Consider the following 55,313-nt stretch of genomic DNA (forward strand, 5'->3'; position numbering starts at 1 on the left):
ACACGTCTCTCGGGCCCTGCAGGAAATGCGGGCTGACATCGCGGACGAACTTACCAGCGCTCGCGAGGAGTACGACGGACACCCTGACGAACTGACGCCCATCGTCGAAGGCGTCTGGATTCATCTGGACGGGGCCGATGCGTGGAAGGGCGCGTGGTTCACTGCGAACAAACTCAGCAACGATGAGGATTTCGCAGAGGACACGACGATGGACTTCGATTATGAGGCCAACGACGGAGCCGACTCGAAATCGGAGTTCGAAGTCGATTTCAATGGACGCCCGGAGGTCTTCGCAAGCCACCTCCGATTCAACATGGAGCCGGAAGATCTCGCGAATCCGGATGGCGGTCGTACCGCTGAAGCCGAGTTCGCGATTGAGTTCGACGAGGGCGATGACCGTCTCTATGGCGACACCTTCGACCTCCTGGACGAGCTCCTCGCGGTCGACAACGCATTCACCGTCACGATGCACACGCAGATCCGTGTGATCGAATCCAGCGAGGTGACCCAAGTATGAGCCAGGGCATCGCCGAGGGGAATTCGTTCGCCTTCACCACCGGCGCGTACGGGAATCGACCGACGTTCGTGTTGACGCGTGATCGGGTCGACGACCAGCACGAAATCACGCTCTACGAGCTGGCGCCCCGTGATATCGCGACGGCTCGACGAGAACGGTTCGAGAGAGTGCAAAAAGCGGTAAGCGTCTCAGTACGTGAACTGGAGGAGGCCATTATCGGCGACCGTTCTCCGTCCGAACTCCCCGGGGCAGATGACGCAGCGTACGATTGGGATGACTGGTGTGCGATTCGTATCGCGACGTTACGCGGCGGGGCGTTCAACGAGGTTAGTTTCCTCATCGAATCCACCTTCCGTGAGCTGAGTCTTGATCCCGAGACCGTCTGTACAGGCGACCCCGCAAGCGTCAGTCTCCCCGAAGCGGCCGGTGTTCGGCTTTCGATCGCGTTCCGTGCGATGAAGCCGATGCGACGCCGGGACCGTCTCCGTGAAGTCGCAAAGGGAATCGACCAGATGAGTCTGGGTGAGTGCTACTACTGGCACGCCAAGGCTCGCTCGCCGTCCTCGCCCAGCGGTACGAAAGCACTTCGCGTTTTGCTCGCCGACCACATCTAACAAGATTTCGATATTATGAGCGACTCCCACACGACATCCGAGACCGAACCTGAATCTGACGACGAGTACACCTCGCTGGCAATCGAGGGCGAACTTCCCCTGAAGGCAGTAGGGATTGAGAATCTCAAGGAAGCGAATCCGAAGCACATGCCGCCGCACCGGTACATCCACCCGTGGTTCGCTCGCCGCCCCACCCCTGCGGCTCGTCTGGCGATTCTTGGATCGGTAATGGAGGAGGGAACGAGTGCGGATGAACTGCTGTCGCTGATGCAGATCGGGCCAGACGGTCTAGAAGAGAACATCAGCGAGTACGTTCAAGAGCGCAAGACGACTGAAGGACAGCGTGACGGGACACTCGGCGAGTGGTACGGCTATCCGAGACCGTTCACACAGTCTCCGACCGAAGACGAGCTGGCAGATCTACATACCTCGTTGCGAGAGACCTGGGATGGCGAATTACCGACCGTTCTAGATGCGACTGCTGGTGGCGGAGTGATTCCCTTCGAGTCCATCCGCTACGACTTGCCCACCATCGCGAATGAGCTGAATCCCGTCCCGTCGGTGATCCTGAAGGTGATGTTGGAGTACGCGCCGGAGGTCGGATCGCTCGAAGATGACCTCTACAAATGGCGCGACCGAATCCAAAAGAAGGCGAGCGAGGAGCTCGACGATCTGTACCCTACGAAGCGGGATGGCCGTGAAGTGCTGGCATCGGCCTGTACGTACCACATTCAGTGTGAGTCCTGTGCTGGGACGGTCCCGTTGATGCCGAAGTGGTGGCTCCACAAGCGTAGCGCCGGCGAAGGCGTCGCGATCAAACCACACTACGAGAACGGGGACGTGTCGTATGAATGCGTTGAGCTCACAGAGAACTCGAACACTGACTTCGATCCGTCGGAGGGTACAGTATCGCGCTCGGACGTAGAATGCCCCCACTGTGGTGTGATTACCGAGTACGAAGAGACTCGGGAGCTGCTTAAGAACGGCGAGTTCGAATACCAGATTTACGGTGTCAAGTACGACGATCCCCGTGGTGGTTCAGGGTATCGGGCGGGTGACGACCTCGACCAGCAAGCCCTCAAGCGCGCCGAAGAGCGTATCGAATCCGACTTCGAGCTGCTCACTTTTCTGTCCGAAAAGGTCGAAGTGAGTAGTCGTATCACTGATCCGGCGACCTACGGGATGGAGGAATGGCGAGATATCTTCAATCCGCGTCAGCTGGTCTCCCATTACGAGTACTGTAACGCATTTCGAGAATGCGCTGAGGAGATTCGTGAGGAATACGATACACGCGAGGCAGAGGCCATCCTGACGATCCTTACGATCTCTGCCAGTAAGATGATTGATCGGAACTCTCGAATGTCTCCGTGGGACACAGGAAGAGGATATCCTGCGAATATGTTCATGTCTCACAACTACTCGTTCCGTCGAGTGTTCTGCGACAACAATTTAGTCTCTGAAACGATGGGGTACGAAGATACCTCGCGGAAGGTGATCGACTGTTACGAGGAGCTCGTTGAGATGGCTGCGGGCCGAGACGCAGCAGAGGTGTACTGTGGGGATGCAGCTGATCTCACGTCGAAAGTCGGAGAGGGTTCTGTCCAAGCTGCAGTCGTTGACCCCCCATACTATGATAGCGTCATGTACGCCCAACTCGCAGATGGCTTCTACGTCTTGCAGAAGGCGTACTTGAGCGACGTCCACCCCGAGTTCTTCACCTCAGAACTAACCAACAAGTCTGACGAAGCTGTTGCGAATACCTCCAGATTCGAAGGACTGGAAGGTGAGAAGTCAAAGAAGCAACTCGCAAAAGAGGACTACGAAGAGAAGATGGCAGAAATCTTCTCTGAACTCTACCAGACTCTTGAGCCCGGCGGCGTCCTGACAATTATGTTCACACATAAGGAGACCGACGCCTGGGATACGCTGTCGATGTCGCTCATCGAAGCCGGGTTCACAATTACCGCGACACACCCGATCACAAGTGAAATGCCAAACCGCGTCGTGATGCGCGGGAGCCAGAGTGCTGACAGCACAATCCTCCTTACGGGGCGGAAACCGTTGCACGAGAAGGAAGATACAGGCGGGGCGACGCTCTGGGATGATGTGAAATCGGAGACGCGGTCCGAAGCAAAGAAAGCTGCACGAGAGCTTCTGGACTCCGGTCTAAGCCTCACCAAGACGGACACGATTATCGCAGCGTTCGGTCCAACTCTACGCGTCTTCGCCGATAACTACCCCGTCGTGGATAAGAAGGGGGAGGAAGTCCCGCCCCGCGACGCACTTTCAGCCGCCCGCGACGCCGTCGCGGAAGTTCTCGCCGAGCGGTATCTGGACACGAAAGGATTCGACGATCTTGACGGGCTGACGCGCTGGTACGTCCTCTCCTGGCTAATTTACGAAACAGACACAATGCCCTATGACGAGGCTCGACAGCTCGGAATCGGCGTCGGTGTCAACATCGACGACGTGAAACGGGACACCAAAATCTGGGGGAAAAGCAGTGGTGATGTCCAGCTCAAAACCCACAGCAATCGAGTACAGGACATCGTTCGTGTCGAAAACGGAGAAGACGTCTCCAGCCGCAAATATCCCGTAAACCCGACTGATGAACGCTTCAGTCACGGCATCGATGCAGTCCATTCTGCCATCCACGTCTACGAAACCAAAGGTCCAGAAGCTGCCTGGGAGTGGCTATCCGATCGTGGTCTGAAGAATGACGAGCGGTTCCGGACCACCGTCACCGCTCTCCTTGAGGTGCTTCCCCAAGAACACGAAACTGCGGAAACCCTTCGAGATATACTCTCGGGGCGCACGGGCGAATACCTCGATATCGATATCAGTAACATCAATCTCAACGTTCGAGGGGAGGACGACGAAGATAACCAGGCAGCACTCAACGAGTTCGAATAAATGACCCTCAGGGACGTCTCGTGGGAGCCGGTGTACGAGAGCGAGTTCCGGACCAACCGGACGCTCATGGAGACGTTCTACCGGCCATTCCTCAACGAGGTCATCCGCTACGACCGGCTCGCCGGCTATCTGAGTTTACGTAGTCTGGCGCACGCTCTCGAAGGGGTTGACTCCCTCCTCGAGACTGATGGAACAGTACGTGTTATCGCTGGAGCCGACCTCCAGAAGCGCGAGAAGGGAGCGATGTTCCCTGACGCAGATGAACCCCTCGAACCGTGGGTTGAGTCCCAACTCACCATCATCGCTACCCTCCTTGACCGCGGCGACCTCCAAATCAAGGTCGGCGACCCCAAAGGCGGTGACGGGCTCTTCCACCCGAAGCTCGGCATCGGTGTCGATCGCGAGGGCAACAAGATCAGCTTCGAGGGGAGTATCAACGAGACGCTCAGTGCGTGGCAGTACAACTACGAACGCTTCAAAGTTCATCGCTCCTGGAGCCGTGGCGAGGCGAAGTATGTCGAGGAAGACGTCTCGACGTTCAACGCACTCTGGAACGGCTTCCACCCCTCCGTCGATGTCTTCGAGCTCGACGAAGCTGCACGCCAGAACCTCATCGACTGGAAGGACACCGATGGAACGCTCGAGGAACACGTCGAGCGAGTCCAGAATCACGACCCCCAGACGACGGTGCCCGAAGACGATACCGCTGGCGTCGTCTCGGTCGCCGGACGGACACCGGGAGGAATCCATCTCGCAGAGGAGATCAGTACTGTCACGCCCTGGCCGCATCAGCGAACGATCTCCGATACTGCGGTCAGTATCTACCCGAACAACCTCCTGTTCTGTGACGAGGTGGGGCTCGGCAAAACCATAGAGGCTGGCCTGACCCTCTCACGGCTGATGCAGGTCGGAGAGGCTGAGCAGGCGCTGTTTCTGGTTCCTGCAGGGTTGGTCCAGCAGTGGCAGAACGAACTCCTCGACCGCTTCAATATCCACGCCTACTATCACGAACGGTCCTACGACGGTGATTACATGATCGGTCCTCTCGGAGACGCAGAGGATCACCGTATCCCCACATCCGGAGCGGTCGATGCCGATGCCTGGGAGAACACGCCGATTGGTTCGTTCGTTACGGATAGAGATGAGCCAACCGTCGTGATCGAGTCGTGGCATACCGCCCGCCGCGAAGGTAATCAGGGACACGTCGCCCCACGCATCGACGAGAATGTGTGGGACCTCACAGTCGTCGACGAGGCACACAGTGCTCGCGAGGAGACGAAACTCTACGACCTGCTCGGACAGGCCGAAGAGGCCTCCCGGTGTCTCTACGCTCTCACGGCGACTCCCATGCAGCTGAATGTTGGCGAGCTCTACGATCTCCTTCGGCTATGCGATCTCCCAGAGGGTTGGGACGATAAGGACCGATTCGTCGAGTTCTTCGAAACACGGCAAGCACTCGAAGATAGCCTCAGTACCGTCGGCTCTCGCTATCAGAATATAGCCGATGGACAGCAACAGGTTCTCCAACAGTTCCAGAAAGAGCTCGATCTGGAGGAGGACGAAGGCCGACCAAGAATTGAACGGTTCGGGAAACTCATTCACGAACATCTCACATCGAATCCCGGCTACGACGAGCAGGCGAAGGCGCTAGTCCAGGCGACGGACACGGAGTCGATTCAGCAGCGGAAAGCCCTCGAGAAACTCGTCGGGGTGCGAGAAACCTCACCCCGCTTTGACGATCCGCGCTCGCTCATTTTCGACTGTGGACCAACGGAGTGGAGCGCACTAGTGGAGGCTTCTCAGTGGGCGACACCGGTTCAGTCCCGCATCTTCCGGAATACTCGAGCGGTCTTGGAGCAGTGTCAGGATCTCGGGCTGCTCGACGACACGGTTCCGACTCGGGAAGTCGAGACAAAACGTATCGAGCTGGGTGACGCAGCCCCGCTGTACGATCAGGTAGAGCAGTATATTGATGAGACGTATAAGCAGTCGCAGAAAATCCTGACAGGGAAGGAGAAGCTCGCGTTGGGCTTCGTGATGACCACGTATCGTCAACGCCTGACGAGCAGTCTACACGCCATCAAGCAGAGCCTCCAGCGACGGATGGAGAAACTCGACGAGAAGGTTGAGGACATGACAGAGGAGGTCTCCGAGCTTAGTAGGGACGCCGGAGTTACGGAGGCGACCATCGACGAGGCGATCGGCCAAGCATCCCTCGACGCCTATCAGCCGAGTAGTCGGGGCGCGGCTGACGTGATTCAGGCGGAGCGGAAGGCCCTCCAAGAGTTCGTGGACGATCTCAGGCAGGCCCACACCGACCCGAAGGTAGCGCAGCTGCGCCGCGACATTCGCTCACTCCGTCAGAGCGCCCGTGATAACATCATCATCTTCACGCAGTATCAGGATACCCTCGAGCATATCCGGGAGACGCTGACAGACACACATCCGAACGTCGGTACGTACAGTGGTGGTGGCGGGATGCAGTACGACGAAACATCCGGAGAGTGGGAGAACGTCGGTAAAGAGGCGATCAAGCGGGATTTCACTGACGGGGACACCAATATCCTGATCTGTACAGACAGCGCGAGTGAGGGGCTGAACCTCCAAACCGCGGATGCGCTGATCAATTTCGATTTGCCGTGGAATCCAATGCGGGTTGAACAACGCATCGGTCGAATCGACCGTATTGGCCAGAAAAACGAGGTGGTGAAGATCATCAACTACGCCTACAAGGACAGCATCGACGGCGACATCTACGAGGAACTGGAGGGGCGGTTGAAGCTGTTCGAGAACGTGGTTGGGCCGATGCGTCCGGTACTGAACAGCATCGAGCAGGACATCAAAGACGCCGTTATGGGTAGTTCCGGGTCGGAGGACACCAGAGGGCCCAGTGAACAAGTCGTCGAAGAAGCGGACTCACGGGCAAAACGTGCCCAGGAGAAAGCCGAGGAGACCGGGCTAGCAGATGAGCCAGAAGAGGTATCGACGAAAGAGGCGATAATCGAGAGTTCCGGGCTTGACGGGTGGGAACCCTATTGCTATCCCGCATTGGATGAGATCGGGACCGGTGATCGGTCGTATGAACCGTTGGTGAGCTTAGAGACGATCGAGACACAACTTACGCAAAGCGACCGCCTCGAAGAGACAGAATGGTCGTTTACTGCCCTCCGGAACCATGACCGCGCCGACGACTTCGAAGATATCGTCGACGATGCATACGTTCTGGAACTGCCAGAGGAGGATGCAGTAGCAATGCCGGAGTCGCTCGGAGAGACAGCTCAGGCAGAGCTTGGAGGGGGTAGCGGTGTTGTTGTGACGTTCAACCCAGAGATTGCTGAGCAGTTCCCGTCGATTCGGCTGCTCCTACCTGGAGATCCACTATTCGAAGCGCTCGTCCGCGAAGCTGCCCCAACAGAAGTCGATAATGTGGAGTTCGTCTGTGGTCAGCGTGGAGAGAGTGGATCGTCTGTTACCCGAAGTAGTCGGGTCGCCGAAGCCAAACAAGCGACTGTTGTAGAACCAGCTGTAACGAGTGAGAGTGTGAAAAATCTCCTCGGGGGGACGAACTCAGTCTCAGACATTGACGATGCAGAGCAAACTGTCCTGAACTGGTTATCCCAACTTCCAGCTACAGAGTAGAGGCACTTTCGGGGGGCAGAGGGCTTTCCGGAAGTTCCCGGAAGGACGAATCTTCCACAAACAAAACCGCCGGACGTCACCGTGATTGAGGTAGCTATGAAGCCGTCAAATGGAGTGATTCCGGAAGCAACCCGGTCACGTTTTTAACACTAGCCAGAAAACCAGTCTATCACGCAAAGATGATCCGCGATGCTCGCGTTCTCCGCGCCGGGTTCGTCCCTCGGGAAGTTGAGCATCGCGACGCCGAAGTCAACCACCTCTCTAGCGTTCTCGAGCCCATCACGAACGGTGAACCCGCCGACACAGCCATCGTCACTGGCCCCAGCGGCGCCGGCAAGACGTGCATCTCGCAATTCGTTACCGAACGACTCCGGGAAGAGGTCCTCGACGTCGAGACCACCTACGTCAACTGCTGGCGCAACTACACGCGGTTCCGCACGCTCTACCAGATCCTCGACGACCTCGGCGCGACCATCGACATCCACCGGCAGTCGACGCCGCATGACGAACTCGTCGACCGCCTCCAGCAGCATGACGGCCCGCGGACCGTCGTCATTCTCGACGAGGTCGACCAACTGGAGGACCCCAGCGTCATTTACGACCTCCACAGCCTCCCGCAGTTCGCGATCATCTGTATCGCGAACAAGGAAGAGGAGCTGTTCAGCCGCGTCGACGACCGCCTCGTGAGCCGGCTGCGCTCCAGCGAACACGTCCGGATGGACAAGTACCACGACGAGCAGCTGTACGACATCCTGAGTGCGCGGGCGAAGTGGGGACTCGATGAGGATGTCATCACCGACGACCAGCTCTACCGGATCGCCGACGCGGCCGCCGGCGACGCCCGCCTCGCAATCGGCATCCTCCGAACGGCCGCCGGCAAGGCCGATCGCGAGAACCACGAGCGCATCACCGACGATATTCTCCTGGACGCCGCCGAGGATGCACGGGCCCAGATCAAGCAGAAGAGCCTCGACTCGCTCACGCCGCACCAGCGCGTCGTCTACGACATCGTTCGCGAGCACGGCCCAGTCGGGCCGAGCGAGATTCACGAGCGCTATACCGAGGACGTCGATGATCCGCGGACGAAGCGGACTATCCGCACGTACCTCTCGAAAATGGAGCAGTACAACCTCCTCGAGGCGGAAGGGACGAGTCGGGACCGAGAGTACTCGCTCGTCGATTCAGCGGCGGCGTCGCCGATGCAGTAACGGTGACCCCGTCAGCTATCAGGAACTGAACTCGCCGAGGCCCGATTGCTCGTGGTCCAGTGGCTCGATGACCGGGGGATCGTCGTTGCCGGGGTTGTTGACCCGCGTCGAAATCTCGTAGGCGTCCAGATTGTCCTTCGGGTACGGCTGGCACAGTTCCTTGCGGGTGTCCGGGTCTGCGGCGAGCCAGTCGGACTCAGCGTCCTTCGGGAGGACGACCGGCATCCGGTCGTGGATTGAGTTCATCAGGTCGTTCGGCTCCGTCGTGAGAATCGTGACGCACGAGATCGTCTCGTCGTCGCCCTCCCAGACGTCCCAGAGCCCGGCCATCGCGAATACGGGGTCGTCCTCCCGGTAAATCCGGTAGGGCTGCTTCGACCCGCCGTTCGGCGATTTCCATTCGTAGAACCCTGACGAGGGGACGAGGCAGGGACGTGATTCCCACGCCCGCTCGAAGACGCGTTTCTCGTCGGCAGTCTCGGAGCGAGCGTTGATGATGCCCTCCTCTGGTTCGTCCGCCCAGAACGGAATCAGCCCCCAGTGGTAGGCGTCGATCTCGTCGGAAGCCTCGTTCGTGATGATGTGGAGGTCGTCGCCAGGTGCGATATTGTATCGGGGGGTGTACCCGCCGTCCGCGACGACCTCGGCTTCGAAGCGGGCCTCGAGGTCTGCTTGGTCGATGAAGAGCGAGTTCCGGCCACACATACATCCGGGTCCGGCCGCGAGAGTCTTCAACGTATCTGGAAATGTGAAGGGCTGGTTCTGTTGCTCCCTCGTTTAATGGTAGATTTGGGGATGGTCGGTTAGTACAGTTACAGAGGTTATAAACCAGCAACCCGTTCCGCTTACCAATGGAACCGGCTGAGATGCCGTATGAACCCGGTGAAGTAGTCCATGTTCGTCACGACGAGGATTCCGAAGGGCGGACGCATCGCTTCGGCTGCGAGGTTCTGAGCGTTTCAGAGGCCGACGAGGTTAACGACTACACGTACACGCTTTTCTCGTTCGGCTGGGAGCGTGTCCTTGCTACGGATTACAGACACTCGCAGCTATACCCGTCACCTCGAGGCTATCCGAACATCGACGAGTTCCTTGGCGATGGCCACGTACAGGGCGAGAGGCTTCTGGGGAAGTTCAAACGGCGCGATCTGGAGGTGATCGATGAGTGCCTAACAGTGGTAGACAAGGAGGCGGACGCGACGAAGGACTGGTTCAACGAGCTGCGGAAGGAAGATGTCGACCGCATCAATTCCGTCTTTGCGGAACTCGTGCTGTTGTATCACCTGCGGACAGTATACAGGCGTGAACGCGTCTCGTTGAACGCGCGTGTTGGCGAGAAGGATTTTGATCTGCGCTTGACGACGGAAGAAGAAGACGTGTGGATCGAGGTGACGAAGCCGGACTTTGCTGATTCCCTGTCCGACGGTTTCGGGTGGGGGCTTCCGAAGACCACGCAGAACTCCATCGATCGCAAGCTCAAGAGCAAGTTTGAGGAGGCCCGCGATCGCGCTCCCGAGGATGCCGTCCTGATTCTTGGAATATACTGCGAGGAGCAGATCAACCAGAGCTTTGCGATGGGGCAATGGCTGGATGAGGAGTATTACGACGTTGGCGAGATTTGTGATGGCTGGCTCTCCTACACTCACCTAGTCGACACGCAGATTGGGTATCAATCCTTCACAGACGACGGTGAGCGATGTCGGTCGCTGTTTGATCGGATGGTTGGGGAGTGAGACTAGATACCCCTCGGTTATTCCAGCGGCGATAGCCCCAGTCCGGTAGTTCTTCCCGTTGATGTGCGGCCGATGATGACCCCTTCCGGCAGGCAGTCGTTTTCTACAGAGCCTTTCGGCTCTGAATCGTGCTGTTAGAGCTCGGTCGGCGGCAGAAGCTCACAGAGAACAGCTGCTTGGTCAAGAAGTGCGTCGAAGAGCCGTTCAGTCGGTCGATATAGCGCGTGGTGTTCATCAACAGAGTATGGGGTTTTCTCATCATCTGTGTGCGAGAGAAATCCGCACTCGAGAAGCGGAGCAAGGGTAGTATCCAGCGCAGTTCCGGAATGGCCGGATTCGGCTTCAAGAGTGTGTCGAGGGAACTCAGAAAGGAACCGCGTACAGCAACTCAGGACGTGAGCACGTCGATCAGCGAATAGTTCGTTGAGCGCGGTACGATGGGTGCGTGTCCAATACTCATCGAGTTTGACGTATGTGCGAACGATAGGGGAAAGCTCGTTCAAGGAACCATTAGCATGGACGATGCCAAGGTCGTTGAGCGCATGTTGGTCTTTGGTGTCCAGAGACTCGCCGAGGGGATGGAGAACAGTTTGAAACGCCTCGTGGTACCGCGAAGTGAGGAATTCCCCGGCAACAACGTGGGCGTTCACGATATTTCGAGTTGGGTGCATTGACTCGTGGTGGTCGGGGTTTCGGTGGTCGACGTGGGTTCGTGGATAGCTCATAGAGCACCTCTTCCAACGTGGCGTTGAGCATTAACATTCCGAGCAGTCAGGCTCGAGACTGCAGCTGGGTAGGTTTAACCAACACACCGCCGTCAATACGGCCGGGTGTTGGTTAACACGAAGTACGCTCGATTCAGGAACTATTCTCGGAAACAGGATCCAAACGGAGACTACTCGGGACTGTACCGGGATTGGAGGGGATCACATCGAGTTTCCTGAAACGCGGAAGCGACACGCCGCGGCTTATCGGGAACGTAGACAACTAATCGAGTATGGGAGAACACTCAACGTCGAACCGATTGGCGGTGGACCAGCCGACACGGGGCGCTGACCGCAATCGGTCCCTCGCTGACCAGGCCGATCCAGCTACGGACGAGATGTTGCTGCCGCAGCTCGACGACGGCATCACGCTGCTTGATGTCGAGGGAGGCCGCGGCGTCCCGATCCTGCAGTCGCTCGTACTCGACCATCTCCTCCTGCACGACGGGCCCGCCTTCTGGGTCGACGCAAATGGTCACGCGACGACGACGACACTCGCCCAGATCGCGCCCAGTCAACGGTTGCTCAACCGAATTCACGTCGCCCGCGGATTCACCGCCTACCAGCACTACGGCGCCGTCTGTGATCTCCCGACGGCAGTGAACAAGTCGATCCAGATGTCCACCACTGACGCCGGGACGGCCGGTCGAGGGGAACCGAGTCGTGACGAGGACACGTCGCCCCACACCCCCGCCCTCATCGTCGCGCCGGCCGTCGACGTCCAGTACCGCGCCGACGATACCCTCGGCGAAACCCACGCGGGAACCCTTCAGGCTCGAACTCTCGCTCGGTTGGCGACCTACGCCGAGGGGTACGACATCCCGGTGCTCGTTACGCGAAACGAACGAAACGAATTCACCGAGTCAGTCGCGACGGTCGCCGACCACCACCTGGAGTGCGAGCAGACTCGGATGGGGCCACGGGTCGTCGGCAAAGACTTCGAGACGCTCGTCTATCCCGTCGACGACGGCGCGTACTACCAGACGACGTTCGCGTACTGGCGGCAGCTGCTCGCGGCACGCGCCACGCAGGTCGGCGTGGAACCGACGACGCCGGCGCCGTCGACGCCGACCCCGGAGGGCGTCGGAACGGGCGTCACCGCTGACGGTGAGACGGTGGCGGCCACTGCGGACCCCTTGCTCGATGCGTGGACCGCGACCGGGACAGGAGGCCGATAGCGATGGGGCGCACAAACCCGACGTATCGGGATGCGCTCCGGGCCATCGAAGAGCGGTGGGCGGAGTTCCGCCGGGCACTGCGGCGTCGCGACCAGCCGCGCTTCGACCGGCTGTTCGAGTACGCCCGCGAGCACGCCGACGCGAGCGGGCTGTTGAACCACCAAAACCCGCTGCTGCCGGCGCTGCTCAGCATCGATCTCGAACAGGAGGGGCGCCTCGACGATCACGAAGAGCGCCTCGAGGAACTCGAAGCCGCGGTCGCAACAAGCGATGACCAGGAGAGTGCCCCACCGGACGCGGACCCGTGACGATGCCGTTCAGTATCGACTTTCTGGACGACGGCCGCGTCCTGGAGTGGGAGGCAACCGCCGACGGCGCCGTCGCGACCGAGCGCGATGACTACACCCCACGCTTCTACGTCGCCGCTCGCGACCCAGCGTCCGACATCGACCTCACGACGCTCCAATCGGTGTACGACCAGCACCCGGATGTCGTCGCGACCGAACTGGTGGCGCGACGCCCCGGCTTTCGACGAGACGAGGAGGCCGTTCTCGCAGTCGACGTCGCCCACATCGACCGCGTCACCCCACTCGCCCGGCAGGCACGCCAGCTGTCGGACTATCCAGTCGGGGATCTCGCCTGTTTCAACGTGGACTTCTCGCGAGAGTTCCGGTACTGTCTGGAAACCGGCGCCGATCCGACGCCGGCGAGCGAGCTGTCGACGCTCCGGCTCAGCGTTCCGGTGACCGAAACGAACAACGACGTCTACGGAGAGTTGACCGTCGCCGGCGATACTGTTACCGGCTCGCCGACGGATCTCCTGACCGCCGTCCAGAGGGCGCTCGACGCGCACGATCCGGACGTGCTGGTCTGCTCGACGAGCGAGATCGTCCCGACCCTGTACGAGATGGCGACGGACGCCGGCGTCGACGACTTCTCGCTGAGTCGGTGGCCGGACGTCGACTACCAGCAGCTCGCGAGCCGGTCGACGTACTCGAGCTACGGTCGCGTCGGCCACTCGCCGGCACGGTACAACGTGCCCGGCCGGGCGATCATCGACGAATCGAACACGTTCTTCTACGGGGAGACGAACCTCGAGGGCGTCCTCGACCTCGTGTCGCGCTCGAAAAAGCCCGTCCAGGAGCTCGCGTGGGCGTCAATCGGGAACGTCCTCACGGCGATCCAGATTTGCGAGGCCCACGACCGCGGTGTCCTCGTCCCGTGGAACTCCTGGCGCCACGAGTTTTACAAGCCGATGGGGACGCTCCACGACGCCGACCGCGGCGGCTTCATCTTCGCGCCCGAGGTCGGCCTCCACGAGAACGTCCACGAACTCGACTTCTCCTCGTTGTATCCGAACATCATCTGCACCCGGAACGTCTCGCCGGACGTCATCCGGTGTAGCTGCCACAGCGACCGCGACGACGTCCCCGGCCTCGGGTACTCGATCTGCAACGACCGGGGCTACCTCGTCGACGTGCTGCAACCGATCATCGACGCGCGCGACGAGATCAAGGCGGCCATCCGTCGCGAGAAGGAACGGGACGACCCCGACGAGGACCGACTGGCGGAACTCGAGGGACGGTCGGGAGCGCTGAAGTGGATCCTCGTCGCCTGCTTCGGCTATCAGGGGTTCAGCAACGCGAAATTCGGCCGCATCGAGTGCCACGAGGCGATCAACGCGTTCGCTCGCGAGATTCTCCTGACGGCGAAACAGCGACTGGAAGCTGGCGGCTGGCGGGTCGTCCACGGCATCGTCGACTCGATCTGGGTGACGCCGGACCCTGACGTCGACGACGAGGACCGCGAGGACCTCGAGACGCTCGCGACGGAAATTACGGAACGCGTCGAGATTCGGCTCGAACACGAAGCTCAGTACGACTGGGTCGCGTTCGTACCGCAGCGCGAGAGCGACGCCGGCGCGCTAACCAAGTACTTCGGGAAGGTCGCCGGCGACGACGACTTCAAGATCAGAGGCATCGAAGCCCGGCAGCGCTCGACCCCGCCGTTCATCGAGGACGTCCAGCGGGACTGTCTCGACCGGCTCGATACCACGCGGTCACCGGATGCGGTGCTCGGGCGTCTCGAACGAGCAATCGATGAACTGCAGGCGGGCAACGTAGCAGTGGAGCGGCTCATCGAGCGGAATCGTGTCTCCAAGCCGCTGGAAGGCTACTCACAGAATACCCAGAACGTGGCGGCCTTGAAGCGAGCCCGCGAGCAGGACCTGGCAGTCCATCCGGGCCAGGATATCGAGTACGTGGTCGTCGACGACGAGAAATCCTCGCGAGACCGGGTCGCCCTCGCCCACGAGGAGATCGAGACCTACGACGCCTCGTACTACGAGACGCAGCTGGTCAGAGCGGTCGAGAGCGTGCTTTCACCGCTCGGGTGGGACCGAACCGATATTCGTCGAGAGCTCTCCGGTGAGAGGGACGCCGTTTTGAGCTCGTTCGGAGCCTCCAACGAACTGTCGTAGTGGACCCACCCCTGGTTTCCGTCGTTTCGATCCAACCCCACGTTTCCGACGTAATTTTCGACCCCCCTCGTTTCCGTCGTTTCCTCACGCCCCACCCCAAATTTCCGTCGTCCGCACCCACTCAGTAGTAGGGGGTCACTACTCGCGAGTCCAGTCCTGCATCCGGCTGTCCTCGAGGATCGTTTCGCGGACGACCTGGGGATCTTCGATGAGTCGATTCTGGAGGTGGATGCCCCCCGCACTCCCCTTGTTGATCTTCTCGATTTCGACAACCCCGAGGAAGGCCTGCTCTTTCAGGATGTCGCGGAACCGACGGACTGAGAGGATATCCATATCGAGATGGTTGCAGATGCGTTCGTACTGGTCGTACACCCGACTCGTGAGGAACGCATCGTCGTTACTGTTGACACTCAGTTCCGTGAGCGCCAGCAACGCCGCCTTCGCCTGCGTGGGTGCGCCGTTCACGAGTTCTCTGAACCGGTCCTTTTCGGCGTGCTGCTGTGCCTGGCGGACGTGTTCCTCCGTCACTTGCTCTGCCCCGGCCTCGTAGGCGACCTCCCCGGCGTGACGAAGAATGTCGATCGCCTTCCGAGCATCGCCGTGTTCCTGCGCGGCGAAGGCCGCCGAGAGCGGAATCACGTCCTCGGAAAGGACGCCGTCCTGGAAGGCGTCCTCGCGGTTGAACATGATCTCCCGAAGCTGGTTGGCGTCGTATGGCTTGAAGAACAGCTCCTTGTGCTGGAAGCTGCTTTTCACGCGCTCGTTCACGTTGTCGACGTACTGGATCTTGTTGCTGATCGCGATGACACCGACGCTACAGTCGATTTTCCCCGCCTCCTCAGCGCGCGAGAGCTTCATCAACACGCTGTCGTCGTTCATCAGATCGATCTCGTCGAGGATGATGATCACAGAATCGAATTGAGCGTCGAGCGTCTTCCAGAGGAGTTTGTAGTATTTCGACGTACTGAGGCCGGTATGGGGGACGGAGATTCCAGTCGAAGATTCATCGTTCAGCTTCGCGGCCAGTGAGGAGATCGCCTGAGTCTCCGTGTTGTCTTCAGCACAGTCGATATACGCTGTTCCAATCTCGACGCCATCCTGAGCGGCATTTTGAGCTCGCTGGCAGACGTGTTTTGAAACGAGAGATTTACCGGTCCCAGTTTTCCCGTAGATCATCACGTTTTCCGGGGAGTACCCGTGGACAGCACCGTTGAGACGTTTCGCGAGCTTTGAGATTTCCTCGTCGCGACCGACAATCCGGTCAGCCTCCGGCACGTGGCCGATTTTCAGGAGATCCTTGTTCGCGAAGATGCGATGCCCGGATTCAAAGAGTGGATCGTCGACAGAACTGGGTGAAGAGTCGGGCGTCATTGAATATCACACGGTGTGAGCGGGGGGAGTATAAATCTAGTGGAGAACGCCACCCCACGTTTCCGACGTTCCTTGTCCGATATCAGCCGGAAAATGCCGTCATTCGGTGGAATTGGATTGCTGACAATATAGCCGCGTTTCCGACGTGAGAGAGGAAACCCGTAGACGGAAGCATCGCCTCGATGTCGAATCCCGAACCCACACACCCCACGTTTCCGTCGTAATCACCGAACAGGTGGGGAGGGGACTCGAAGAAGACATCCACGACGAGATACCAAAGACGAGAGCGGCCTAGCCATCCAATACTGGCCGTCTACAGAAGCAGCTGGAAAGGATCGTTTCATCTGAGGGGGCGAAGTCTTCGCCCCTCGTTGGTCGAAGTTCACTTAATGAGCGTTTCTCAGCTATACTACTTTAATCTATGTGTTGCAGAAGTTAGTTCATCTCTAGATTGGTTCTAGGTCAACAGAATTAGTGGCTGCATAGCACTATCGTAGCCTCTCCCTACGCCGTCGTGGAGAAACGACGGAAACGTGGGGGGTGTGGTCCCTTCGAAATCAGCGTCACCCCCTCCACCAACATCCAGTTACGACGGAAACGTGGGGTGGGTGTCCTCCCTCACCGGGTTTTACTCGTCCGGGTTGACTGGGCCCTTGTACTGAGAACGAATCTTCTCTCCCTCCCGCCACTGCCAGTAGTAGTAGCGATTGTCGTTGATCTCCTTGATCGTGATCGTTGCTTTGGCCGGGACGTCGTCCGGAAGATCGTCTGGTCGCTCTTCGACCTCTTCTTGATCTGCCGACTCCTCGAGACGGGCCTCCCGTTCCTTGTGCTCGGCGAGCGCTTCAGCGTACGTCGCAACATCTCGGAGCTGCTCCGGATCCGACTCGTTGAGCGTGTTGACGATCTCCGTCGGGAGGTTCGCCGGGGGGGTCGGGGGTTCGTAGGACATCGACTACTCTCGTGTTAACCAACACGACCCACGAGCCCATAGTTTTGTTGGTTAAGACGATGGAGACGACTCTCGTGCCTGCTGACTGTAACACTACTCGAAACTCCTTTATATACAAGTTTCGTACTATGTTACACCGTGCTCCGGCGCATCGAACTGGAGGTCCTCGCCACGGTCGACCGCGGCGACACGATCTCTGAGCTCGCGACGAAGCTCGACCACAGCGAGAGTTACCTCTCTCGTGCTGTCGCCGACCTCGTCGAGAAGGGGCTCGTCTACACGGAACGCGACGGGCGGCGAAAACGAGTCGTCCCGTCGGATGCTCGTGCCGTCGAACTCTATCAGGACCTCGTCCGCCAGCACTCCCACATCGAGTTCCCCGAGCTGCTGACCGGCAAGGCACTCGAGGTGCTGTACTACCTCGACCAGCCGCGAACCGTCTCCGAGATCGCCGACCGGAGCGACAACTACCGCAACACGGTCAACCGGGTCCTCAAGCGGTTTCGCGACCGTGGGCTTGTCGGGACCGTCGACGGCCACTACGAGTTCAACGCCGACTTCGACCGCCTCCACGAGTTCGCCCGTGAACTCGCACACCATCTACATCGCCAGCGCCTCGAAGCCGTCGCCCCGAAGGGCACGATTCTCTGGGAGGACTACGACGAATTCCTCGCCCAGGCTGAGACGGAGATCGAGGCAGAGGGATTCCACGAAACCGGCCTCGCTCGATTCACGGCCTTCGACCTTCAGTTCCTGCTCACCGGCCACCGCTACTACGTCTACTCCGAAGACCTCGACGCAGTCTCGCCGGCGGAGCTCTGCTGTCACACGCTGCTCATCGACGACGGCAGCCGCCACCGTTCGTACTGTCTCCTCCTGCTCAGCCACGTCGACGTCGACGAGGCGGACCTCCGAGAGCAGGGAACGAAGTATGGTCTCGAAGACGAAATCGACGCCCTGCTCCGCTACCTCGAGACGCACGGCGAGGTCGACGACGACCGGCTCCCGGAGTGGGACGAGTTTCAGGAGCTGGCGGCTGACTACGAGGTGCCACTACCACAATGAGACCCACATTCGGACGCGAGTACATCGAGAACGAATTCCAGCGAATCGGGAACGGGCTATCTGAACCGCTCACGGTCTACCTGATCGGTGGTGGCGCGATGTCGCTGCGCGACCTCAAGGGGGCGACGAAAGATATCGACCTGGTCGTCCCAGATGGCGACGCGTACGGCCAGCTGTGGGCCGTCCTGATGGACCTCGGGTATGCGGAGGTCCAGTCGCTGGATCCAGATTACCGGGCGCTGGGGGCGACGAGCTGCGTCGAGAACGACGACGGGTGTCGCCTCGACATCTTCAACCAGCAGGTCGCGAACAAGCTCGTGCTCACCGACGGGATGCAAGAGCGCAGCGAGCCGTTCCTCGACACGGATCGACTGACGGTCCGGCTGGTCAGCAACGAGGATATCTTCCTGTTCAAGGCGATCGCAGGCCGCGACGACGACATCGAGGACATGAATATGCTCGTGCAGGTCGGCCTCGATTACGATGTCGTCGGTGAAGAACTCGAAGCCCAGATCGAACGCCTGGGGGACGATCAGTTCGCCACGTTCGCGAACGAGGCGTTGGTCGAACTCGAGGAGCGATACGGAGTGACCACGCCCATCGAGGCCCACGTCCAGGAGCTCACGAATAGGTACTACCGGGGGCTCGAAGTCCTCCAGGCACTCGACGAGCCGATGGCCGTCGACGAACTGGCCGCCGAACTGGAGCTGGATACCGACGAAATTCACGACCGGATCGCGTATCTCTCAACGTTCGACCGGGTCCAACGAGATGGCGACACAGTCCGTCCCGTGGAGTAGCTCAATCGTTACCCTACGTGGAAGGAAGGCGGCCGTCTGGTCGGGGCACGCGGCCCCGTTTGATCTCGTGATCGACGCGACGCAGGTGCTTGCAGCCGCCCTCGGGTGAGCGCTGCTGCCAGTCGGGACAGGTACACGATTCGTCGATGACGTCGACTTCGTACCGGTTCCCGGACGCGGACTGTACCTCGTAACGGCCACCTTTCGAGAGGAGCGAAACGTCCATCGCTTCGCCGACGGCACGCCTCGTGCGGGGCTCGAGATCGTCCTGCGACTGTGCGTTCTCGTCGACGACCAGCCGGTCGCGAACGTCGCCCGTTCGACCCCCGTCCGGAGCGACGGCTTCCGCAGGGCCACTGAGCCGCTCGTGGAGCACTTCCTCCACCGGATGGCCTTCCGGCCACAGGTAGTGGACCTCGCGGCGCTCGCGATGGTCGTAGGAGCCGCACGCCGCTGCGCACCCAGTCCAGACGCGCCAGGCCCCAAGCGCGGCCATCACGTCGACGATGTCACGGGGAACCGTCTGGTGTTCATCCGGGAAGAATACCCGGAAGCGGGTACACGCCTCCTGCGGCGGGACGGTCTCCCACCAGTCTTCGCTGGAGCCCCAGCTGTCGTACATCGCGTCGTCGCTCCCGTAGCCGACGGTCACGCCGTCGATCGGCGTCCAGTCTGCTGGGAGGTGGTCCGACTCGCCTTCAAGCACTCGGAGGACGGCGTATCGGAGGTACTCGTGGGCTTGGTTGTCTGTCGTTCGAGCGACCTGGTCGTGCTGCTCGGCAACGTGCTCGGCTTCCCAAAGAACCGTCGTGAGATAGGGTTCAGTCATCATTCGACGGAGGTCAGAACGCGCCTCCGCCCCTCCGCGGGCGCTGAAAAACTTAACCAACAGAGCGGGAGGGATCCATCACTCTGTTGGTTAACCAGGTTGGGACGAGGATTCGCTCTCAAGCACGTCGATGAGTTTTTCTGCCGTTCGACTAATCCGGCCGAGGCGCTCGCGAACGACCTCGGAATCGTCCGACTCCCACGCAGCGAGGTAGAACGCCGACCCGCTGGTGTCCAACCCACAGTAGCGCCCGACGACGTACGCGACGGCTTCGGCCTCGACTTCGCGTTTCGCCCGCTCGGTGTCGTCGTCGACATCGAAGTGGAGCAGGGCGTGGGCGTACTCGTGAACCAGCGTCCGCGCAAGGTCGGCCTCGTTCTCCCGATCACGCACCTCGACGAGCGGCTGGACGTCGACGAGGCTCAGCTGTTCGCAGATGCCCTTCGCCTCGCCGTGGGTCCACTCCTCGGCTGGAACGATCCGCACCGTCACGCCGAGGTCGTCAGCGGCGGCAGTCAACTGTTCGACGAGGTCGCCGGCGTCCCCGGTCGCTTCTGTGTCCAGGTCGGGAAGCGGCTCGCCCTCGGTCTGGGAGACATCGAACACCGGCGCGGGCTTGAACCCCACCAGGCCCTCGGACCACTCCTCGGGCGGCGTCTCGTCGTAGTCACAGTCACTGTCCTCGTGGTAGCTCGGCGAATTCTCGCACTCCGGGCACTGCGTGGTTATGATCGGCGCCCAGATCCAGATGGCCGACTCACCCTCCTTGACGTGACGGTCGAACTCCTCCTGCCACGTCCGATAGCCCGCCACCCGGCTCGCCTCGGGACACTGTCGCTTGATGAGGAGCGCGTTCCGGTAGGAGTAGTCGTGGAAACGACTCTGGACATCGAGCCACTCTTGGAACTCTTCGCTGGCCTGCGCGTCGTCGACGCCGGCGACGAGGTCGTCGATCCACTGTTCGATCGTACTGTTCATCTCGTCTGATCGCGTGTCGGTCTGGTCGAAGGAGACCGACGAGTCTCTGGTCGTGGACATCGTGTTCACCGAATCGAGTTCACGGCGACTGCGTCTGTTTAGACCGCGCCGCACCCCTCAGGGGCGTTCAAAAACCGCTCTGTCGGTCAGCGGAGCTCGTGGCGTTCGTCCGCAAAGCCAACCGTGACGAGGTACTCGAGGAACTCGTCGAACCGCTCGACGTCACTGGGCGTGTCGGTCGCAAGATGACGCGCCCACTCGATGGCCCACTGGAAGGCGGGATCCGTGCCGCCCTTGCCGTGAATGTACCACCACCGGGCCGCCTTGAGAACCACTATGGGATTCGTCGGCGGCTGCTCACCGGCGAGCCCACGGGTGATGGATTCGATTTCGTCGGGGACGTCGGCGGGATCGACCTCCGCTGATTGCGTGTTGTCGATATCGACGGGAATATCGTCGACCGAGACGTTGTCGGGACTCTGTTGTTGACTCACTGGAAGTCACCTCTGAGAGCTTTCGAAGGAGCCCTCGCCCTCTCTGGGGGCACGAAAAACAGGTCGCGAAGTCACGCCGGCGGGAGGTAGACGCTCTGTTCGCCGGCGATCTCCTCAAGGTTGTTTCGATGACGGTGGCTGAAGTAGCACTCGTAGCTGCAGTATCCACAGATAGCGCCGGTATCGTATTCGGCCACGTACGGGCCGCGGCGAGTTCGCCAGACGTTCGTCCCGCACTCGGTACAGACAGCGTCCTCGAGATCGGCAGGACTCGGACCCTCGTACTCGATGTCGAGCCCCTCGTCTTGCGGTGTCGTTTCGGGCCAGATTCCGTGGGTCCTCCAAAACTCACGGACGCGAGCGAGGCTGTGGCGCACCGTCTTTCGCACGGTGACGTGGTCGGCGTCGCGACCGCTGTCGTCCCAGCCGTCGGCCGTCCAGAACTCACCGAACTGCGCGCCGCGATGCAGCCCGTTCCAGTCGACGCCGACGATGTCGGCTGGTGGCTCGTCCGTGAGTGTCGGTCTGGTCAGCTGTCGAATGGCATCGAGCTGCTTGGGCGGACTCCCGCCGAGGATGTGGACGCGCCGACCTCTCCAATCGGCAGGGTCAGAGAACTCGTGGGCCAGGCGGTCGGCGTATCCCCGTGAATACCCGAGGACGAGGGTCTCGGGAATCGCGTCGATCACCGCCCGCGACTTCGGAACGACGATGATCTCGGCCTCTGGATAGCTCGCTTGGATCTCACGAGCAGCAGCGACGTGGGCGTCGATGTCGTCGATTTCGTCGACGTCCCCGATGACCCCGACCTGAGGTTCGTACTCGAAGAAACGGTCGACGAACCGCTCCAGATCGGGATTCCGGAAATCGTTGTCGAGCATCCCAACGGGGAGGCTAAGGTTCTGATACTGCGCCTCCTGGTACCCACAGTCCTCGCGAAAGCCGGGAAGGAAGCCGAGGTCGACAGCGTCGACGACAAACGGGGCTCGATGCAGAAACGCCACGTAGTCTGCCTGTCTGGCGGCGGCGATTTCGCGGGCGGTGCTGGCGCTGGAGCTCAGCTCGAGGGACATGATTAGGCTCGCGAGGCCGCTGCTGGCTGCCCCGCACCCATTCAGGGGCCCGAAAAACCGAGACTCAGGCAGTTAACCAACAATAAGGGAACCCACGCGGAATGTGTTGGTTAAGAACAGAACTTACTCTTCGCCCTCACGTAGCTCTTCGGCCTTCCATTTGAGCTGGCGCAGAATCTGCGTTCGATTCTGGTGGGCGTTCTCGTAGGCAACGCACTCCTGGAGGGTTTCCATATCCGGAATCGTCTCGATCCCTGCCTTGATCAGGCGCGTGTTCGGTGCTTCAAGCCGCTTTTCAGGCGGAAATTCGTCTGACGCCTCTGAGTCGTCTGTAGAAGTACCCATAACGGATGCCTCCACCTTTCGAGGGCACGAGCAACAGCAGAGAATTGAAGCAGTAGATCTTGGGAAGGTGCACCCACTGCGAATGGGACCACCAAAATAGAGGCCTTCACGACAGGATTCGCGCTGTCTCGAAGCCCAATCAGGCTTCCGAGGATTCGAGCAAAACGAGGTTCTGAACAGGGTATGGGTTATTCTCGCCGGCGAACTCGTCCTCAGGGACGTAATGCCAGAGGTGGCCGTCTACCTGGTAGAGAAACGACTCGCCGCCTTCTGCTTCAACTCGTACTCGCTTCCCGACATTATCGTCTTCTTCCCAGCCGATCACGGTCAACGGCTCGACGGGCCATTCAAAGAATTTGACCGAGTCACCAGACTCCAACTCTTCAAAAGTCTCTATATCCCCCTGCTGTGGCTCTCGCGCGTCGAGAGTCGGATTATGCTCAATAGACATGGTCTCTGGGTACGCCCCTACTCACTTAATACTGTCAGCAGTGGATTCCAGCCGCTAGAACGGAAGCACGCCTGGCGAATCTTCTCTCCGACTGCTCTTAGCCCATCGCCTCTTGGAACCGCTCGCGCAGCGCGTCCTCGCGTTCTTCGAACTGCTCGACTTTCTCCTGCAGGTCGTCGCTGACGCGCTCGATGCTCGCCAGCGCTCGTTCGCCGGCCAGCGAGGCCTGTGACCCATCGTCCCCGTCCGCCTCTAGCTGCTGCTCGTAGGCCTGCTCGACGCGCTCGATCGTGCCTTCCGGGTTGAACAGAATGTCGTTGGCGATGCGGACGTACTGATCGAGGGATGCCCCCTCTTTCCCTTGGAAGAAGTGGGTGAGGGCGTACGTCGCGCCGGAATGCAGCGTCCACATATCGATCTCGAAGGGGGACGCCGTATTGGCTTCTGCATCGCCGGCGGCACGCTCGGCCAGGTAGTCCGGGAAGCCCAGCAGGGTGTAGAACTCCGTGACGGTGAACGGGAGCTCCGAGAAGTCGAGGTCGATGTCCTGAGCATCTCGGATGAACCCGAAGAGGTCGTCGGCGACGAGTTCGACCTGTGCGAGGAGTTCCTCCCACCAGGTCCGGAAGTTCCGCACGTCGCCGACGTGTTTGATGACCTCCTTGTCGGTGAGCGAGCGCATCGTGTTCGAGCAGTAGCCGTCCTGGGCGAACCCCTCCACGTAGACGGCGTGCTCGCCGAAGAAGTCGTAGCCCGACGTGACGCCCATCGTGATCGGGTCCGACCGACCGGGAAGACGCACCTCGAGGCCATCGAACATGATGTCCATATGGACCTCGCCGCCGCCCCGGTAGCGCCGGATCTCGCCGAACATCACGTCACCCAGCGGCGCCCCGTCGATGGTCTCCTCGCGGAGGACCTCCTCCAGCGGCCCGTACACGTCGACAGGGTTGATGATCGAGTACGAGTCAGTCGGGATATGGAACAATGGGTCCGTCTCTGCGTCCTCATCTCGAACCTGCCCCCGAGCTCGACTCGGCTCGACGAGCGCGTTGAACCGCTCCGTTTCGACCCACTCGTCGGTGTAGGGATTCTGGTACGCCACGGTCGTCTCGACGGCCTGCGGAAGATCACGGACCGCCTCGGCGAAGGTCACGGGGTCTGCATTCCCGTGACGCTCTCGGTACCACTCTGGTAGTTCGGTGTCGGTACGCCCATCGACGCCAGCGAAGATGGTTCTGGACTCTGGATCTTTCATCTCAGTCACCTCACTTGAGGAATCCTCGTCGACGTGCGACTGCATCGTCTCGCGCCCTGCGCCCCTCTCCCGGGCGCAAAAACAACACCACGTTAACCAACACCCGTCTCTGAACGGCGAGGAGTGTTGGTTAATCCAGGTCCAGTCCGCGGCTCGGATCAGATGTCGGAACTACTCAGATTCGTCTCTCCGTACCCGGACCTGCCCAGGATTTGGAATCCAGGGGTGTGCTTCCCAGCAATGCCGAGCGTGACTATGCGGTGAGTCGAACTCTCTACTACAGGATCCACACTCGTAGGTGGCATCGGGCCAAGGTTCGCTGACGAACATCGCTGTCACCGTCGTCTCCACCGGCTCGGGGGCCTCGCTCCGCGTAACGTACCTGTAGCCGAGAACCGTCCGTTGCCCCATCGCTGTTCGGGCGACCTCGGTTGGCTTGTCCTCGGGGAGATACACCCAGCGAACGAAGTCGTCGACCGATTTCTTGGCTGAGGGCTGGAGGATGAGCCATCGCTCGTGGTCATCTCGGAACAGGTAGCGTTCGGTCCCCCTGTTTTGGAGGTATATTGGGTCACCCCTGCCGGGGACGAGCTGCAGTCCGAGCGACGGCGATACCGGTTTCAACAGCTGGTCGACGACCGATGGGTCGTCATCTGTCTGGCTGTCCGAATCAGTCTCCGCTACGAATTCATCGAGACTGGCATTCGTGATCACGGGGACCACCTCCCGAGTGAGGCCTGTTCCCGGTCGGACTCAGCTGGGATCTCGCAGAGAAACCGCCACTTTGGCTGCTCTCGGATCTGCTTATCGGGGCGATTTCCCGCTTGGCCGGGGTCCGTTTTACCGGCACAGTGCCAGCCCTTGTCTCTGAGCGCTTTGATCATCGAGCCGTCGAAGTCGGCTCGCACGAACGTCAGCAGGAGCCGAACGCCTCGTCGCCGACCGTGCCGACGCACGAACCGTTCCATCGACCGGGCGAGGGCGGCAGAGGCGAGATTGGGGAAATCGACGCCGATGCAAATCCGTGCTGCCTCGACGATTTCGTCACCCTCGAATCGCGTTCCGTCGTACTCCAGCGAGCGAATCAGCGGATAGCGCCACGTAATCGCACCTAGTAGCTGGTCCTGGTAACAGAGTCCGTGATGGACGAGATTCGTCCGGGGGACATCGTCCATATAGGAGTGATGTGCTTCGTAGATCGCGCCGGCGACGTGGCGCGGGATCGCTTCGATATGGACGCGCTCTGCGAACCGCAAACCGAGCGGCGCCGTGACCGGCTGCCCCTCCCGATGGATGGGACACGAGCACTCCTCGGGGGTAGGCGTATACTGGAAGCCGGTACTCCGTATTTGGTCTAGAGAGTGAGTTTCGGTCACGAGTCGGTGTCGTCGGTGCGCTCCTGTCGGTCGTTGTATCGCTCCAGTTCACGCCCGATTTTCTCGAGCGCCTCGACACCACGTTCGAGGAGCTGGTGGGTGGCTCGCGCCAGTCGAAGCGTCTCCATCAGTGCTCCCCCTCTGGGGGCTCGATGAGGTTGTTGCTCTCTTCTGCGAGTTCCTGGATCACCCGTTCTACGTCAGCCTCCTCGGTAACCACCCGATGTGCGAGCGGGGCAGGATATGCACGGTCGCCCTGGCTGCAGAGCACGACCAGCCACTCGTCGCTTCCATCTCCGAGTACGATGTAGTGGTCGCGATCAGCGCGCTGGAACACTCTTCGATCAGGGCGGGAGACGGCTCGCCAGTTCTCGGGGAGCGTCGGTGACGGCAGTCCACCGTCGGCGAGGGCGACGACGTCGTCGGTAAGGGTCGCCATCGCGGCGTCGATCTCCTCACCAGTGAGGTGCCAGCAGGCCGCTGCACCGTCGCACTCCAGCTGTGAGACCACCTGATCCCGGAACGCGATGTAGTGCTCACGGGCGAACTGCTCATCGTCGTAGTAGTCGAGGAGGAGCGCGCACGCGAGCTGGGCGGGCCCGCTACCACTGTACCCCCACTCGAACCCGCTCGGACTGTGGTTGACGAGGTCCAGACTGCGCTCGAGGGAGAGTCGCCGATGCTCCGAGAGGTTCAGGACGACGGCTTGGCCGTCGACGCGGAAGCCGACGTATTCGACTGCGTCTCGGTGAGCCTGACCTGGCGATGCGACTGGAACCGATTCCGAACTGGCCATAGGTACATTCCCGTTCATTCGTTGCTCGCGGGCGGTTCGGTGACCCCCGCACCCCTCTCAGGGGTTCAACAAACAGGACGGCGTAGCGTTCGGCAACGTATTTGGCAGTTGCAACGTACTGTCCACATAATTGAGGATGGCTGTACTGGACGATCTCTCGGGGTTCGAGTTCGAGGACGTGATGGAGGACGTGTTCCGGAACCTCGGCTACGAGAACGTCCGCCAGGCCGACCGCACGGCTGACGAGGGTCGCGACGTCATCATGGAGGAGGTCGTCGACGGCACCCGGCGTGCGATCATCGTCGAGTGCAAGCACACGGGGACAGTCGGGCGGCCGGTCGTCCAGAAGCTTCACTCGGCGATCGCGACGTTCGACTTCGACGGCCCGAAACGCGGAATGGCCGTCACGACCGGCCGGTTCACGAACCCTGCTCAGGAGTACGCCGACCGCCTCCAGCAGAACGACGACCCACACCCTATCGAGCTGCTCGATGGCGAGGACCTCCGGGAGATCGCCGACGAGATCGGCCTCGACCTCTACAACGGCCGCATCGAGATTCTCTGCGACGAGACGCTCCGCCCGTACGACCCGGCCGCCGACGTCGACGCGGCCGTCGTGGAGGCGTTCCGCGAGATCGAGAACATCGAAGCCGCCGTTCTCCCAGAACCACACTCATCGGTGACGTTCCGCCCGGTGGTCGCGGTCACCGCGGACACGAACGCGGTCTTCGAGACATCGGTGGGCGTCATCCACCGGATCAACGACCGGACCCGATTCGTCGCACACGCTGAACGCGGGCAGCCGCAGGTCGTCGATGAGGACGTCGGGACGCTGGTTACCGAGAACCTCCACGCGACGGTCGATCTCGACGCCGAGCAGTTCGGAGAGGTGTTCGACGACGTCGAGGAGCGGCGGTTCGGCCAGACGCAGACCGAGTACAAAGAGTGGGCCGTCGAGCGCCTCCAGCAGCACCACACGACGACGGTCACCTACACCGGCGACAACAACGTCACGTACAACAAAACCTGCGAGCCGAACCGCTCGGATATCTCCGTCCAGTCGATCGAACCAGTGTGCCTTCCCGAGGTACGACACACCACCGACATCCAGGAGTACACCTATCCCTACGAGTACTACGCGGCAGGCCCGTCACGAGTAACCGCCGAGGACGGCATCCATCAGTGCGTTCACTGTGACACGAGCGGCGGCGACGAGACGTACACCTACTGTCCGAACTGCGGGGCCATCGCCTGCTCCAGTCACATCAGAACGGAGCGGCTGGAAGGCGAGCCGATCTGTACGGGCTGTGCGGTGACCGAGCGGTTCGCGCTGAAGACGAAGTACTTCTACGACGACCAGAACCTCGAGGCGTTCCGCGAGGAGTACGCCGAGATGCCGCTCCACGAGAAGGCGATGGAGAACAAGTGGCTGGCCGGGGGGAGCGTGGTCGCGACGCTGCTGCTTGTCGTCGGACTCCTCGTCATCGGCGGCATCATCTGAGCGGCCTCGGTGTTCACGCCGGCTCAGCGACCAGCTCTTCGAGCGCGTACTCAAGCGGGCCGTTGAACTGCCACCTAGCCCGTTCGAAGGCCTCGTCGGTTGGCCCATCCCAGCGCGGGAACGCAGAGTGACCACTCACCTTGACGGTCCACTCGGAGGGGTCCTCGAACGGGTTCCGCGTCGGGAGTTCGACGATGTAGAGGTACTCTTCGTCGCCGTGGATGCCGTCGGCCGGATTCTCGACACCGTGTCCCAGCAGGAACATCGGCTGGTCAAGATGCTCCATATTGTCCGGGTCGAGGAGATCCGAGGGTTGGTCAGCGTGGATGCTCCGGTCACGCCCTTCATCCACGTAGAGGGTCATCGTCGAGAGCGTGTCGAGGAACAGGAACTGGGCAGCGGCGTACGCAGGCCCGCGCTCTGTTCGTGTCTCGTCTAGCAACTCCTTCAGCTGGACAAGGTCACGGAGGACGCTGTCGGGATAGCCATCCGAGTGACGGTAGATCTGTGCGATGTGGTCGGTTTCGGACTGTTCGTCTGCGGGCTCGCTCCGTTGGATGAATCGGAGTTGACTTCGTGTCGACATCGATCACCGCCGGCGCGTGTGCGCCGGCACCCATTGCCGGCGCCAGAAAAACACTCGCTGAAGCGAACTATCTACCCCGTTTCCGAACCGTTGGTTCCTGTCTCAGTCTCCGGTAAAGGCTTCGAGTGTCTCTTCATCTACTCCTGAACGTGAATGGATCGTGACGAAATCGTCCTCCTTAATCAACGTCTCTCCCGTTGGGGTGATGGTCCCCTCGTCACGGTTGATCCGGACGACAAGCACATCGGAGGGAATGAGCTCCTCTTCGTTCGCTTCCTGGAGCGTTTTCCCGGCGATGGGGGCCTCTTTTCTCACGATGATTTCGACGACGTCGGCGTCGCCTGCAAGCCCCGCGACGCCGGTCACTGGTGAGGCTCCCTCTTCGTCGCGGGGCCCGAATGGCGCGTACGGGCGGAAGTATTCTCTGTGGACTAGGTCCTCGTCGTCGATCTCGATTCCAAGTGATGTGATTCCCTGTGCAATACGCGTGAGGTCATCGGTATCAGTCCCGACGACCGTAATCCGGAGGTCACCTTTCCCGGACATGATCTCACGAACGTTGATGACGCCTGGGATATCGAGGACGCGTTGGGCCATCTCCTCGCGGTCCCGATTCCCTGTACTACAGACGTAGTGATTGGTCAGCCGCCCACCGACCTTTTGATAATCGATGTCGGCGTGGTATCCTCGAATCACCCCCTCTTCCTCGAGGCGTCGGATTCGGTTTCGCACCGTCGGTGCCGAGACGTCGACTTTCTCTGCGATATCCGGCGCAGAGGTATGACGAGCCTCCTGGGACAGATAATACAGGATTTGCTCGTCGACTGAATCGATTTGAACGGGCATATTTATACAGCGCGATTGACTCCGCAGCCTCTTTTATATTACCGTTACGTGACTGTTTGAATTCCTGGTAGACGCTCTCGTTGCGCCTCGCTGTGTCCTCCCTTGAACTATGAAAAATCTGCGGGAGAGACCCTAAGCCTGCCGTCGAACGAAAAGAAAACAACACGGAGAGATACTACGCTATCGTTTGAGAATACAGGGATTATTTATTGGTTCGCAATATGGCTTCGTATATGACTTCAATGACCACCTTCACCGCACCAGCATCCAGTGTGAATTCGCTGAGTGACTCGGGAAAGCGAACGGTCCGTCGGCATCCCTGTGGGAGACCCGGATTCAACCGGTCTCCGTCGCGTCCCTCGACTGAATGGGCACGCAGACCGGATGACTTCGCAGCTCCCCCCAGACGGAGGTAAGACGATGGGGAACTCAAATGGAGAACCCACGCCGCCGGAGGATCTCTCCGAGGCGTTGATTCAGCGGATCGACGCGCTGGAGCTCCCGGAATTGAAATCCCTTCTGTCGTACGTTGAGCAGCGCATCGACGCGCTACGAACGCCGATCGAAGAAGAAATCGAGGCCAACGCGGCAGGGGAGGTCCTCGACATCGAGAATCACGGTGCCTACGCGATCGTCCGAAAGCACCCACCCGACCCGGATGGTGATGGAGCGAATACGGAGATTACCTCCCTCTATCACGTGCGACGGGAGCCACAGCTAGACGGCACGGAATCACTGCACTGGGCGTATCTCGGAGACGTCCACAATAACACGCAGACCCGGTGTGAAACCTGCGGACGAACGCTTGACGAAGACGTCGATACCTGCCCGCATTGTGGTAGCGACGACATCGACAATTCTGACACGGAGGAATAACCTATGCCAGAGTCACTAACAGCCCATCTCGTCGTCCCGGTTGTGAACGAAGAGGATGCAAGAGAAACCGCAAAGGCGTTAGACGCGTACGAATATGACCGCGTAACTGTCATTCACGTTATCGAGAAAGGGGAAGGTGTTCCTGACAAGATTCCCGTCGAACAAGCCGAACAACGAGCAGCGGACGCGTTTGCGGCGTTTCGAGAGACTATCTCAGATATCGAAACGGAAACCGCCTACCGCCGAGACGTGGTTGGTGCCATCATCGATCTTGCGGCAGACGTGGATGCCAGCGCAATCGCGTTTCGACCCCGGGGCGGCAGTCGGCTCGTCCAGTTCTTGTCCGGGGACACGGCCCTCAAACTGGTCACAGACGCGGACCGTCCGGTTATCGCACTCCCAGAAGAGGACAGTAGCGAATGACGGTCGATCTAATTCGAATATGTACACACGGAGCGACGCCCACAACGACGGGGGTGGTCGACGATGAGTGAGACTGATCAAGAACTCGCCCGTGATCTCGGTTTCCTCGAGGCGTACACGATTGGCCTAGGGACGATGATCGGAGCGGGGATTTTCGTCCTTCCGAGCATCGCTGCCCAGCAAGCTGGCCCTGCCAGTATGGTCTCGTTCTTTGCAGGGGGGATCGTCTCGTTGCTGGCCGCGCTCTCCCTCTCGGAGTTGGCAACGGGGATGCCGAAAGCTGGCGGCAGCTACTACTACGTCAATCGGGCGCTCGGGCCGTTCTTCGGGAGTATCGTCGGCTGGGGCATGTGGGCCGGCCTGACGTTCGCCTCGGCATTCTATATGATCGGCTTCGGTCAGTACCTCCTCCCGGGGCTCGGTCAGTACGTCGGCTTTCTCGCTGGCTGGGGCCAGATCGGGATTACTGTTGCTGCCTTGGTGATGGCGGCGCTCCTGACGGCTGTCAACTACTACGGCGTCAAGGAGACCGGTTCGCTACAGAACGTCATCGTCCTCACGCTCGTCGGCCTCATTGTGGCTTTCCTCGCGTTGGGGTTCATCAGTGGCCCGACTATCGGCGAGTTCAATCCTGAGGGCTGGCCGGCGGTCGCGGCGACGATCGGGACGGTCTACGTGACGTTCATCGGGTTCGAGGTGATCGCGACCAGCGCCGAGGAGATCAAGAACCCGAGTCGGAACCTCCCGCTCGCGATGATCGCGTCGGTCGTGACGCCGACGCTGATGTACGTCGGTGTGATGTTCGTCTCGACGGGCACGCTGTCGATTGAGGCGCTCGCGACCTCCGAAGTCCCTGTGGCCGACGTCGCGACCGAATTCATGGGGTCGATCGGCGCGCTGGCGATGATCGTCGGTGCGGTGCTCGCGACGGTTTCGAGCGCGAACGCGAGCATCCTCTCGGCGGCCCGGGTCAACTTCGCGATGGGCCGGGACCGGATTCTCGTCAACTGGCTCAACGAGGTCCACGAACGGTTCCGGACGCCCTATCGAGCTATCACGGCGACGGGGATTATCACGCTCGTGCTGATCGCCATCGGTGTCGGCATCGGGACGCTCGCCGAGGTGGCGAGTTTCATGTATCTCGTCACGTACGCTCTCGTTCACGTCACTGTTGTCGTGTTGCGCCGGGCGAATCCAGAGGCGTACGATCCGGCGTTCCAGATCCCGTCGGTCCTGTATCCGATCGTCCCAGTGGTCGGGATGCTGGCCTGTCTGGCCGTCCTCTTCCAGATGTCCGTCGAGTTCGTCCCGACCGTCGTTACGCTCGGACCGGTCGAACTCGCCTTGCCCGTCACGCCGACGCCGGTCGGTGCGATTGGGACGGTCCTTGTCGCCTTTGGCATCGCCTGGTACTACCTCTACGCGCGAGACCGCGCCCTGAGTGAGAGTCTCGTCGGCGAGGCGATCGCCCCTGAGCCAACGGTAGTCGCGAACGGTGACGACCGCTACCGTGTGGTGGTTCCGGTTGCAAACCCGGAGACGGAGCAAGACTTGCTCCGGATGGCGGCGGCCAGCGCGCACGCCCACGAAGACGAGAACGCCGAGGTCATCGCCGTGAACGTTATCGAGGTCCCCCGCCAGACGTCGCTCTCGCAGGACCTCGAATTCGAAGAGGAGCGGGTCGAACGGCAGCAGGCACTGCTGGACTCCGCCCGCGATATCGCCGCCGATCTCGATATCGGGCTTCAGACCCGGGCAATCGTCGGTCGCAATGCTGGCTCGGTCATTCTGGATGTCATTGAGGAGGAGAACGCGGATCACGTCCTCCTCGGCTGGCAGGGGACCCGAAGTCGACGAGAGCACGTCCTCGGGTCCACGATCGATCCCGTCATCGGACGCGCACCATGTGATGCGACGCTTGTGAAGCTCGGCACCGAAGGTGGGCGGGGCGAGGGCGACATTATGGTCCTCGCCGGACGGGGTCCACACGCGCCGATTGCGGCCCGGCGAGCATCGGAATTCGTCGCAGCGGCCGACGACGCCTCGCTGACGCTGCTCAACGTACAATCGCCGGAAACCGATACTGACGATGAGAGCTCCCCTACCGAGCGCGGTGAAGCGGTGATCGAGGAGCTAGCTGAACGCGCAGGAATCCAATATATGTCATACGAGACTGAGATTAGAGTCGCTGAGGATACCGAACAGACGATTCTGGAGGCGGCGGCGGAATACGATACAATCTGCGTTGGGGCGACTCGCTCCGGCGCGATTTCGCAGGCAGTGTTCGGGTCGCTCCCGGAGACCATCGGCGAAGAAGTAGACAAGACGGTCGTGATGGCACGCGGCCCGGAGGAATCGGCAATGTCGGTCCGTGAAGCGCTACTGCGGCGATTGGAGGTGTAACCGATATGTACATCATCATCATCGGCGCCGGCGACATCGGCACGCCGCTCATCGATATTGCGACCAAGTCCGGGAACGAGGTCGTCGTCATCGAGCGAGACGAGACCAGAGCGAATCGAGCGGCCGACGAGTTCGACTGTCTGGTGCTGAACGCCGATGCGACGTCGAAGGACACGTTAGAGGATGCGGGGGCAACCCAAGCTGATGCCCTCATCTCGACGACCGACCAAGACGCGACGAACGTGATGACCTGCCTCCTCGCGAAGGAATTCGAGGTGCCCGCGATCCTCTCGGTCGTCCATAACCCCGAGCACATGGGGCTGTTCGAGCAGATCGGCGTGAACACGATGCAGAATCCCCAGCAACTCATCGCCGAGTACCTGTACCGTGCCGTGGCACGGCCGGCGATTGTCGACTTCATGCGGATCGGGGACGAGGCCGAAGTGTTCGAGATCACGGTCACTGACGAGGCACCAATCGCGGGCAAGACACTCAATGAAGCTGCCCAATCGGGGCTGCTCACCGACGAGATGCTCGTCGTGGCAATTGAACGGGACGAAAACGACCACCCGATAACCCCGCGGGGTGAAACGACGATTCAGGTGGGCGATCTACTAACGGTCTATTCCGGCGTTGGAGCTGACCCGGAGATTACGGATATCTTTGGCCACTATGAGGACAAGGAGGAGTGAGGTGTCCATGATTTCGTCCTGGCACCGCGCGAGTCAGCTACCAGTCACCACAAGGAACGTATGAACGGGGCTGTCGCGACCGTCGGCCGCGACCTCGGACGCATCCTGGAAGCGCTCGGTGGGTTGATGCTCATCTCGCTCGTCGTGCCGATCGTCTGGGGCGAGTACTTCGCGCTCCCGGCACTTCTCGTCTCCGCCCTCGTCCCGCTCGGTATTGGATGGGTGCTCTATCGGCGGTTCGACGGTGCGGAAGCTCCCGGTCGGTTCCACGGGATGATCGTCGCCGCGTCGGGATGGTTTTCCGTGGGTATCTTCGGGTCACTTCCGTTCCTGTTGATCGCCTGGAGCGTCCAGCTCGGCGTCCCGGGGTTCACGACGCCGGCGCAGACGGCGACCCTCGCGGCGTTCACCGAGCCGTTGAACGCCGTCTTCGAGAGCATGAGCGGCTTCACCGGGACGGGCCTCACGATGACCGACAACGAAGAGGTACTGCCGAGGACGCTGCAGTGGTGGCGAACCTTCACCGAATGGGTCGGCGGTGTCGGCGTGATCGTCCTGACGACGGCCATCCTCTCACGCCCCGGGAGCGGCTCGTTAACGCTCTACGAGAGTGAGGCTCGCTCAAAGAAGATCCACCCGAGCATCGTCTCGACGGTGCGGACGATCTGGTGGATCTTCATCCTGTTCACGTTCGGGTCGATCCTCGCGTTGTGGCTGGCGGGGATGCCGATCTGGGGAGCGATCAACCACGGGATGACCGGACTCGCGACAGGCGGGTTCTCGATCACGGACAACTCGATTGCGACCTACGACAGCGTCGCTATCGACTTCGTATTGATTCCGATTATGCTGCTGGGGAGCATCGCGTTCCCGGTCCACTACCTCATCCTCCAGGGGGACCTCCGGAACTTCTACTCGGATCTCCAGACGCGCTGGGTGTTCGGCTATATGGGCGTCGGATCGGCGTTGCTGTGGGCGTTTCTCTACTTCGCCGGTCCCTACGAAACGCCGTTCGCAGCCCTTCGGTACGGCCTGTTCCAGTTCGTCTCGGCGGCGACCTGTACCGGCTTCCAGACGGCCGTCGACGCGACCAACGTCGCGCTCGGTAGCTGGCCGTCGTACGCCCAGCTCACGGTCACGTTCGGGATGTTCGTTGGAGGAGCCGCGGGGTCGACTGCGGGCGGTATCAAACTCATTCGGGGCCTGACGCTCGTGAAGGGGATTCGCCACCAGATCGCGGACGTGTTCTACCCCGAAAGCGCCATCCGTCGACTGGAAATTAACGGCCGGCGACTGAACGAGGAAGAGGCGAGCCGTGAGTTCATGGAGGCCGCGATTATCGTCGTCCTCTGGAGTACGTTCCTCGTCGTGGGGACGTTCCTCCTGTTGCTCACACTGCCGTCGGGGGAGTATTCGCTCGCGAACGTTCTCTTCGAGGTTGCCAGCGCTCAGGGGAACGTGGGCCTTTCGTCGGGGATTACCGGTCCTGACTCGCTGCCCACGATTGGAAAGATTGCGTTCCTCTTCCACATGTGGATCGGCCGGCTGGAGATCATCCCGGTCCTCGTGATGCTCCGAACGATCTTCAAGCGCGGAGGGGTCTACCGATGAAATCGCGCGACATCCCCGTCCTGTCTCCCGTGTTCGAGGCAGGGGCTGACGACCGGGTTTTCGACTCGCTACTGCTCATCGGGCCGCTCGTCATCGGGCTGATCGTCGTCCTTGGGCGGTCGATCGTCACCGAGGCGGTCGCCATAGCCTACATCGCCGTATTCGTCGGGTACACGCTGTATCGAGGCATTCGAACATAACCATACAATTAGGGATGTCAAACGAAATCCCTCCGAAATCGAGGCGCGCTCAATTAGCGGGATTCCTCGAGCGATGGTTCCGCTGGGGTGCCACCTGGGGAACTCGTGGGATGCTCATTAGCGCCCTTCCCTTCATAGGGTACATCGTGATTGGCGGTGTTCTAACCCTCGTCGAGAGCCGATGGGCACCAGAGAATTTCCTCTCGATGACGGCCGATCCCGGATTCGTGCTGACTGGGACGCTCGTCTGCCTGTTTATCATCGAGGCTACGGCCTCGTTCATCCTGTACTATTTGCTCACGGGATTTGAAGACGAACGGTCGCAGTTTGTCCTCTTGATGAGCTATATCGGGCTTGGGTTCGGTGGGGCCGCCCTACGAGTGTTTCTTCCGTCTTGTCTTGCATTCCTGTCGAGATGGCTTTGACCCGTTGGCAGGGAACTTTCGGGTGGAGATTGGTGAGAAAGTAACGGAAGATACGACACATCCTCGCGTTCCTCATAGCCATTTTCCCTTCTAAGCTGGGATGAGTGCACTCGGGAATCCGCTCGACCAGCAAGAACCGTCCAAAACCCGGAGCATCAGCTGAAGTGGCCGTTCTCGACGGCCTAACACCAAATTTACTCGATCTCGAGGCTCCCAGTCCCTCCCTCCGCGCCCCCTCCATTTTCGTCCCATTCGAGTTCGAATTCAATACTCAACTCTCCAGAGCCATCCACTGGGCCTTCGCGTTCGGCCTTGACCTCGAACGTGGGCCGTGCAGGCGGATCCATCGTGACAGACTCAGATCCGGCCTTCAGCGTGATTGCGTCTCCCTGTTCAAGTTTGTCAGCGACGCTCCGGAGGTACGACGCAATTTCGTCCCGGCTCTGGGCGCTTTCGGATTTGAATAATACTTCTTCGGGCATACACTATATTCTACACCGCCGACTCTGATAAGTGACCGTCTCAATCTGCCGGAGGGAATTCTTCGCTACGCCAAATGCGACACCTCGTCTGGCTCCTCGGCGTCGTCGAATTCTCCGCGCTCGACAGGCTTCCAGTCTTCACCTGGCTCCGGACTCCACCAGTCGACCTCGTAGGCGCCCGGTGCGCCGAGAATCTTCACTCGTGCCGACCCATCAGGCAGGTCGCGACGTAGCTTCTCGTCGACGTGGAGGTTCCAGGTCGTGGTTGAATCGAAGCAGGCGAGCACGGCCTCCTCGTAGCCGCGTGTTTCTCGGGATTCTTGGAGTTCAACCTGGGTGTTGCAGTTCTTGCAGAACACCCCCTCAAAGGGGATGTGGGTGAAGACCTCCTGCCCGCAGACGGGGCACCAGAGGAACTCGAACAGTGCCTCACTGTGTCGGTCAAGTACTTCGAGGGTCATTGGTTGACTAACCCGGACGTACCGGGCCACCACCTCGTGCCCGGCCGAAAAACAGCGCCCAGCGCTCACTCACCGTTCGGCGCCGTAGACGATGCGTGAGGGGGCTTCGTACCCACAGTCGGGGCAGTCGTACCACCGCTGGACTTTCGCCCCGTCTGCTGCCTTCTCGCCGACACGAACGTCGTCGTTCGGACATTCCGGACAGCTGAGGACCGGAGCGGGCCGCTCCCGGAGTTCGCCACGGAATGACGTCGCGTCCTTCGTCTCGTATCCTCGCGACCACACGGGGTAGCCGTCGACGATGATTGCTCCGCGCCACTTGTACCGGTAGGAACCCGGCGCTCGGTGCAGGACGGCTCGCGCACCGGTCTCGGTGTTCCGATACGCGAGCGTCGGCGAGCGGCTCTCGCGTCGCCAGTTGGTGATGGGAGGCATTATTCAGAAGTGGACGTCAGCGGGCACGATCCAGAGCTCATCACTCTCCTCGAGGAGTCGGTCCAACTGTCCACGGTGGCGAATGCCGGTTCCGTGTTCGGTGTACAGAAAGATCGTCGGGCCGTCGTACGCACCGACCTTGTGGAAGGCGTGCCGGGCGAGGTCCTCGTCGCGCATGATCTCCTCGTCGGAGAGCTCCTCGATGGCCTCCTTCACCCGGTCGAGATTACGCTCGAATTCCTCCTTCGTCGCCTCCCAGCCACGCTCGAGCAGGTCCTGGCCGTCATCAGAGTCGACGGGGGCTGCCGTCGGGAGCTCACCCCATCGCGCCTTCCCCGCAACGGACGTGTCCTCCTCATCAAAGGTCACGTAGTAATCGAAGACGGCGCCGGCGTGTGGGTCCGCGCCGACCAGGCGGTCGAACACCGACTTTCCGGTGACCAGCGCGTCGTCGTGCGTCGATGCCTCTACCAGTGCGTAAATCACCATGTGCATCTCGAACACCTCGTAACGCCGACGCACCGGGTGTCGTTGGTCGCTCCAGCTGCGCCGGCACCCATCGCCGGCGCTCGAAAAACCTGCTCGTGACGGCGGATTCTCAGGCCTCGTCCGCTCGTTCGACAGTGATGGTCAGGTCACCCGATTGGTAGTCGGCCTCGAAGTCGACGACGAATGCGTCCGCCTCGTAGGCGGCGTGGTAGGCGCGGTGGCGTTCGAGCGAGCCTGTCGCCTTGAAGTGGAAGAACGCGGCCGCCGTGTAGGGCTTGCTCTGGGTTTCGACCTGCGACTCGACGGATGCGGGGAGCGCGATCTGGGGCGTCTCCGTGTCGATACTCGCAGCGAACTCCTTCGCTTCCTCGACGGTTGCTTGCGAATGTGCCGGTGTCTTGCCGGTGAGCACGTTCACCGGGGTTTCCGTCTGGTCGGTGAACAGGACATCTTCGAAGGTATGTGTCCCGAGGATCGCCTCGGGATCCAACTCGCAGTCGTGAAACGGATCGTCGTTTGAGTTCATCGAATCACGAGCCTTTGGCGGGGCTCATCCATTCCGACCCCTGAAAAACAGCAGTTGCCACGAAGCAGATCGAACTAGGATGTCGCCCCACTCGATTATTTCAGGTTGAATACTTTGACAGCGACCCTGACTGGTGTACCTGAGTCGATGTTGAATCGGTACACGTCGTGATCATCGTAACCCGGTAACTCTGTCTCAAATTGCTTGTGACTCTTCGTCGCCTTCTCCGCCTTCCCACGTATCTCGTCGAACCTCGCTCTCCTAGAGAACATCATCAAACACGCATGCGAATCCCGGACCGTTAGATTCCCCAAGAGCTGGTCCATAGCGTCTACGAACTGAGCCTGTCCAGACCAGAACTTGCACTCTGCAACGAACAAATTCCGGTTTTCGTACGGAAGCAGAATATCAGTCTTTCCACTTCGGTTGAAAGACTCGCCCTGTGCAATCCCGGCGTAGTGAGAGTTGATCCCTGCGAGAAAAATATCACGCAGGGACTCCTCATCCAGATCTCGAACCCTTTCAGCAGATCGTTCGATATTCACTCCCAGATCATCAATAATCCCGAGAATCTCCAAATAATGATTGTCTGGAACAATATCCGGAGAACTGCTGTCCTCAAGCTTCGGAAGCTCAATACTCCGCTTCTTCTCAGGGACTACGAACCCCTGACTTCCAGAACCACCTGTATCGACACCGAGATCCTCCATAACCTTTGTCTTGGTTTCAACCTCGCCTCGACGCCTTTCAATCGCCGAACGAGCTTTGTTTTCAAATTTCTCCCGCATCTGCCTGATGTCGGAATTGAGGTTCTCAACCCACGAGCGGACATCATCCTTCCAGTCCTCGATATCAGAGTGAAGTTCCTCTTTTACCTCTTCCGCATCCCGGTTCTGCGTCCGGAAATCAAAGTATCTCACAACCTCACTCTTTCTGAGCTTGTCGTACAATGGAGGGCTGAAATTGTAGCTGCTAGGCTTGTAACGGAATAGTTCCTTACCCCCGTCAAACTGGAACTTTACCTTCAGCCTCTCGTATTTCCTAGTCGGTGTGCCTCGACCGGGGGTTGGAATCCCAGTTCGGTTTTGAACTTCTTTCTCCACCTGTCCTCCGTCCTTTTTGATAACGTCGTGAAGTTCGATCTGAGAAGGAGTATATTTTGAAGAGAAAATTATCGCTAGTGAGTCCGTACTGTTCTCATCCAGCTCTTCCGAGGTGAGCGATGAGATCTCGTCCTTCATTTCTTCCTGCTTCTCTCTTTTCAGGTCGAGGAAATTGTAATCACAGAATAGAGCACTTCGATTCCTTGCCATTACAGAGAAATTCACTGGCCCAATATATTGGTACTTTCCCCACCGTATGAACTGCTGACCGATACCGCTGATTAGTCACTTCCCTGTATTCAGCACGGCTTCAGAAAACTACCAGTGGCTGAGGGTTCAAACAGAGCCAACTAGGAGTGGTTCAGGCTCGCCTTCTCGAAGGGTGATTCTCCGGTCGGAATGAGCAGCTCCTGTCGGTCTCCGACTCGCTCGGCCAGCTTTCGTTTCAGGTACTGCCTCGCCGTCGACGGCGTGAAGACGCCTTTGTCGAGCATATCGCCGACGACGTCTTTGAGGGCCGCGAACTGTCCCTGCAGGTGGCCGTCACCGACCGGCTCGCCATCGTACCAGCGCACCGTCGCGAGCGCGCCGTTCCCGACCGTCTCTCCCTGTTCGACTGTCTCCGAGTCGTACTGGAGGCCGAACCACAGCGTCCGGTAGGCGGTCACCTCGAACGTCGTCGACACCACGAAGAACGCCTCGTGGTGGAGGTAGTCGAGGTGGTCAGCGACGATCTCGTCGAGGGTGAGCCCGGTAGCGCGGGGCTTCGGTTCGATGATCGTCGACGGTCGGTCTTCGCCGGCGAGGTAGCCGTCGACGGCTTCTGCCTCGAGGCCATCGGCCAGTTCCGCCAGCAGCTGTTTCGCCCACTCGGAGTCGGTGTCGTCGCCACCGAAGGGCGACTCAGCCGAGATTCGGTGCTTGAGCTTCAGGTTCGCTGCGCCCCAGTGGCTGTAGTGGAGCGTGTACTGTCCGTCTGTGCGTTCGTACGCAACAAGTGCGCGGTGTCCCATCGAGCAATCACCTCACGGGGCGATCGCGACTGGATCGCCCCGCACCCCTCCCGGGGGACGAACAACTCTACCAGTAGTTGCTAGCGAGGCTTCTTTATTCGGGATGAGTACCGAAATCGGGGCGGCTAAGTCGGTAAGTGGAGCTGCGAATGAATCGGCAGCTCTAGCCACATAGAGACGCCGTGTTAGGCGATGGTCTACTCAAAGACCGGTTCTGGTTCGGTGGGTTGAGTCGCATCACAGACGCGGATACGACCGTCGGAGCGGACGAACACGTTCCACGTTTCTACGCGAAAACTGAGGAGCGTGTCACCGTTCTTGACGCCATCAGAAGGTTCAAACAGCGCGTTAAGGGCGTCCGGGTCAACGTAATCGAACAGTGGTGGGAGTTCAGTCGGATCAACACCGGCAGCGTCCGCCAGAGCCCGTAAAACAGCCTCTGTAGCAGAGCTATCATTCCCGAAGTCGTATTCCGCATCAACGACCGGTGTGCATCCACGATAGACAAGTAGTTCTCCCCGATTGCCCATATTACCTTGACTCACTCAATCCATAAATTGTTGTCGTGAGGATATGGGTGACATTACGTCCTCGTTCTGTACTGACCGGCTGTTTCAGCTCTCACTCTGAATAAGGAAACAGTATCGGAAACTACTGCTACTCGTCGATCGGGTCGGGGGAACTGAGGTCTGCGTGGAGGACTTCGCCGTCGCGAACGACGTACCGCTTGGCCAGGACGGGGAAGCGGCACTTGGTGAACCCCGCCGTCTGGATATCGAATTCTTCGTCAGCTTCGAGGTGGTCAGCGAGTTCTCTTAGGAATTCGTGGGTCACGATGCCGGCCTCGTAGTCCGGGAGGCCGTTCTCCCGCGCCTCGTACACCTCGAAGTCGTCGTATCCCCAGATGATGAGCTCTCGGTCCTCAGTGACCTCCCAGTCGAGCGTCCCGAAGCAGTAGCTCTCACAGAGCTCGCGGACTGCCTGCGGATCCGATACGATCGCGCCAGTCGACGTCGTCGCAGCTTGCAGTGTCGCCATGTCTGGAGTTCACGGGGTCGCCCCCGCACCCCTGTCGGGGGCGATAAACCGACGTGAGAGGTGCCTCCCGAGGCGTGGCCGGCGACTCCAGTTAGGAGTCTGCGTGGGCGTCCGCCCCGGCTCCGTCGCCCGGCCGCGTGAGAAGGCTCACCCCTTCCAGGAGATCTCTCGCGGTCTCGACTCGCTCTCGATCCGCGTCGTCCAATCGGTCGACGTCAAGTCGGTTGAGATTGCTGAGTATACGATGCATCCGGTACCCTTGTTTGAACTCTTGCTCCATCGGAAGCGCCTCACCGCTCGCCGGCGCGGAAAGACTTCCTAGCGAGACTGGCATCGGGCTTGCAGGAAATCACGGCCTTAACCAACGAACCTTGACGGTACTCGCAGGTTGTTGGTTAATCGACGCCCAGTACTGGCGCTACTCGAGACTGGGGCCGTAGCGAGCCGAGCCACACACCCGGCACTCCCAGATCGGTTGCCCCGTCCACGCCTCATCCGGGACCGACTCATTCGTCTTGAACCGATGGTCGGTCGCTCGTCCACAGGTTTGACAGTCGAGTTCCTGCGTCGTCGGTACCGACGACTCCTGCTGATCAGCCCCAGCTTCGCCGGCGGATTCGGTCAGCGCCATCGCTGGAACCAGCCATACCGCGTCGTCGGCGTCGTCGAGGACCGCGTCGAGACGCGACGCGTCGCGGATGCCGTCCCCACGCTGGTCGTAGAGCCGCGTCGGGACCTGCTCCTGACGCTCCGACGCTTCCTGTCCGTGCCACTCAGTCCGATCACGGGCGGCACTGAGAAGCCGCTCTCCCTCCGCTGACGACACCTGTACCGCGTCGGGGAGTGGGGGCCATTGCTCGACCAGCTGGCGCGCCGGCGCCTCGTCGAGATCGTAGATGAGCGTGTAATCGTCGACGGCCGGCTCCGCCTCGTTAGCGGAGAGGAGGTTCGCCGCGGCGCCGCCCTTCGCGACGGCGCCGTAGAACGTGGTCGACTCGACGACCAGGTGGACGATGCCGAGGTACGTCGTCGATGCTGACTCGTCCGTGCCAGTCGCATCACCACCGAGATGGTTGGCGAGACAGAACCGGCATTTCGTCTGGCCGTCTGGGACTGACGCCCCACACGACCGGCACTCGCTATCGGCGGCCGTCGGCGCATCCGGGTAGCCACCAGTGCTCGTCGCGACGCGTTGCCGCCGGGGGGCACCCTCACAGCCGTCGTCCAGCCTCGTGTCCGGAATGTGGGACGCCTCGCCAGTCGGCCGCAATTCCTCAAAGTCGGAGTAACGACCGTTCATAGATACCACCCTGTGGAAACCGATCCTCGCAGCTGAGAGAACGAATGTGTTCGCTTGCCTACGCTACCGCCGTTGCCGGTGGAGGGTAGCATCCCCCACCTGACTATATTAATACATTTAAGCATAGATCGAGTTGTGAGTTGTATGGAGGTCCGTCGAACTGTCCCGGTCAAACTCGACGTGACCGACGAACAGGCGGACCTGCTCCACGAGACGATTGACGAGTTCCTGTGGGCGGCCAATTATGTCGTTGACTCCGCGTGGGACGGCGAGTGGGCTGAAACCCGTTCGTCCGTCCTGCATGAGATGACCTACGACGAGGTTCGCGAGCAGACCCGACTCCACAGCAACCACGTCCAATCGGCTCGTAACCGTGCTGTTGACGCGCTCAAGAGCATCGTCGCCGAGTGGAAGAACGGCGAGTACGCTTCGATTCCGACGTTCTCCTCGCCGTTCTGCGAATACAACCAGCGCAACGCCACGTTCCACGACGACCACGCCGTGTTGTCTACCGTCAATGGGCGTGTCACCGCCGAGTACGTCTTGCCCGACAAGACCCGTGACACGCCCCACTCGAAGTACCTGTGTTCTGAACGATGGGAGACGACAGGCGCGACACTCCACTATCGCCGTGGTGACTTCTACCTCCATGTCCGAACAAAGGCGGACGTGGACGATCCCAAACCGGCCGAGAACGGAACGGTTCTCGGTGTGGACCTCGGGATCGAGAACATCGCCGTCACCTCGACTGGCGCGTTCTGGTCTGCGGACGAACTCAACCACTGGCGAACAGAGTACGTCCAGCGCCGCAAGTCGCTGCAGGAGTGTAGTTCGCGGTGGGCCCACGAGAACGTCCAAGCGGTCGGACGCAAGGAGACGGGGCGCTTCGAGCAGTATCTTCACCGTATCGCGAACGACATCATCGCTGAAGCGAGCGAGAGTGGTTGCACGGTAATCGCCTTCGAGGACCTGACAGATATCCGCGATCGTATGCCCGACGCCCGCAAGTTCCACGAGTGGGCATTCAATAGTCTGTACGACTACGTCTCGTACAAGGCCGAGGGACGCGAGATTCGGGTTAAGCAGGTAAACCCGAAGAACACGTCCCGACGGTGCTCGTCGTGTGGGTTCACCCACGAGGACAACCGCCCGTCGCAGGACACCTTCCGCTGTCAGTCCTGTGGATACGAAAACCACGCGGACTACAACGCAGCGAAGAACATCGGCTATCGACTCCTTCGCAACCAAACTGGCGGCGAAGGAGGCGCACCCGTAGGCGTGCGCTTGAACACCGGGATGCTGAACGCGAACGGGGTCAAACCCGTACCAGATTCGGTTAGAGCGGGAGTCCATGGTGAAAGTCCGCCTCTTTAGGTGGGCTAGCTTACAGAGTAGTCTACAGAGAACTTCGCTCGTCTTCGTGTTTAAATCGTAGCGTGGATAGAACGATGTGCAGTACAGACGGAGAGACCGTGATCTGCCTCAGGCGACCTGTTCCTCCAACGTATCCCGGTGTGCCCGGACGGTCGCCTTCGAGGCGTTCGCCACGTCCGCGGCCTCGGATTGCGTCAGCCATCGCCCCTCCTCGCGACCGGCCTTGTAGAGACAGGCCGCTGCGAACCCGGCCGGATGGACGCCCGTCGTGACGCCGCGCTCCTCGGCCTGCTCCGCCAGAGTTCGGGCCCGCTGTCGGATCTCGTCCGTACACTCGAGGTCCGAGGCGAGTCGCGGTACGAACATGCTAGGGGAGACGGGCTCAGCGGGGAGGCCCAGCTCTTCGTTCAGCGTTTTGTACGCGTTCGTGACCCGCGACTCCGCGACGCGGGCCATCTCGCTGACGTCGTCCACTAACCGCGAGAGGCCGTTACACCGGCAGGCCCCGTAGACGCTGGCCGCGGCGATGGCCTCGATGGATCTGCCACGAAGCAGATCCTCGTCTTGGGCGCTCCGGAAGAGCTGACACGCCTGGTCGCGGACCGAATCGGAGACCTCGAGGGCACTCGCCAACCGACGCACCTCGCCCAGCCCGTGTGCGAGATTCCGTTCCGCCTTCGACCGCCAGCGACCGCGGGTCTGCTCACGGCGCATCCGGGCGAGTCGCCGTCGCTTCTGCCCAGAGATCTCGTTCCCCTTCGCGTCAGTGCCGCGACCGATTTCCGTCGACAGGCCGCGATCGTGGCGGGCCGCAGTGAGTGGAGCACCCGTTCGTTCGCACTCGTCGTCGCACGTCCGCCACTCCGGTCCGTGATCGATGCGTTGTTCGTCGATGACCAGGCCACAGTCCTCGCAGACCGTTTCGGCCGCGTTCGTGGTGACCCGGCCGTCGCACTCGGGACACTGGTTCGCACTCGATTCCGTTCGGACGTCTTCGTCGAAGCCAGTTTCGTAGATGTCTCTAGTTGCCATCGTTCTCACCGTGTTTCGGGAACCCGCCAGTTCGGCGCGCCCCTCACCCATTGAGGGGACAATAGACTCTCTGCAGGACTGTAACCCCTTCCTGGGGGACCGATGCCGCCAAATCCTTATTAACTGTAAATGGGTACTACCCGGTACAAGAATGCCTCTCTGCCCTGATTGTCGAGATGACGCGATGACAGGCCTGATCCAGAACGCAGAACAGGTGTGTGACGAGTGCGGAGAGACGTTCTAAAACGATGCCGTTGTGCCCTGACTGTAAAGACGGAGCACTGACCCACAGCGCCGAGCTTGCGGACGGAGAAGAGAAAGACGAACGAACGTGCGACGAATGCGGAGAAACCTTCTAACGACATAGCCATGCCTATATGCCCAAAGTGCAAGGACGAGTCAAGTTTCAGCACCCTCAAGAAAAACAAGGGAGACCGCATCTGTGATGAGTGTGGCAGAGAATTTTGAATGACCGACGACGAGGGCAGCGACGAAGAAGATGGCAGCAGTGATGGTGATGTAGATCTGTCTCAGCTGGCCCTCGAAGAAATCCGGCTCCGATACCAGGAAGAATCAGACCGGCGAACTTCAGTCGAATCCAAGATCGGTACCGTACTGACCGTTGACGCAATCATCGTCTCCGTAGTCAGTATCTTCTCCAGCCTCAACATTATGCACTACGCGGCGATGGCGGTCGCACTGATCTCAGTGGTCAACGGAATCTCAGCTCTCTGGGTCCGGGACTACCACAGACCAGGACTGGATGAAGAAGATTATCTGCAATACATCGATGATCCGCCGGAACCGGTTCGACGTGAACTCGTCAAATCCTACCTCACGGTGATCACGGGCAACGAGGAAACTGATGATCCGGAGATGTTCTTCAAAGGAAACCGGACCAGGAATGATGAGAAACTGAAGAAACTGGATCAGTGTCTGAAGTTGACTGCTGCATCCCTGGCCCTAGTCATCCTACATCCCGTACCGACTCTGATCTAAAAACACCGCTCACAGGAAATCGTAGCGGTTGATGTACTCCCGGATATGAGTTTTCGGAATCCCGCTGTCCAGCAACGATTCGATAATCCTCCTTTCCTCCTCTTCATCTTCTTCCTGAATCCTCTTCTTGGCCGAGATCAGCTTCTCAAACCGTTCAGGATAATCAGAGTCACTCAGCTTTCTCAAACCCACTCTATCCTCCTCATGCTCGTCACGCATCCAGACCAATTCACCATCCTCAACCCTCACTTCAGCCTCGTACACGCCTTGACTGGAAAAGAACGAGTCTGAATGACGCCGGTACAATAATTTGTTCAAACCAGAGCTGAAGACCACTCTATCGCTGGGGAATGAGCCCATCGACACGAAGATATGATTTTGGATTTTGCAGAGTTGCTCAGAGACGTGCCCCGTGACGATAAACCGGGTATCAAGGTTCAGAAGCCAGATCCTCCGGGATGTCTCTGCGTGCGCTAATACGATATCGTAGCTTCCTGAAAACTCGTCACCCAACTGCCGTGCCTCCCGGAGATAATGTGTATAGGAATACGGAACTCCCAGAACCTGTAGACCGTCAAAATCAGCTACTTCCCCGGATATCTCCCTTGCGTACTCCAGATCCTCGGTTCGCTCTACGACCGCTTCATAATTCGAATACTCGTCGTGGTTCCCCTCTATCGTGAAAGACGTGATCTCCAGTTCCTCCAAGTGCTCCAGTAGCTCGATGAACTCGGAGGTATGTTCCTCACTGTTCATCCCGTCATTGATCACATCTCCTGCAAAGAGTACCAGTGAGGGATCCTCATCAGAAATCTCTGTTTTCAGCGTTTTCAAGGTATCCGTGTCAGGGATTTCCCACTGAATATCGCTTATACACAGAATCGACATGGGAGGTACTTATTGGTGTTTGAGAGTCAGTTCTCTAATTCTTTTACCTGACGTGTAGCCTCTCGTCATCTAGCGCGACTGTGACCTTCCCCCTCGCTAAACACCTTCAATGGCTGTACCTCCGGTTGTGGCTGCGCGCGCAGCGACCGTAGGGAGCGAGCACGGAGCGGAGGGTGGGGCGGCGGGGCCTGGGCTGGTCTGGCAGAAGTAACTCACCAGGTCACCGCTTACCTTTTCGCCATTCGATCAGAAATTCGTTGAATGGCCGGCAGTTGCGAGACTCATCGCGTATCGAGTCGGAGCGGAGATGCCCGCTCCCAGAGATGATGGTGCTCGGCGCACACCGTAACGAGGTTATCCAGCCGGTTGGCCCGGTCGAAATCCACCTCACTCTCGTCGTCGCCGAAGGCGCTTAGCGGTCGGATATGATGCACGTGGAGTCCTCTCGTGAATGTCTCGAGATGCGCCTCCTGCGTCCACTCACAGCCCGGCGTTTGACAGGTATAGTCGTCGCGTTCAAGCGCTTTCTGACGTTGTTCATCCCAGTTGTCCCCGTACTTGCGCCACTCGTGGACTGACTGTTCTTTCCAGTTGTGATGGTCTGGGCCGTCTGGACGGCCGACCGGTTCGTAGCCAGCTGCTCGGATCGCAGCTTGCCAGCCCTCCCAGCGAGTAAAGTAGGGTCGATGCGAGAACTCTCCGTGGTCTTTCATCTCCTGCGCTGTGGGGATCTTCCCTAGTTCGTCGGCAAGCCGATGGATCTCTTCGAGTAATTCTGCATCCGAAATCCGATGCCGATGGTTGGGGTCGTACCCAGCTGCCTCCAGCGCTTCGTTCCAGCTCCCGAAGCGATTCTGCGCGATTGTGACCGTGAACTCGCCCTCCGAGCGCATGTCGGCCGCCGTTGGCGGCGATCCGTCCTCCGTTGCGAGCCGCCTGATTTCGTCGATGAGTGCGTCTTTGGATACCCGGTGTTGCTTCACCGGTTCGTATCCCGCTTCTTGGAGTGCCTCTGCCCAGCTGCCAAATCGGTTTTTGTACGTTCCAGCTGAATATGCTCCCAGCTCATTCATCTCTGTAGCTGTTGGAGAACGACCCAGGTCGTCGACGAGCTGGTCTATCTCGGTCAGTAACTGGGTGTCTGAGATACGGCGGCTGTGGCTACTGTTGTGGCCGCCCAGCGCGTCCTTGGTGTCGAAGGACTTTCCACAGACATCGCAGGTTAGCTCACCTTCACCAGTCATCTGTCTTACCCGGAGCGCTCGTACGCCCGCACCCTTCTGGGGGCCCGATAAACTCGCCCGAGTCGCACACTCCTTCCCTCGGTTTGCCAGATAAATGTTGGACCGGTGAGCGAGGTCGTGGCTGCGCGCGCAGCGACGCTAGGAGCGAGCACGGAGCGGTGGGTGGGGCGGTGGGGTCTGGGTCGGTCCGGCACACAGCAAAAAAAGAAGGCTGTGTCAGCTGGCTACTCTTCCCACCACCGACCGCGCTCCGGGAACTCGATCCGCGACCACCCGGTCAGCGCGATTGAGCACCGACCTTCGTACCAGTTCTTGGCTGCTGCCCGGAACCGCACTGTCTGACCTTCACGCACCACCGTCTGCCCGGATTTCTCCCAGCAGGTGAACTTGATTTTCCCGCTGTCATCTGCTATCAGCCCGACTTGTTGGATGCTTGTGGAGGAGGGTTCCCAGAGCGTCTCGATGGTTCCTTCGACCGTCACCTCACCGACCGGGACGTCCGGCACGTCCGCGATGGGCACGATCGCCCCCGGCGCCGCCTTCAACTCCTCGAGGGTCTCCAGCACCGCCTTCGTGACGTCCTGCCCGCGCTGCACCTTCTCGGCCAGCTGCTTCGCGACGACCGCTCTCGACCAGCCGCCCTTCACTTCGTCGCTGATCCGCATGGCTTGCTCGTTGACTTCCGCGAGTTCGTCTTGCGTCAGCTTCTCTCGGGGATCCGTGCGCTCCGCCGGCGCCGGATCGTCACGACCACACTGCTCGCTGACGACCTCTCGCGTGCGCTGCTCGCGACCGTCCTGCGTGCCCAGCTCGGCCTGGGCACTGATGCGCTCCAGTTCGGCTTCCCGCGCCCGAATGCGCTCTTCCTGTTCGAGGGTGACGCCGTGAATCCGGTCCTCGCTCGTGTCCGCGATTCCGTCCGGGTGGTTCGCATCCACCTTCGCCTGCGTCTCCTGCTCGACCGCGGCCTCGAACTCCGGCGTCTCGTCGACGACCGGGAAGCCGTCTTCATCGACGGCCTGACCGCCCGCTTTCTCGAATGCCTGTTCATCGACCGTAACGACCTTTCCGCTAGCGTTGTTACTAGACATTGGAGTTCACCAACTCCGAAGGCGCTCACGCGCCGACTCCGCGATGCTCCTACATCGCGGTTTTCCGACGACAACGACCGACAGAACCATCTGCGCGCTCTCGCTCGCGCCTTCGCGAGCGCCCTACCGGGCGCGAGCGAGAGCGCGCCTGCATGAGGTGGCCCCAACCAGCACCGCGCGCCGACCCGCCCGGAGCGAGCGGCCAGCGGAGTAAGCGTGGGGGGTGAGCAGCTACGCCGCGCAACCCCTCGCGCTTACCCGCTGGCGCCGAGGGCACATGCACTTTAGCCCGGAACGGGCGCGGGCGGTGCGGAGAGCGCCCGCACGCCCGGAATGGTCGGTCGCGAGCGACGCGGAGGGCGGCAGCGGCGAGCGGGGCGAGCCGTCACGTACGCACCCGTTCAGCCGGCTACGTCGCTCGGTGGGCCATCCACTGTCCTGGCGGACTCAAAAAGGGCGAGGCCGCCTCGGCCGTCCCCCGACCCCGCAAGCACCGCAGGGACGAGGCGCGCAGCGGTGGTCGCGGGACGTCGAGCGGCCGAGGGCTTTCAGGAATGATCCCTATCTCGGACCCGCACGTCGTTATTCGCCGACGGACTGCGATTCGTCCTCGACGATGACGTCCACACCGTCCGGTGATACATCGAGTGGGATCCCCTCGACAGTGAACTGAACGGTGATGTTCTCATCGGCGGAGGCGATCACCTGTTCGAGCGCATCGGGGTCGACGTAATCGTGGAGCTGGTAGGAATCGTCCTCGAGTCCACACGTCTCCAGCGTCTCAATAATCTCTACGAGAAGGTCATTCGATCCGCCCGAACTGTCCGATGGAGGGGAATGCATCTGAACGCTCGGGAGTTAGGGTGGCTGGCGCTTAAAACGTTTGGAGTCAACCACAGGAGCGTAACGCTTTGCTACTTGACTTAGCGCGTTTGGGATAGCGTCGGCGCAACCAGAAGCGATTATGCGCTTTGACGCCGACTGGATGTCTCGCGCTGATGACCGCATTCTGGAGCATCTCTCTGAGGACGGCCCTGACACCCCGAAGGAAATGGCGGACAGCGATCGCGTACGCTTTTCCCGCCAACACATCAACGCCCGCTGCAAGACGCTGGTCGAATATGGCCTCGTCGTCCACCTGGGCAACGGCGTTTACGACATCACCCGAGAAGGAGAGCAGTACCTCGCTGGTGAACTCGACGCCCGAAACCAGGAACCGAAATAACGTAAGCTGTCGTCCGAGCAAATATCTTCGATGGACCGGAAGCCGTGCACGAATTTTACTGAGTCACCGTCGTCCTCACGCGTCGTCGTCGACGCCCAACCCGTCGAGCGACACGCCCGCCGCCTCGATGTCGTAGTGCTCGTGGACGACGGGCCGGAGCGCCTGGAGGATCATCTCCGCCGCCAGCGGCGAGATGTCGAGGTCCTCCGCCATCAGCCGGTGGGTCACTTCCCCACGCTCCCGAGCGACGGCGTAGGTGAGCGCGGTCGCGAGGCCGGCGACGCCGTGGCGGTCGATGTAGGTGTCGATGTCGGCGTCCGTCTCGCGGCGGCCGACGGCGTCGATCAGCGCCGGCGTGATGGTGTACTCGCGGTCGCCGGCGGCCGTCGTCACGGTCAGGTCGATCTCCCGGGCGGCGTACCGGCGCGGCTGCCCGTCGTCGGTGACGTCGACGACGCCGGCATCGACGAGCCGATTGACGTAGCTGTAAGCGGTTCCCTGTGCGAGCTCGAGGTCGTCCATTACGTCCTGGACGGTCGCCTCGCCCTCTCTAGCGAGGTACGCGTACAGCTGGGCGAGCTGTGGCTCCTCGAGAAGGTCAGCGACCGAGAGAAAGTCCTGGACGATGTCGCCGTCGGCGCGATTTGAAGTGCGTGACACGATTCGTTCTTGATTACAGTTTACAGCGAATCAGTAAAGAGTGTTGGGGTCACTCTGCCGGCGTCGCGACGAGATGCTCTTCGAGGTCGCGCGTCCAGTACGTCGCGAGCCCACCCGGACTACAGCGGGCGCACAGCTGCAACGGGCCTTCCAGATGCCCGAGTTCGACACGGAATCGCGTGAGCGCCGCGAGCGTGTCGACGGCCAGCCCACAGCCGTCACAGGCGACGTGATCGCACTCGTCGGGATCCGGCTCGGTCTGGATGGCACAGTCCACGCAGATCGGGTGCGTGACCCGCTCGTCTTGCCCCCAGGTGTGGGCCTCGCCAGTCTCGGTACCGGGCGGCGCGTCGCAGAATGCACAGCCGACGAGGGTTTGCTGCATCACTCGCCCTCCGCGTCGGCGTCGCGGTCAGCCGTCCAGCCACGATGGAAGACGGCTAGCTGCGTCGATGAGTCGAACGCGGTACCGCTCGGCTCGTGAACCAGAACTTGGTCCTCGGGAACCGGAGTGACGACGTCCGCGTCGACGAGGTCGCTGACCAGGCGCTGGGCCGTCGCGTCGTCGACGTCCGCCGTGTCGACGCCGATGGCGTCGCGGTCCTGGGCGAGTTGTTCCTTCTCGAACCGTTCGTAGTCGCGACTCGTGTCGTCGTGCGGATCGGGACCAGGCATAATGAGTCACACAGCGCACACTGTCGCGCGCTGCACGCCTCCCGGCGCCGACAAACAGTCAGGAGAGACAGCGTCTAGTCCGGTCGTGGATCGCGATAGCCGATGACGGCGACATCGTCGATGAACAGGACGCCCTTCATAAAGTCGAGCTTGGTCAGACTGTGCTGGTACAGGTTATGCTGGCCCAGGTAGTTTACTGGCACAACCAGACAGCCGAACTCGATCTTTGGCCGGCCGTCCTTCTGGGTGCGGTATCCCTTCTGGAACTTGAGGAGGTCATCGCTGACGTTCTTCCGCTCGCTCTTCTCGACCTCGATGGCGATGCGGGCGTCGGCGTCGTAGAGATCGACGCTGTAGTTAAACCCCTGATGCGACCAGAGCTTGCAGTTCGGGTTGTAGCCGCCGGCGGCGTCCCCTTCGTACTCGTACTGCGAGAGCTTGTCGGCGATCGCGGCATCGAACCCACCGACCACCGTGTGTTTCGTCGAGTCGTCGAAGACGCTGGCCGGGACGGCTTCGACAGCCGCCCGAATCGACGTCAGCGCATCGTCCGGAAACGCCTCGGACGAGGTTTGGGTACGGCGCTCGCTCAGTTTGGTGAGCTCCTCGACGACGACCATACTCGCTCTTGACGAATAGTGGCCCGATAAAACCCGTCGCGACGGCCATTCGAGCCGACCGGTCGCCAGGATTCACTCACTCGAGGAGTCGGGCGGTGGGTGGGGGCGAGGGAGTGGATTCAGCCCCAGCGTTAACCAACACTGTGCCGGTATCGGTTCGGCGTGTTGGTTAAGGCTAGCTGCTACGGCGTTCGGAGCTCTCGAACTGGCTTCACGACGAAGGTGTCTGGCTCGCTGGCTGCTCTCTCACCTGCCCCCTCTGCCGGCGTTGAGGCCGACCGCGTGAGCTGGGTGATGAGCTCGTCGCGAACGGTTCGTCGAGGGACAGTGGTCTCGTGCCAGCCAAGCCGGTCGTCGAAGTGCCGTTTCTGGAACTGCTCGCCGACGTCGTCGGCGGCGACGTACTGCGTCCGCGTCGACCGCCCGAACTGTCGGGAGACGAAGACGGCGCCCACAGCCTCGTGTGTGAGCTCGACGAGGGCACACTCCACGAGGGCGACGACCGACGCGTGATCCCGGTCGGTCGGAACCGCCATCTCGAGGTCCGCCCACGGCGCCTCATCGTCGGAGGTAGTTCCTGCATGATCCGCTGCTCGTTCCCTGCTGCGTTGTTCCGAAGCCATCGTCTATCGGGGGCACGTGATGCGCCCCGCCACCCCCTCGCGGGGGCAACAGACCCCACCGAAACGCACCCTGTCAACCAATGCGCTAAATCTGATAATTCCGTAATTCCGCTACCCCTGTGAGGGGGCCCCTCGGCCTGAGAGAGCCGGCGGCCTTCGCACACTGCATATCGCCTCTTTCTTTGGACGAAAACCGCGATATGTAAGACAATATGACGCCCTCAAATCGGAGAAGAACTCCGTCGGGCCGATTTGAGGCGGTAGAAAATACCTCGACGAGTTCCGGAGTAATGCCGTAATCTCAAAAATTGCTCGACAGCAGGGTAACGAAGGTGATTACGGCCGTATTTGGATAACTTTGAATCGTTGCTTCACCTGGACTGAATCTCTCGAGATCCTCCGACTCGGCACTTCGAATTGTGGAATATCCCCGATTCCCTCGATTCCGGCCGTGCTAGCCGCTGACAATTGCTCGACGGGGTTCTAGTGGAATCTGTTTCTACTATCTAAGAAATTCTTATAATTCATCTACTTTGATTGGTTTCAGCTGACGTGCTGAACACGGGGCGCGTATCTTGCTTGATGTTCCATCTGATTGTCGCTGGATAGACGGCTGTGCAAATACTTACAGTTAATAAACCTCGAGAACCACTCCCTGGAAAATGGCGGAATTATTTATATTCACACTTTTCGCCACCATTGTCGCCATCTACAGCGTTCTACCGCGTTATCGACAGCTCCGAGTTACCTATACACTCTGGAACAAACCTTTTGCAGCCCTTCTCACAGCTCTCGGACTGACCGTTCTAGCGAGCTACGCCGGAAGCATCTACTTACAGAACACCGACAAAACCACACTCTGGAGCCTGACCACCTCTTACACACAATCCCCTATCGAAATCACTGCTCTCGAAATCGAATTCATCCAGTTAGCTGCGGCCATCACGATCATGGGCATATTCCTCGGAGTCTTCCTAAGCAAAAGCGTGCGTATTCGCAACGAACAAATGCTCTTATCCACACTTCGAGACCTCTACAACCGGGGCGAATACGCTACGCTCGTGGAAGTGCTTCGGGACAACTATACACCCCTTATCGACCACCCGAAGAAACCCACTCCACCGAGTGAACAACAATGGCGAGACATCGATATTACAGTCACACACACCCTTATCGAGACTGAAGAAGAAGCAGAAGAACTCGATGACTCTTCGCCTTTGATCGAATATGTAGAGGAAGATAACGCAGAGCAAACTGCTCGTGAGCGTGTACGAGACATCTTTGAACTGAAGCGTCGGCAAGCAACATACTACCTCGCAGCGCTACGGTACCGGCTTGCAGACTCGGCAGAAGACGCCTCCAGTTACACAGAAACTCTGCTGTTGGACCCTGAATTCGGCGCTAAACACCCAATTCTTGACCCTGGGCTCGGGATTGACATCATCTTAGACACCGACCTCGACGGGTTTCGGCGTCGAGACGTTACGCACCAGTACCTCACAACGCTCCTTCGAGAAGAAAACAGCTTGCTGTATCAAGAAATCTCGAATAATATGTCGATGGCCGGGATCTACCGATATCGAGTTGATCCCGATAATCGGTTGTTGCATGCGTTGTTCTCGGATTGCTCTCGTGCTGA

Annotated in this window: 60 protein-coding genes and 1 pseudogene (1 of these 61 running past the window's edge); 23 read left to right on the forward strand and 38 right to left on the reverse strand. The window is 60.2% G+C overall.

Annotated features, from left to right (window positions below; all coding sequences use genetic code 11):
- The 5 genes and pseudogenes from ACT3HL_RS14975 to ACT3HL_RS14995 form a co-directional block, all read left to right on the forward strand.
- Positions 1-517, forward strand: a pseudogene (locus ACT3HL_RS14975) (ATP-binding protein); the annotation flags it as partial.
- Entirely contained in the window at positions 514-1,131 is a 618-nt protein-coding gene (locus ACT3HL_RS14980) for a DUF7680 family protein (RefSeq protein WP_435065412.1), read from the forward strand. The pseudogene ACT3HL_RS14975 and the gene ACT3HL_RS14980, both read left to right, overlap by 4 nt.
- Before the next feature lie 15 nt (positions 1,132-1,146).
- Positions 1,147-4,044 (forward strand): DUF1156 domain-containing protein, encoded by a 2,898-nt coding sequence (locus ACT3HL_RS14985; RefSeq protein ID WP_445087585.1) that lies wholly within the window; start codon positions 1,147-1,149, stop codon positions 4,042-4,044.
- Complete coding sequence (locus tag ACT3HL_RS14990; RefSeq protein ID WP_445087586.1) at positions 4,045-7,683, forward strand: helicase-related protein; 3,639 nt, start codon at positions 4,045-4,047, stop codon at positions 7,681-7,683.
- Between the two features lie 179 nt (positions 7,684-7,862).
- On the forward strand, positions 7,863-8,891 hold the full coding sequence (locus tag ACT3HL_RS14995) for a Cdc6/Cdc18 family protein (RefSeq protein ID WP_092635360.1): 1,029 nt from the start codon (positions 7,863-7,865) through the stop codon (positions 8,889-8,891).
- Between the two features lie 18 nt (positions 8,892-8,909).
- On the opposite strand, the gene ACT3HL_RS15000 is transcribed toward ACT3HL_RS14995, so the two are convergent.
- On the reverse strand, positions 8,910-9,596 hold the full coding sequence (locus ACT3HL_RS15000) for an SOS response-associated peptidase family protein (RefSeq protein ID WP_445087587.1): 687 nt from the start codon (positions 9,594-9,596) through the stop codon (positions 8,910-8,912).
- A gap of 146 nt (positions 9,597-9,742) precedes the next feature.
- Here ACT3HL_RS15000 and ACT3HL_RS15005 point away from each other — a divergent pair, with 146 nt between their 5' ends.
- Positions 9,743-10,624, forward strand: coding sequence for a hypothetical protein (locus tag ACT3HL_RS15005; protein ID WP_445087588.1), 882 nt, complete (start codon positions 9,743-9,745; stop codon positions 10,622-10,624).
- A 134-nt stretch (positions 10,625-10,758) separates the two neighbouring features.
- Here ACT3HL_RS15005 and ACT3HL_RS15010 read toward each other — a convergent pair whose 3' ends face one another.
- The gene (locus ACT3HL_RS15010; RefSeq protein ID WP_445087589.1) at positions 10,759-11,349 is read right to left on the reverse strand and encodes a hypothetical protein; all 591 of its coding nucleotides are present in this window, start codon (positions 11,347-11,349) and stop codon (positions 10,759-10,761) included.
- Between the two features lie 272 nt (positions 11,350-11,621).
- On the opposite strand from ACT3HL_RS15010, the gene ACT3HL_RS15015 reads away from it, so the two are divergent.
- The 3 genes from ACT3HL_RS15015 to ACT3HL_RS15025 are packed head-to-tail and all read left to right on the forward strand — an operon-like array spanning position 11,622 to position 15,045.
- Positions 11,622-12,566 carry a hypothetical protein gene (locus tag ACT3HL_RS15015; protein ID WP_445087590.1) on the forward strand — a complete coding sequence of 315 codons (945 nt, stop codon included), beginning with the start codon at positions 11,622-11,624 and terminating at the stop codon, positions 12,564-12,566.
- 2 nt (positions 12,567-12,568) lie between these two features.
- On the forward strand, positions 12,569-12,874 hold the full coding sequence (locus ACT3HL_RS15020; RefSeq protein ID WP_445087591.1) for a hypothetical protein: 306 nt from the start codon (positions 12,569-12,571) through the stop codon (positions 12,872-12,874).
- Between the two features lie 2 nt (positions 12,875-12,876).
- Positions 12,877-15,045, forward strand: coding sequence for a type B DNA-directed DNA polymerase (locus ACT3HL_RS15025; protein ID WP_445087592.1), 2,169 nt, complete (start codon positions 12,877-12,879; stop codon positions 15,043-15,045).
- A 138-nt stretch (positions 15,046-15,183) separates the two neighbouring features.
- On the opposite strand, the gene orc4 is transcribed toward ACT3HL_RS15025, so the two are convergent.
- Positions 15,184-16,416, reverse strand: coding sequence for a DNA replication protein Orc4 (gene orc4, locus ACT3HL_RS15030; RefSeq protein ID WP_049908454.1), 1,233 nt, complete (start codon positions 16,414-16,416; stop codon positions 15,184-15,186).
- Positions 16,417-17,044: 628 nt separating this feature from the next.
- Positions 17,045-17,368, reverse strand: a complete 324-nt coding sequence (locus ACT3HL_RS15035; RefSeq protein WP_092893735.1) for a hypothetical protein — start codon at positions 17,366-17,368, stop codon at positions 17,045-17,047.
- Positions 17,369-17,506: 138 nt separating this feature from the next.
- Here ACT3HL_RS15035 and ACT3HL_RS15040 point away from each other — a divergent pair, with 138 nt between their 5' ends.
- Entirely contained in the window at positions 17,507-18,433 is a 927-nt protein-coding gene (locus ACT3HL_RS15040; RefSeq protein ID WP_445087593.1) for a MarR family transcriptional regulator, read from the forward strand.
- Complete coding sequence (locus ACT3HL_RS15045) at positions 18,430-19,233, forward strand: DUF6036 family nucleotidyltransferase (RefSeq protein ID WP_445087594.1); 804 nt, start codon at positions 18,430-18,432, stop codon at positions 19,231-19,233. The genes ACT3HL_RS15040 and ACT3HL_RS15045 overlap by 4 nt, the downstream gene beginning before the upstream one ends.
- 13 nt (positions 19,234-19,246) lie before the next feature.
- Here ACT3HL_RS15045 and ACT3HL_RS15050 read toward each other — a convergent pair whose 3' ends face one another.
- From ACT3HL_RS15050 to ACT3HL_RS15100, 11 genes are all read right to left on the reverse strand, one after another.
- Entirely contained in the window at positions 19,247-20,062 is an 816-nt protein-coding gene (locus tag ACT3HL_RS15050) for a hypothetical protein (protein WP_445087595.1), read from the reverse strand.
- A gap of 90 nt (positions 20,063-20,152) precedes the next feature.
- Entirely contained in the window at positions 20,153-21,100 is a 948-nt protein-coding gene (locus ACT3HL_RS15055; RefSeq protein ID WP_445087596.1) for an ArdC-like ssDNA-binding domain-containing protein, read from the reverse strand.
- A gap of 86 nt (positions 21,101-21,186) precedes the next feature.
- Entirely contained in the window at positions 21,187-21,534 is a 348-nt protein-coding gene (locus tag ACT3HL_RS15060; protein WP_058365422.1) for a hypothetical protein, read from the reverse strand.
- A gap of 71 nt (positions 21,535-21,605) precedes the next feature.
- Positions 21,606-22,607, reverse strand: coding sequence for a DUF6610 family protein (locus ACT3HL_RS15065; RefSeq protein ID WP_445087597.1), 1,002 nt, complete (start codon positions 22,605-22,607; stop codon positions 21,606-21,608).
- Between the two features lie 123 nt (positions 22,608-22,730).
- Positions 22,731-22,952 (reverse strand): hypothetical protein, encoded by a 222-nt coding sequence (locus ACT3HL_RS15070; protein WP_445087598.1) that lies wholly within the window; start codon positions 22,950-22,952, stop codon positions 22,731-22,733.
- 139 nt (positions 22,953-23,091) lie between these two features.
- Positions 23,092-23,403 carry a hypothetical protein gene (locus ACT3HL_RS15075; protein WP_074879702.1) on the reverse strand — a complete coding sequence of 104 codons (312 nt, stop codon included), beginning with the start codon at positions 23,401-23,403 and terminating at the stop codon, positions 23,092-23,094.
- A 97-nt stretch (positions 23,404-23,500) separates the two neighbouring features.
- Positions 23,501-24,661, reverse strand: a complete 1,161-nt coding sequence (locus ACT3HL_RS15080) for a hypothetical protein (RefSeq protein WP_445087599.1) — start codon at positions 24,659-24,661, stop codon at positions 23,501-23,503.
- A gap of 171 nt (positions 24,662-24,832) precedes the next feature.
- Positions 24,833-25,375: a hypothetical protein gene (locus tag ACT3HL_RS15085; RefSeq protein ID WP_445087600.1), complete on the reverse strand. Its 543-nt coding sequence runs from the start codon at positions 25,373-25,375 to the stop codon at positions 24,833-24,835.
- Complete coding sequence (locus tag ACT3HL_RS15090; protein WP_445087601.1) at positions 25,372-25,917, reverse strand: hypothetical protein; 546 nt, start codon at positions 25,915-25,917, stop codon at positions 25,372-25,374. The genes ACT3HL_RS15085 and ACT3HL_RS15090 overlap by 4 nt, the downstream gene beginning before the upstream one ends.
- Positions 25,918-26,033: 116 nt before the next feature.
- Entirely contained in the window at positions 26,034-26,165 is a 132-nt protein-coding gene (locus ACT3HL_RS15095) for a hypothetical protein (protein WP_008458061.1), read from the reverse strand.
- Positions 26,165-26,833, reverse strand: coding sequence for a DUF6166 domain-containing protein (locus tag ACT3HL_RS15100; protein WP_445087602.1), 669 nt, complete (start codon positions 26,831-26,833; stop codon positions 26,165-26,167). Before ACT3HL_RS15100 ends, ACT3HL_RS15095 begins: the two co-directional genes overlap by 1 nt.
- Before the next feature lie 136 nt (positions 26,834-26,969).
- On the opposite strand from ACT3HL_RS15100, the gene ACT3HL_RS15105 reads away from it, so the two are divergent.
- Positions 26,970-28,334 (forward strand): restriction endonuclease, encoded by a 1,365-nt coding sequence (locus ACT3HL_RS15105; RefSeq protein WP_445087603.1) that lies wholly within the window; start codon positions 26,970-26,972, stop codon positions 28,332-28,334.
- A 13-nt stretch (positions 28,335-28,347) separates the two neighbouring features.
- Here ACT3HL_RS15105 and ACT3HL_RS15110 read toward each other — a convergent pair whose 3' ends face one another.
- Positions 28,348-28,920 (reverse strand): hypothetical protein, encoded by a 573-nt coding sequence (locus ACT3HL_RS15110; protein ID WP_445087604.1) that lies wholly within the window; start codon positions 28,918-28,920, stop codon positions 28,348-28,350.
- A gap of 102 nt (positions 28,921-29,022) precedes the next feature.
- Positions 29,023-29,766, reverse strand: a complete 744-nt coding sequence (locus ACT3HL_RS15115) for a winged helix-turn-helix transcriptional regulator (protein WP_445087605.1) — start codon at positions 29,764-29,766, stop codon at positions 29,023-29,025.
- Between the two features lie 420 nt (positions 29,767-30,186).
- Here ACT3HL_RS15115 and ACT3HL_RS15120 point away from each other — a divergent pair, with 420 nt between their 5' ends.
- From ACT3HL_RS15120 to ACT3HL_RS15150, 7 genes are all read left to right on the forward strand, one after another.
- Complete coding sequence (locus tag ACT3HL_RS15120; RefSeq protein WP_445087606.1) at positions 30,187-30,642, forward strand: zinc ribbon domain-containing protein; 456 nt, start codon at positions 30,187-30,189, stop codon at positions 30,640-30,642.
- A 3-nt stretch (positions 30,643-30,645) separates the two neighbouring features.
- Entirely contained in the window at positions 30,646-31,065 is a 420-nt protein-coding gene (locus ACT3HL_RS15125) for a universal stress protein (protein WP_445087607.1), read from the forward strand.
- Positions 31,066-31,128: 63 nt separating this feature from the next.
- Positions 31,129-33,468, forward strand: a complete 2,340-nt coding sequence (locus tag ACT3HL_RS15130; protein ID WP_445087608.1) for an amino acid permease — start codon at positions 31,129-31,131, stop codon at positions 33,466-33,468.
- 5 nt (positions 33,469-33,473) lie between these two features.
- Complete coding sequence (locus tag ACT3HL_RS15135; protein ID WP_445087609.1) at positions 33,474-34,160, forward strand: NAD-binding protein; 687 nt, start codon at positions 33,474-33,476, stop codon at positions 34,158-34,160.
- Between the two features lie 60 nt (positions 34,161-34,220).
- A complete protein-coding gene (locus ACT3HL_RS15140) occupies positions 34,221-35,771 on the forward strand; it encodes a potassium transporter TrkG (protein WP_445087610.1) in 1,551 nt (516 codons plus the stop codon).
- Complete coding sequence (locus ACT3HL_RS15145; RefSeq protein WP_445087611.1) at positions 35,768-35,971, forward strand: hypothetical protein; 204 nt, start codon at positions 35,768-35,770, stop codon at positions 35,969-35,971. Before ACT3HL_RS15140 ends, ACT3HL_RS15145 begins: the two co-directional genes overlap by 4 nt.
- Positions 35,972-36,081: 110 nt before the next feature.
- Positions 36,082-36,396: a hypothetical protein gene (locus ACT3HL_RS15150; RefSeq protein ID WP_445087612.1), complete on the forward strand. Its 315-nt coding sequence runs from the start codon at positions 36,082-36,084 to the stop codon at positions 36,394-36,396.
- Between the two features lie 194 nt (positions 36,397-36,590).
- Here the strand turns inward: ACT3HL_RS15150 and ACT3HL_RS15155 are convergent, their stop codons facing one another.
- The 11 genes from ACT3HL_RS15155 to ACT3HL_RS15205 all read right to left on the reverse strand — a co-directional run bounded on the left by ACT3HL_RS15155 (position 36,591) and on the right by ACT3HL_RS15205 (position 43,243).
- Positions 36,591-36,878, reverse strand: a complete 288-nt coding sequence (locus ACT3HL_RS15155) for an amphi-Trp domain-containing protein (protein ID WP_445087613.1) — start codon at positions 36,876-36,878, stop codon at positions 36,591-36,593.
- 65 nt (positions 36,879-36,943) lie between these two features.
- Positions 36,944-37,339, reverse strand: coding sequence for a DUF7567 family protein (locus ACT3HL_RS15160; protein ID WP_445087614.1), 396 nt, complete (start codon positions 37,337-37,339; stop codon positions 36,944-36,946).
- Positions 37,340-37,408: 69 nt separating this feature from the next.
- Positions 37,409-37,774, reverse strand: coding sequence for a DUF7568 family protein (locus ACT3HL_RS15165; protein ID WP_445087615.1), 366 nt, complete (start codon positions 37,772-37,774; stop codon positions 37,409-37,411).
- Between the two features lie 3 nt (positions 37,775-37,777).
- Positions 37,778-38,269 carry a hypothetical protein gene (locus tag ACT3HL_RS15170; protein WP_445087616.1) on the reverse strand — a complete coding sequence of 164 codons (492 nt, stop codon included), beginning with the start codon at positions 38,267-38,269 and terminating at the stop codon, positions 37,778-37,780.
- A gap of 103 nt (positions 38,270-38,372) precedes the next feature.
- Complete coding sequence (locus ACT3HL_RS15175) at positions 38,373-38,789, reverse strand: hypothetical protein (protein WP_445087617.1); 417 nt, start codon at positions 38,787-38,789, stop codon at positions 38,373-38,375.
- A gap of 95 nt (positions 38,790-38,884) precedes the next feature.
- Entirely contained in the window at positions 38,885-40,102 is a 1,218-nt protein-coding gene (locus ACT3HL_RS15180; protein ID WP_445087618.1) for a hypothetical protein, read from the reverse strand.
- Between the two features lie 140 nt (positions 40,103-40,242).
- Complete coding sequence (locus tag ACT3HL_RS15185; protein WP_445087619.1) at positions 40,243-40,905, reverse strand: DUF6735 family protein; 663 nt, start codon at positions 40,903-40,905, stop codon at positions 40,243-40,245.
- A gap of 197 nt (positions 40,906-41,102) precedes the next feature.
- Positions 41,103-41,435, reverse strand: coding sequence for a HalOD1 output domain-containing protein (locus ACT3HL_RS15190; protein ID WP_445087620.1), 333 nt, complete (start codon positions 41,433-41,435; stop codon positions 41,103-41,105).
- A 127-nt stretch (positions 41,436-41,562) separates the two neighbouring features.
- Positions 41,563-41,943, reverse strand: coding sequence for a hypothetical protein (locus ACT3HL_RS15195; RefSeq protein ID WP_445087621.1), 381 nt, complete (start codon positions 41,941-41,943; stop codon positions 41,563-41,565).
- Positions 41,944-42,034: 91 nt separating this feature from the next.
- Positions 42,035-42,223: a hypothetical protein gene (locus ACT3HL_RS15200; protein WP_445087622.1), complete on the reverse strand. Its 189-nt coding sequence runs from the start codon at positions 42,221-42,223 to the stop codon at positions 42,035-42,037.
- A 138-nt stretch (positions 42,224-42,361) separates the two neighbouring features.
- Positions 42,362-43,243, reverse strand: coding sequence for a biosurfactant protein 1 (locus ACT3HL_RS15205; protein ID WP_445087623.1), 882 nt, complete (start codon positions 43,241-43,243; stop codon positions 42,362-42,364).
- A gap of 144 nt (positions 43,244-43,387) precedes the next feature.
- On the opposite strand from ACT3HL_RS15205, the gene ACT3HL_RS15210 reads away from it, so the two are divergent.
- Entirely contained in the window at positions 43,388-44,617 is a 1,230-nt protein-coding gene (locus tag ACT3HL_RS15210; protein ID WP_445087624.1) for an RNA-guided endonuclease TnpB family protein, read from the forward strand.
- Between the two features lie 108 nt (positions 44,618-44,725).
- Here the strand turns inward: ACT3HL_RS15210 and ACT3HL_RS15215 are convergent, their stop codons facing one another.
- Positions 44,726-45,649: a TFIIB-type zinc ribbon-containing protein gene (locus ACT3HL_RS15215; protein ID WP_445087625.1), complete on the reverse strand. Its 924-nt coding sequence runs from the start codon at positions 45,647-45,649 to the stop codon at positions 44,726-44,728.
- 468 nt (positions 45,650-46,117) lie between these two features.
- Here ACT3HL_RS15215 and ACT3HL_RS15220 point away from each other — a divergent pair, with 468 nt between their 5' ends.
- Positions 46,118-46,648 (forward strand): hypothetical protein, encoded by a 531-nt coding sequence (locus tag ACT3HL_RS15220; protein WP_445087626.1) that lies wholly within the window; start codon positions 46,118-46,120, stop codon positions 46,646-46,648.
- Between the two features lie 9 nt (positions 46,649-46,657).
- Here the strand turns inward: ACT3HL_RS15220 and ACT3HL_RS15225 are convergent, their stop codons facing one another.
- The 4 genes from ACT3HL_RS15225 to ACT3HL_RS15240 form a co-directional block, all read right to left on the reverse strand.
- Positions 46,658-47,536: a metallophosphoesterase gene (locus ACT3HL_RS15225; RefSeq protein WP_445087627.1), complete on the reverse strand. Its 879-nt coding sequence runs from the start codon at positions 47,534-47,536 to the stop codon at positions 46,658-46,660.
- A 281-nt stretch (positions 47,537-47,817) separates the two neighbouring features.
- On the reverse strand, positions 47,818-48,780 hold the full coding sequence (locus ACT3HL_RS15230) for a homing endonuclease associated repeat-containing protein (protein WP_445087628.1): 963 nt from the start codon (positions 48,778-48,780) through the stop codon (positions 47,818-47,820).
- A 224-nt stretch (positions 48,781-49,004) separates the two neighbouring features.
- A complete protein-coding gene (locus ACT3HL_RS15235; RefSeq protein ID WP_445087629.1) occupies positions 49,005-49,871 on the reverse strand; it encodes a DNA-binding protein in 867 nt (288 codons plus the stop codon).
- A gap of 582 nt (positions 49,872-50,453) precedes the next feature.
- Complete coding sequence (locus tag ACT3HL_RS15240; RefSeq protein ID WP_204749961.1) at positions 50,454-50,714, reverse strand: HalOD1 output domain-containing protein; 261 nt, start codon at positions 50,712-50,714, stop codon at positions 50,454-50,456.
- Positions 50,715-50,835: 121 nt separating this feature from the next.
- On the opposite strand from ACT3HL_RS15240, the gene ACT3HL_RS15245 reads away from it, so the two are divergent.
- On the forward strand, positions 50,836-51,096 hold the full coding sequence (locus ACT3HL_RS15245; RefSeq protein WP_445087630.1) for a MarR family transcriptional regulator: 261 nt from the start codon (positions 50,836-50,838) through the stop codon (positions 51,094-51,096).
- Between the two features lie 75 nt (positions 51,097-51,171).
- Here the strand turns inward: ACT3HL_RS15245 and ACT3HL_RS15250 are convergent, their stop codons facing one another.
- The 5 genes from ACT3HL_RS15250 to ACT3HL_RS15270 form a co-directional block, all read right to left on the reverse strand.
- Positions 51,172-51,756: a DUF7437 domain-containing protein gene (locus ACT3HL_RS15250; RefSeq protein ID WP_445087631.1), complete on the reverse strand. Its 585-nt coding sequence runs from the start codon at positions 51,754-51,756 to the stop codon at positions 51,172-51,174.
- Positions 51,757-51,805: 49 nt separating this feature from the next.
- Positions 51,806-52,141, reverse strand: a complete 336-nt coding sequence (locus tag ACT3HL_RS15255) for a DUF7558 family protein (protein WP_338906460.1) — start codon at positions 52,139-52,141, stop codon at positions 51,806-51,808.
- Positions 52,141-52,431, reverse strand: coding sequence for a hypothetical protein (locus tag ACT3HL_RS15260; RefSeq protein WP_445087632.1), 291 nt, complete (start codon positions 52,429-52,431; stop codon positions 52,141-52,143). The genes ACT3HL_RS15255 and ACT3HL_RS15260 overlap by 1 nt, the downstream gene beginning before the upstream one ends.
- Positions 52,432-52,505: 74 nt before the next feature.
- Positions 52,506-53,051 (reverse strand): hypothetical protein, encoded by a 546-nt coding sequence (locus ACT3HL_RS15265; protein ID WP_445087633.1) that lies wholly within the window; start codon positions 53,049-53,051, stop codon positions 52,506-52,508.
- Between the two features lie 182 nt (positions 53,052-53,233).
- Complete coding sequence (locus ACT3HL_RS15270; RefSeq protein ID WP_284063831.1) at positions 53,234-53,674, reverse strand: hypothetical protein; 441 nt, start codon at positions 53,672-53,674, stop codon at positions 53,234-53,236.
- Positions 53,675-54,336: 662 nt separating this feature from the next.
- Here ACT3HL_RS15270 and ACT3HL_RS15275 point away from each other — a divergent pair.
- Positions 54,337-55,313 carry the 5' portion of a hypothetical protein gene (locus ACT3HL_RS15275; protein WP_445087634.1) on the forward strand. The gene runs 796 nt beyond the window's last position, so the window shows 977 of its 1,773 coding nt (coding positions 1-977); its start codon is at positions 54,337-54,339; its stop codon lies beyond the right edge, outside the window.

Source organism: Halobellus sp. GM3, assembly GCF_052545375.1.

Bases quoted from the DNA above. Each gene is read 5' to 3' on its own strand.
- ACT3HL_RS15200 (WP_445087622.1), bottom strand. From the start codon at position 42,223: ATGGAGCAAGAGTTCAAACAAGGGTACCGGATGCATCGTATACTCAGC.
- ACT3HL_RS15205 (WP_445087623.1), bottom strand. From the start codon at position 43,243: ATGAACGGTCGTTACTCCGACTTTGAGGAATTGCGGCCGACTGGCGAG.
- ACT3HL_RS15035 (WP_092893735.1), bottom strand. From the start codon at position 17,368: ATGTCCTACGAACCCCCGACCCCCCCGGCGAACCTCCCGACGGAGATC.
- ACT3HL_RS15050 (WP_445087595.1), bottom strand. From the start codon at position 20,062: ATGACTGAACCCTATCTCACGACGGTTCTTTGGGAAGCCGAGCACGTT.
- ACT3HL_RS15215 (WP_445087625.1), bottom strand. From the start codon at position 45,649: ATGGCAACTAGAGACATCTACGAAACTGGCTTCGACGAAGACGTCCGA.
- ACT3HL_RS15015 (WP_445087590.1), top strand. From the start codon at position 11,622: ATGGGAGAACACTCAACGTCGAACCGATTGGCGGTGGACCAGCCGACA.
- ACT3HL_RS15150 (WP_445087612.1), top strand. From the start codon at position 36,082: ATGCTCATTAGCGCCCTTCCCTTCATAGGGTACATCGTGATTGGCGGT.
- ACT3HL_RS15240 (WP_204749961.1), bottom strand. From the start codon at position 50,714: ATGCATTCCCCTCCATCGGACAGTTCGGGCGGATCGAATGACCTTCTC.
- ACT3HL_RS15270 (WP_284063831.1), bottom strand. From the start codon at position 53,674: ATGGCTTCGGAACAACGCAGCAGGGAACGAGCAGCGGATCATGCAGGA.
- ACT3HL_RS15160 (WP_445087614.1), bottom strand. From the start codon at position 37,339: ATGACCCTCGAAGTACTTGACCGACACAGTGAGGCACTGTTCGAGTTC.
- ACT3HL_RS15005 (WP_445087588.1), top strand. From the start codon at position 9,743: ATGGAACCGGCTGAGATGCCGTATGAACCCGGTGAAGTAGTCCATGTT.
- ACT3HL_RS15210 (WP_445087624.1), top strand. From the start codon at position 43,388: ATGGAGGTCCGTCGAACTGTCCCGGTCAAACTCGACGTGACCGACGAA.
- ACT3HL_RS15180 (WP_445087618.1), bottom strand. From the start codon at position 40,102: ATGGCAAGGAATCGAAGTGCTCTATTCTGTGATTACAATTTCCTCGAC.
- ACT3HL_RS15115 (WP_445087605.1), bottom strand. From the start codon at position 29,766: ATGCCCGTTCAAATCGATTCAGTCGACGAGCAAATCCTGTATTATCTG.
- ACT3HL_RS15025 (WP_445087592.1), top strand. From the start codon at position 12,877: ATGCCGTTCAGTATCGACTTTCTGGACGACGGCCGCGTCCTGGAGTGG.
- ACT3HL_RS14980 (WP_435065412.1), top strand. From the start codon at position 514: ATGAGCCAGGGCATCGCCGAGGGGAATTCGTTCGCCTTCACCACCGGC.
- ACT3HL_RS15100 (WP_445087602.1), bottom strand. From the start codon at position 26,833: ATGGCCAGTTCGGAATCGGTTCCAGTCGCATCGCCAGGTCAGGCTCAC.
- ACT3HL_RS15045 (WP_445087594.1), top strand. From the start codon at position 18,430: ATGAGACCCACATTCGGACGCGAGTACATCGAGAACGAATTCCAGCGA.
- ACT3HL_RS15125 (WP_445087607.1), top strand. From the start codon at position 30,646: ATGCCAGAGTCACTAACAGCCCATCTCGTCGTCCCGGTTGTGAACGAA.
- ACT3HL_RS15120 (WP_445087606.1), top strand. From the start codon at position 30,187: ATGGGGAACTCAAATGGAGAACCCACGCCGCCGGAGGATCTCTCCGAG.
- ACT3HL_RS15170 (WP_445087616.1), bottom strand. From the start codon at position 38,269: ATGCACATGGTGATTTACGCACTGGTAGAGGCATCGACGCACGACGAC.
- ACT3HL_RS15175 (WP_445087617.1), bottom strand. From the start codon at position 38,789: ATGAACTCAAACGACGATCCGTTTCACGACTGCGAGTTGGATCCCGAG.
- ACT3HL_RS15095 (WP_008458061.1), bottom strand. From the start codon at position 26,165: ATGGAGACGCTTCGACTGGCGCGAGCCACCCACCAGCTCCTCGAACGT.
- ACT3HL_RS15020 (WP_445087591.1), top strand. From the start codon at position 12,569: ATGGGGCGCACAAACCCGACGTATCGGGATGCGCTCCGGGCCATCGAA.
- ACT3HL_RS15155 (WP_445087613.1), bottom strand. From the start codon at position 36,878: ATGCCCGAAGAAGTATTATTCAAATCCGAAAGCGCCCAGAGCCGGGAC.
- ACT3HL_RS15220 (WP_445087626.1), top strand. From the start codon at position 46,118: ATGACCGACGACGAGGGCAGCGACGAAGAAGATGGCAGCAGTGATGGT.
- ACT3HL_RS15195 (WP_445087621.1), bottom strand. From the start codon at position 41,943: ATGGCGACACTGCAAGCTGCGACGACGTCGACTGGCGCGATCGTATCG.
- ACT3HL_RS15230 (WP_445087628.1), bottom strand. From the start codon at position 48,780: ATGACTGGTGAAGGTGAGCTAACCTGCGATGTCTGTGGAAAGTCCTTC.
- ACT3HL_RS15110 (WP_445087604.1), bottom strand. From the start codon at position 28,920: ATGTCGACACGAAGTCAACTCCGATTCATCCAACGGAGCGAGCCCGCA.
- ACT3HL_RS15105 (WP_445087603.1), top strand. From the start codon at position 26,970: ATGGCTGTACTGGACGATCTCTCGGGGTTCGAGTTCGAGGACGTGATG.
- ACT3HL_RS15145 (WP_445087611.1), top strand. From the start codon at position 35,768: ATGAAATCGCGCGACATCCCCGTCCTGTCTCCCGTGTTCGAGGCAGGG.
- ACT3HL_RS15075 (WP_074879702.1), bottom strand. From the start codon at position 23,403: ATGTCTATTGAGCATAATCCGACTCTCGACGCGCGAGAGCCACAGCAG.
- ACT3HL_RS15190 (WP_445087620.1), bottom strand. From the start codon at position 41,435: ATGGGCAATCGGGGAGAACTACTTGTCTATCGTGGATGCACACCGGTC.
- ACT3HL_RS15080 (WP_445087599.1), bottom strand. From the start codon at position 24,661: ATGAAAGATCCAGAGTCCAGAACCATCTTCGCTGGCGTCGATGGGCGT.
- ACT3HL_RS15065 (WP_445087597.1), bottom strand. From the start codon at position 22,607: ATGTCCCTCGAGCTGAGCTCCAGCGCCAGCACCGCCCGCGAAATCGCC.
- ACT3HL_RS15265 (WP_445087633.1), bottom strand. From the start codon at position 53,051: ATGGTCGTCGTCGAGGAGCTCACCAAACTGAGCGAGCGCCGTACCCAA.
- ACT3HL_RS15235 (WP_445087629.1), bottom strand. From the start codon at position 49,871: ATGTCTAGTAACAACGCTAGCGGAAAGGTCGTTACGGTCGATGAACAG.
- ACT3HL_RS15135 (WP_445087609.1), top strand. From the start codon at position 33,474: ATGTACATCATCATCATCGGCGCCGGCGACATCGGCACGCCGCTCATC.
- ACT3HL_RS15140 (WP_445087610.1), top strand. From the start codon at position 34,221: ATGAACGGGGCTGTCGCGACCGTCGGCCGCGACCTCGGACGCATCCTG.
- ACT3HL_RS15255 (WP_338906460.1), bottom strand. From the start codon at position 52,141: ATGCAGCAAACCCTCGTCGGCTGTGCATTCTGCGACGCGCCGCCCGGT.
- ACT3HL_RS15245 (WP_445087630.1), top strand. From the start codon at position 50,836: ATGCGCTTTGACGCCGACTGGATGTCTCGCGCTGATGACCGCATTCTG.
- ACT3HL_RS15185 (WP_445087619.1), bottom strand. From the start codon at position 40,905: ATGGGACACCGCGCACTTGTTGCGTACGAACGCACAGACGGACAGTAC.
- ACT3HL_RS15165 (WP_445087615.1), bottom strand. From the start codon at position 37,774: ATGCCTCCCATCACCAACTGGCGACGCGAGAGCCGCTCGCCGACGCTC.
- ACT3HL_RS15055 (WP_445087596.1), bottom strand. From the start codon at position 21,100: ATGTCCACGACCAGAGACTCGTCGGTCTCCTTCGACCAGACCGACACG.
- ACT3HL_RS15070 (WP_445087598.1), bottom strand. From the start codon at position 22,952: ATGGGTACTTCTACAGACGACTCAGAGGCGTCAGACGAATTTCCGCCT.
- ACT3HL_RS14990 (WP_445087586.1), top strand. From the start codon at position 4,045: ATGACCCTCAGGGACGTCTCGTGGGAGCCGGTGTACGAGAGCGAGTTC.
- ACT3HL_RS15010 (WP_445087589.1), bottom strand. From the start codon at position 11,349: ATGAGCTATCCACGAACCCACGTCGACCACCGAAACCCCGACCACCAC.
- ACT3HL_RS15260 (WP_445087632.1), bottom strand. From the start codon at position 52,431: ATGCCTGGTCCCGATCCGCACGACGACACGAGTCGCGACTACGAACGG.
- ACT3HL_RS14985 (WP_445087585.1), top strand. From the start codon at position 1,147: ATGAGCGACTCCCACACGACATCCGAGACCGAACCTGAATCTGACGAC.
- ACT3HL_RS15225 (WP_445087627.1), bottom strand. From the start codon at position 47,536: ATGTCGATTCTGTGTATAAGCGATATTCAGTGGGAAATCCCTGACACG.
- ACT3HL_RS15130 (WP_445087608.1), top strand. From the start codon at position 31,129: ATGAGTGAGACTGATCAAGAACTCGCCCGTGATCTCGGTTTCCTCGAG.
- ACT3HL_RS15000 (WP_445087587.1), bottom strand. From the start codon at position 9,596: ATGTGTGGCCGGAACTCGCTCTTCATCGACCAAGCAGACCTCGAGGCC.
- orc4 (WP_049908454.1), bottom strand. From the start codon at position 16,416: ATGACGCCCGACTCTTCACCCAGTTCTGTCGACGATCCACTCTTTGAA.
- ACT3HL_RS14995 (WP_092635360.1), top strand. From the start codon at position 7,863: ATGATCCGCGATGCTCGCGTTCTCCGCGCCGGGTTCGTCCCTCGGGAA.